The organism is Daejeonella sp. (assembly GCF_044348475.1).
GTDB lineage: Bacteria > Bacteroidota > Bacteroidia > Sphingobacteriales > Sphingobacteriaceae > Daejeonella.
In genome coordinates this window covers 1-50,089 of the sequence record NZ_JBIKSU010000015.1, presented here as the reverse complement: position 1 = coordinate 50,089, position 50,089 = coordinate 1, and the positions used below count along the sequence as shown (strand labels likewise).

Below are 50,089 nucleotides of genomic sequence, written 5' to 3'. Positions count from 1 at the left end.
GCAGCAGGCAACGTTGGTAAATTGGTTATTGCAGGTTCTACCTCTGGAACTACAATCCTGAATGCCAATGCTACTGCAGAAGCTGGAACAGTTACGCTTCCAATTACTGGAACCTTGGCTACCTTAGACGGTACAGAGATTTTAACCAATAAAACCCTTGCTGCTCCGGCTCTTGGAACTCCAGTATCCGGCATAATGAACAATGTAACAGGGACAGCAGCAGGTTTAACTGCAGGCACTGCCACTAACCTTGCAGCCGGACTAGGCGGACAGCTTCCATACCAGTCAGCCCCAGGAACAACTGCGATGCTAGCTAACGGATCTGCAGGACAGGTTCTTCAAAGTAATGGAACAACGCTAGCCCCAAGCTGGGTTGCTGCAGCCACAGGCGATATGACTTTAGCCGGCGTTCAAAGCATCACTGGAGCGAAGACCTTCGGAGCAGCAGGCAACGTTGGTAAATTGGTTATTGCAGGTTCTACCTCTGGAACTACAATCCTGAATGCCAATGCTACTGCAGAAGCTGGAACAGTTACGCTTCCAATTACTGGAACCTTGGCTACCTTAGCAGGAACAGAAACCTTCACTAATAAAACGCTGACATCTCCAAACGTAATCAGACCGGTAGTTTCTTCAATATTAGTAGATGGATCATTTATATCCACAAAAGGTTTAACAGGGACTAATGTTGATGCCGAAAGTGCTGTTTTAGGTACAAATTTAGCTGGTACCGTTAAAATTGTTATTTCTGGAGGAAGTGGTTCTGCAAATGAAAGATTAATTGAAGTTTTATATTCAGAATCATTTACTGGTGGTTCATATCCAATTCTTTATCCGGCCAATAAACATGCAGCTGAACTTTCTGGCTTTACACAGGTGTTTGTTAAGGGTTTTACCAATAAGTTTGAGATTACCTCAAGTTCAATTGGACTTCCGGTTAACACTTATATTTGGAATTATCAGGTTGTTGGAAAGATTGCTCCTTAAATTATTAATCTTTTTCCTTTCACTTCCCAGTCAACTCCTCAATCCTATTTCTGACCGTTTGCAGCTCACGTGCTAGTTTTTTTTCACGTTCATTGGCTTTAGAGCGGTTTTCGCGAAGTTCTTCAAAAAGCTGATCATAAAGTGCGGTGCGATAGTTGGCTTCTTTAACCGCGCTGCGCATCCTTAAAATGGCATAAGCAAGTACAGCAACAAGCAGGAGCAGAGCGCCCCATAAATATAGATAGTTGTTCGAACCGTTAACAGATTGGTCTAATGTGTTTAGTTCACCGATAGAAGATCCTGAAGCTTTTAAATTATCAATCTCAACCTTCATAGCGCTGATACGCTGAGAACTTTTATCAAGTTCAGCTTTGCTTTGCTTCAGTAACTTCTTGTGCTGGAGCAAACTATCATTCACATTCTTCCAGAGCTCTATAATCGTAGGTTTCGTACCATTCTTATTGAAACCTAAGCGGTTAATCATTTCATTATATTGCTGTGAAAGTGTATCTGATTGTACTGAAGCCTGTCTTACCGCAATAGAATCTGCTGAAGGCACCTGCCCAAATGCATTTGTGGCTATACCTATAATAAGTAGTAAATAGAATAATCTGCTTAATCTCATGTTTATGGTATTTTTTATTACAAATAACTGATTTATAATGGGTTTATTATAATTAATTTTCTGCTTTCAGCTTTATACTTAATACTTATAACTTATTACTTATAACTTAAAACTTATCACTTATTACCCCCCTTCCCCCCTTCTTTAAATAAATTAAAAAATAATCACCCAACTATTTGATAATTAATAAGACTTTCCTATCTTTGCCCTCCCTTTATAGGGGTTTACTATGTCTTGAACGAAGCCCTACTGCTTCGATGGACACAAATTGATTAAAGAAAATGTCAGGAATTATTGGAAAAAAAGTAGGAATGACCAGCATATTCGATGCTGAAGGGAAAAATATCCCTTGTACAGTGATCGAAGCTGGACCATGCGTAGTAACCCAACTACGTACCGTCGATACAGACGGCTACACAGCAGTTCAGTTAGCTTTCGACGACAAGAAAGAGAAAAACACAAGCGGTCCATTGAAAGGGCATTTCACAAAAGCTAAAACTACTCCTAAGCGTAAGCTTGTTGAGTTTAAGAATTTTGAAGATGTGAAAGCTCTTGGAGATATTGTAAGTGTTGAGATCTTCGCTGAAGGCGATTATGTCGATGTAGTTGGAACTTCAAAAGGTAAGGGTTTTCAGGGTGTTGTAAAACGTCATGGATTTGGTGGTGTTGGTGGTCAAACTCACGGACAGCATAACCGTTTAAGAGCTCCAGGTTCCCTGGGTGCATCTTCATGGCCTTCTCGTGTATTCAAAGGTATGCGTATGGCAGGCCGTATGGGTGGCGACCGCGTCAAAATTCAGAATCTTCAGGTTTTGAAAGTTTATACAGAGCAAAACTTATTAGTGATTAGCGGTTCAATTCCGGGAGCTAAGGGTTCTTACGTAATCGTTGATAAATAAGAAGATGGAAGTTAAGGTTATAAATATATCAGGTAAAGAAACAGGTGCCAAGGTGCAGCTTCCTGATGCGATCTTCGCAGTAGAACCAAACGATCATGCGATCTATTTAGATGTAAAGCAATACTTGGCAAATCAGCGCCAAGGAACGCATAAGTCTAAGCAACGTAATGAGATCGCCGGATCTACCAAAAAATTATACAAACAAAAAGGTACAGGTGGTGCCCGTGCAGGATCTATCAAATCTCCATTATTTAATGGTGGTGGTCGTGTATTCGGTCCGCAGCCACGCGACTACAGTTTCAAGCTGAATAAAAAGCTTAAATCTTTAGCTCGTAAATCTGCACTTACCTACAAAGCAAAAGATAATAACATTGTTGTTCTCGAAGCGTTCTCTTTTGACTCGATCAAAACTGCAAACTACGTGAAGATCATGGCAGATTTAAAACTAACTGATGCTAAAACATTATTAGTATTGCCAGCTGCAAATAACAATGTTTATTTATCAAGCAGAAATTTAAAGAAAGCAAAAGTAGTTACTGCAGCAGAATTAAATACATATGATGTATTGAACTCAGGAACTTTATTGCTAACTACAGAAACTGTTAAAACATTGGAGGAGGCGTTCGCTAAGTAAGATGGAAATTTTAAAGAAACCAATTCTAACCGAGAAAGCATCAGCTTTAACTGAAAAGTTAAACCGCTTCTCATTCAAGGTTGATCACAGAGCCAACAAATTAGAGATCAAAGGTGCGATCGAAAAAATGTATGGAGTGAATATCCAGGCTATCAATACGATAGTTGTTTATGGAAAAACAAAATCGCGTAACACTAAGGCTGGTGTTGTAACAGGAAATGCTCCTAAGTACAAAAAAGCAATAGTAACGCTAAAAGATGGTGAAACCATTGACTTTTACAGCAATATTTAATTAAGACATGGCAGTAAGAAGATTTAAACCGGTTACCCCGGGTACTCGTTTCAGAGTAGGAGGAGTTTTCTCTGATGTAACTACTAACGTTCCAGAAAAATCGTTAGTTACTAGCATCAAGAATTCCGGTGGTAGAAATAATTCCGGTAAAATGACTATGCGTTATCTCGGTGGGGGACATAAAAAGTCATACCGATTGATTGATTTTAAACGCGATAAAAACGATATCCCCGCAACTGTTGCCACAATTGAGTACGATCCGAATCGTAGTGCACGTATCGCCTTGGTAAATTATGCCGATGGTGAAAAACGTTACATTATTGCTCCGGAAGGCTTAAAGGTTGGAATGAAGGTTGTTTCAGGTGAAGCTTCGGCTCCTGAAATCGGAAATGCACTTCCTTTGAAGAACATTCCGTTAGGATCTATCATTCACAACATTGAACTTAACCCCGGACAAGGTGCGATTATCGCACGTAGTGCAGGTGCTTATGCTCAGCTTTCAGCACGTGATGGTAAATATGCAATCATTAAAATGCCTTCTGGCGAAACCCGTATGATCCTAGCTACTTGTATGGCAACTATCGGAACTGTTTCAAACTCCGAAAAAGCAAACGAAGTATTAGGTAAGGCAGGTAGAAAACGTTGGTTAGGTCGTCGTCCAAGAGTAAGAGGTGTAGCAATGAACCCAGTCGATCACCCAATGGGTGGTGGTGAAGGTAGATCATCAGGTGGTCATCCTCGCTCAAGAAAAGGTTTATTAGCGAAAGGCTTTAAAACCCGCGATAAAAAGAAAGCGTCTGATCGTTACATCATAGAGAGAAGGAAGAAATAATGGCACGTTCAATAAAAAAAGGACCCTATATAGATCATAACGTAGCGAAGAAAGTAACTGCGCAAAATGAGGGTAATAAGAAAACTGTGATCAAAACTTGGTCACGTAGGTCAATGATTTCTCCGGATTTCGTAGGTCATACATTTGCAGTTCACAACGGAAATAAATTTATTCCTGTATATGTAACTGAGAACATGGTTGGGCATAAGCTTGGTGAATTTTCTCCAACCAGAACATTTAGAGGTCACTCTGATAAGAAAAAATAAGCAATGGAAGCAATAGCAAAACTAAATAATTGCCCTACCTCACCACGTAAGATGAGATTGGTTGTTGATCTGATCAGAGGTGAACGGGTTGAGAAAGCCTTATATATTTTGAAATTTACCAATAAAGAGGCTGCAATAAGAGTTGAGAAACTTTTGTTATCAGCAATCAAAAATTGGGAATCAAAAAATGAAGGTCAACGCCCTGAAGACAATGAATTGTTTGTAAAAACAATTATGGTTGATGGCGGACGCCAGTTAAAGAGATTAAGACCAGCTCCACAGGGTCGCGGACATAGAATTCGTAAGCGTTCTAACCACGTAACTTTGATAGTTGACAGTAAAAATAGTGAACCAATAACTAAGTAAGGAGAAATGGGACAAAAAGCACATCCAATAGGTAACAGATTAGGAATCATCAAAGGTTGGGATTCTAATTGGTTTGGTGGGAACGATTACTCCGAGAAATTAGTTGAGGACGAAAAGATCAGAAAATACCTGGCAGCACGTATTTCAAAGGGCGGAATATCCAAAGTGGTTATTGAGCGTACATTGAAGCGTATCACCATCACTATCCACACTGCCCGTCCGGGTATCGTGATTGGGAAAGGTGGTCAGGAAGTTGACAAGATCAAAGAAGAACTTAAAAAACTGACAAAGAAAGACGTACAGATCAATATATTTGAGATCAAACGTCCTGAATTAGACGCACAATTAGTAGGTGAAGGAGTTGCAAAGCAATTAGAAGCAAGGATTTCTTTCCGTCGTGCCATGAAAACTTCAATCGCATCAACCATGCGTATGGGAGCTGAAGGTATCAAAATTATGTGTTCAGGTCGTTTAGGTGGTGCTGAAATGGCACGTACCGAGCAATATAAGGATGGACGTGTGCCTTTGCATACATTCCGTGCTGATATAGATTACGCTTTATCTGAAGCGCTTACTACATATGGTAAGATCGGTGTTAAAGTTTGGATCATGAAAGGCGAAGTTTACGGAAAACGTGATCTTTCTCCAAACATTGGTCAAACAACCGGAGTAAAAGGTAGAGGCCCTGAAGGTAGCGCAGCACCATTTGCTGGTGGCGGCGAAAGACGCGGCGGTGGCGACAGACGTACTGATAATCGTGGTGGTGGTGGCGACAGACGCGGCGGTGATAACCGTGGCGGTGGTCAAAATCGTGGCGGCGGTCCAGGTGGTCAAAATCGTGGTGGTAATGCCGGTGGCGCAGGTGGTTTTAGAGGTAAGAAATAATTAAGAATTAGTAGTTAGTGATTAGTAGTTAGTAGTTAGTATTACAAAACAGTATTTACAACAAACTGAAAGCTAACCAACTCGATAGATATCGGGTAGTATCTAACCAACTAATAACTAACAACAAAATAAAAATAATAACATGTTACAGCCAAAGAGAACGAAGTTCAGAAAGATGCAGAAGGGCAAAATGAAAGGTCTGGCCGGTCGCGGTGCAGAATTAGCCTTCGGTTCTTTCGGAATCAAATCATTAGAGCCGGCCTGGATTACCAGTCGTCAGATAGAAGCTGCCCGTATTGCGGTTACCCGTTTCATGAAAAGGGAAGGTCAGGTTTGGATTCGTATTTTTCCAGACAAGCCAGTTACGAAAAAGCCTGCTGAAGTACGTATGGGTAAAGGTAAAGGTGCTCCTGAGTATTGGGTAGCAGTTGTAAGACCTGGTAGAATGATCTTTGAAGCTGAAGGTGTACCTTTAGAAATTGCAAAAGAAGCCATGCGTTTAGCTGCTCAGAAATTACCGGTTCAAACAAAATTTGTTATTAGAAGAGATTTTGTAACTGAGTCGTAAGTTATAAGTTATAGGTTATAAGTTTCTGACCCAACGCCTATAATTGAACTTTAAACTTAAATACAAAGAGTTTTAAGTGAAATAGTTAAAAGTCTCCGATTTGTGACTTGCAACTTACAACTTACAGCTTACAACTAAAAAGAATATGAAGAATTCAGAAATACAAGGATTAACAACTGAAGAAGTTGTTGCCCGAATTAATGAAGAGAAAGCCAATCTCACAAAAATGAAATTTGCTCATTCAGTTTCAGCTATTGAGAATCCTACTAGGATCACAAAAGTTAGAAAAGATGTAGCACGTTTAAACACAGAATTGACTAAGCGCAAGGCGGAAGCAAAAGCATCTGCTGCGACAGAGTCCGCTTCTGAATAAATATAAAGTCCAAAATGGAAAGACAATTAAGAAAAACAAGAACCGGGTTGGTAGTAAGTAACAAAATGGAGAAATCTATTGTTGTTTCTGTTGAGCGTAAAGTGAAGCACCCGATTTATGGTAAGTTCGTTAAGAAAACTACCAAATTTATGGCTCATGACGAGACTAACACGTGCGGTATCGGTGATACAGTGTTAATCATGGAAACTCGTCCGCTGAGTAAGACCAAGAACTGGAGATTAGTGGAAATTTTAGAAAGAGCTAAGTAACATGGTACAACAGGAATCAAGACTGAATGTTGCTGACAACAGTGGAGCTAAACAAGTGTTAGTTATCCGCGTTTTAGGTGGTACTGGAAAGCGTTATGCATCCATAGGTGACAAAGTAGTTGTCACCGTAAAGAGCGCTCTTCCATCAGGTAACATCAAAAAAGGATCTGTCTCAAAGGCAGTTGTTGTGAGAACAAAGAAAGAGATCAGAAGAAAAGATGGATCATATATCCGCTTTGACGATAATGCAGCTGTATTGCTGAACGCTCAGGACGAGCCGCGTGGAACACGTATATTCGGCCCTGTAGCTAGAGAGCTACGTGAAAAACAATTCATGAAGATTGTATCATTAGCACCGGAGGTTTTGTAAAATGGAAAAGAAAATAAAATCACAACCTAAGTTAAAAATCCGTAAAGGAGACCTAGTACAAGTTACTGCAGGTGATTCTAAAGGAAAACAAGGAAAGGTATTAGAAGTTCAGCTAGCTACTAGCAGAATTATAGTTGAAGGTGCCAACATGGTATCTAAACATACAAAACCAAATGCTGCCACTCCAAACGGAGGTATCATAAAGAAAGAAGCCAGTCTTCATATTTCTAATATTATGCTTGTTGATGCCAAAACTGGTAAACCAACTCGTGTAGGTAAACAGAAAAATGCTGATGGTAAATCAATACGCATCTCTAAAAAATCTGGGGAGGAAATTAAGTAATGGCTTACGTACCAAGATTAAAATCAAAATATAACGAGGAAATCGTTACAGCTTTAAAGGATAAATTTCAGTATAAAAGCGTAATGCAGGTTCCTCGCTTGCAGAAAATTGCAATCAACCAGGGTGTTGGTGCAGCTGCAACCGATAAGAAGTTAATTGATAATGCAATCAATGAAATGACCACTATTACTGGTCAGAAAGCGATTCCTGCAAAATCTAAGAAAGATATTTCTAACTTTAAATTACGTAAAGGAATGCCAATCGGTGTTCGTGTAACATTACGTGATAATCATATGTATGAGTTCCTTGATCGTTTGATCGCTGTAGCTTTGCCTCGTATTCGTGATTTCAAAGGAATCAATGATAAAGGTTTTGATGGCCGCGGAAACTATACATTAGGAGTAACTGAGCAGATCATCTTCCCTGAGATCAATATCGATCAAATCAATAAGATCATGGGTATGGATATCACTTTCGTAACTACTGCTAAAACAGATGTTGAAGCTTTAGAATTACTTAAGCAATTCGGTTTACCATTTAAAAATCAAACTACAATTCAACAATAATGGCTAAAGAAGGTGTAAAAGCACGTGAAGTTAAACGTGCCAGATTAGTTGCCAAGTTCGCAGATAAAAGAGCAGCCCTAAAAGCTGCTGGAGATTTTGAAGGTCTTGATAAATTACCTAAAAATTCTTCACCGGTACGTTTACACAATCGTTGTAAATTAACTGGTCGTCCTCGTGGTTATATGCGTCAGTTTGGTATTTCAAGGGTAACATTCCGTGAAATGGCATTGGCAGGTAAAATCCCGGGAGTACGTAAGGCATCCTGGTAATAAAGTTTAAAGTTGTAGGTTTTAGGTTATAAGTTGTATAACCAGTAAATCAAACAACAGTTTATAAGATCATAACACCTTTAGGCGTTTTGAAACTTACAACTTACAACTTAATACTTATAACTTAAGAATTAACCGATAGCAGGTCGTTCCGAATAGGTTGGAAAAGGAAACCACTATCAAAATAAATAAATAATGAATACAGATCCAATAGCAGATTATCTTACGAGAGTAAGGAATGCCATCAAGGCTAACCACCGCGTTGTAGAGATACCTGCATCGAACCTTAAAAAAGAAATGACAAAAGTTCTTTTTGACAAAGGGTTCATTACTAATTACAAGTTTGAGGATACGAATACTCAGGGAACGATTAAGATCGCTTTGAAGTACAATCCAATTACTAAAATCTCGGCTATTCGCAATATTTCACGTGTGAGTACTCCAGGTTTAAGAAGATATGCTGGTGTTGATAACATGCCACGTGTATTAAACGGTTTAGGTATCGCTATTCTTTCTACTTCTAAAGGTATTATGACTGATAAAGAAGCTAAGAATTTGAATATTGGCGGTGAGGTTTTATGTTACGTTTATTAATAGGAGGATAAGAGAAGATGTCAAGAATAGGAAAAGCCCCGATTAATATTCCAGCAGGTGTTACAGTATCAGTTTCTGATGTTAACCTGGTAACCATTAAAGGACCAAAAGGTGAATTATCTCAGGATGTAGATTCAGATATAAAAGTTGTTCAGCAAGACGGTATACTTACTGTTGAACGTCCTTCTGAGCAGAAGCGTCATAAAGCTCTTCATGGTTTATATCGTTCATTGATCAATAACATGGTTGTTGGTGTTACTGAAGGATACAAATCAGAACAAGAACTTGTTGGTGTTGGTTACCGTGCTACCAATGTAGGAAATACACTAGATCTAGTTTTAGGATTCTCTCACCATTTCGTGTTTGAATTACCAAAAGAGATTAAGGTTACTACTACATCAGAAAAGGGTAAGAATCCGGTAATTATATTAGAGAGTATCGACAAGCAATTGTTAGGACAAGTAGCAGCGAAAATTCGTTCACTACGTGCCCCTGAGCCTTACAAAGGTAAAGGTATCAAGTTTGTAGGTGAAGTGTTAAGAAGAAAAGCTGGTAAATCAGCCGCTAAAAAATAATCATCATGGCAGGAATTAAATTATCTCGCAGAGAGCGAATCAAAAGAGGAATCAGAAAGAGATTAACAGGTTCTGCAGAGCGCCCGCGTTTGTCAGTGTACAGAAGCAATAAAGGGATATATGCTCAGATTATCGATGATAATAGCGGAATTACCATTGTTTCAGCATCATCTTTATCTAAAGATTTTGTTGCAAACGGAAACAAATCTGATCAATCAAAAGCAGTTGGTAAATCAGTAGCAGAGAAAGCATTAGCGGCTGGTGTAAGCCAAGTTGTTTTTGACAGAAATGGCTACCTGTATCATGGTCGTGTGAAATCATTGGCTGAAGGTGCACGTGAAGCTGGTTTAGTATTTTAATTAGCATCGGTTACAGCGATCATAAATCAATAATATCGGTGTTATCATAAAATAAAGAGAATGTCAACTATCAATATAAAAAGAGTAAAATCAAGCGAGATCGAATTAAAGGATCGCTTAGTTAGCATCCAGCGTGTTGCTAAAGTTACCAAAGGTGGACGTACCTTCAGTTTTTCTGCTATCGTAGTGGTAGGAGATGAAAACGGAATCGTAGGATTCGGACTTGGTAAGGCAAAAGAGGTTACAGAAGCAATTGCTAAAGGAATCGATGATGCAAAAAAGAACCTAGTAAAAGTTCCTGTAATTAACGGTACTGTTCCTCATGAGCAGATCGGTAAATACTCTGGAGGCTTCGTATTTATTAAGCCTGCTGCACCGGGTACCGGTGTTATTGCAGGTGGTGCGATGCGTGCGGTACTAGAAAGCGCAGGGGTACATAATGTACTTGCAAAGTCAAAAGGTTCATCTAACCCGCACAACGTGGTTAAGGCAACTGTATTAGCACTATCACAATTACGTGATGCTTATACTGTAGCTCAGCAGCGTGGGGTGAATTTAAATAAAGTATTTAACGGATAATCATCATGGCTAAAATTAAAATAACCCAGATTAAAAGCGTTATCGATAGAAGCGAGCGTCAAAAAAGAACTATGCAGGCATTAGGTTTAAGAAGAATGAACCACTCTGTAGAGGTTGAAGCTAATCCGGCAATTATCGGAATGGTGAGAAAAGTTAATCATTTAGTAGCAGTAGAAAGTATCTAATCATGGACTTAAGTAACTTACAGCCTGCAGAAGGTTCAACAAAAAATAGAAAACGTATCGGTCGTGGAACCGGATCTGGTCGCGGTGGAACTTCCACTCGTGGTCATAAAGGTGCTGGATCACGTTCAGGATACAAGAGCAAGGTCGGTTTTGAAGGTGGTCAAATGCCTTTACAACGCCGTTTACCAAAGGTTGGTTTCAACCCAATTAACCGTACAGAATATGTAGGTGTTAATTTAGATGCATTGCAAGCCCTTGCTGAAAAGTATAATTTAACTTCAATCGATTTTGATACATTCAGAGAGCATGGTTTAGCTTCTAAGAATGACCTAGTTAAAATCTTAGGTAGAGGTGAGGTAAAGTCCAAACTGGATGTTAAAGCGCATGCATTCTCAGCTACAGCTCAAAAAGCGATTGAAGCTTTGGGTGGTGCAATAGTTAAACTATAATTATCCATGAAGAAGTTTTTTACAACGCTATCCCATATTTGGAAAATTGAAGATTTAAGAGCGAGAATTTTATTCACGCTCTTATGTCTTTTAATTTATAGGATAGGTTCATTTATCGTACTACCTGGCGTTAATTCTGCTTCTCTAGACGATGCTCAGGCAAAAGAAGGATTACTTGGATTACTGAATATGTTTGCCGGTGGATCTTTCTCTCGTGCATCTATCTTCGCATTGGGGGTTATGCCTTATATTTCTGCATCAATTGTAGTGCAGTTACTAGGTATTGCTGTACCTTATTTCCAGAAACTTCAAAAGGAAGGTGAGAGCGGACGTAAAAAAATCAATCAGTTTACACGTTATCTGACCATTATCATTACTGCCTTACAAGCAATTGGATATGTACGTTCACAGATCAGCCCTGATGCTCGCTTGCTTTCAGAGCCTATGTTCACCGTTTCTTCTATGTTTATATTAACGGCAGGAACCATGTTTGTGATGTGGTTAGGAGAGAAAATTACTGATAAAGGTATTGGAAACGGTATTTCCATGATCATCATGGTAGGTATCATCGCTCAATTACCTTTTGGTATTCTTTCTGAGTTTAACTCTCGTATGGGAGCTCAAGGAGGTTTGATCTCTTTTATCGTTGAGATTGCTGCTTTGTTCCTGGTAGTAATGTTTACTATCTTGATTGTTCAGGGTGTCAGAAAAATTCCAGTACAGTATGCTAAAAAGATTGTTGGAGCAAAACAATATGGTGGTGTACGTCAATATATTCCATTAAAGGTAAATGCTGCTGGTGTTATGCCGATTATTTTCGCTCAGGCAATTATGTTCATACCTACCACCATTGGTTCATTCTTTCCTGCAGCACAATCTTCTTTCTTAGCCGCGTTCAGTGATTATACATCTTTAACGTATAACTTGACCTTTGGCTTTATGATCATTGCCTTTACTTTTTTCTATACAGCTATTACCGTTAATCCGGTTCAAATGTCTGATGATATGAAAAAAAATGGCGGGTTTGTTCCTGGAGTAAAGCCAGGTAAGTCAACGGGTGATTATATTGATGCAGTGATATCAAAGATCACATTACCTGGATCAGTATTTTTAGCGATTATTGCGATCATGCCATCTCTCGCTATTATCCTTGGTGTTAACAGTCAATTTGCTAATTTCTATGGCGGTACATCTCTGTTAATTCTGGTTGGGGTTGTTTTAGATACGTTACAGCAGATTGAAAGTCATTTATTAATGCGTCATTACGATGGATTAATGAAAACTGGCAGGATAAAAGGTCGTACTCCTGTTTCGGCAGGTGGTTCGGTAATTTAGGATCCATGTCTAAGATTTTTTACAAGTCTTCTGAAGATATTGAGAAAATCAGGGAAAGTTCTCTGCTTGTTTCGAAAAGTTTGGCTGAAGTAGCCAAAAATATCCGAGAAGGTGTAAAGACTATTCAGCTTAATAAAATTGCAGAAGAGTTTATCCGTGATCATGGTGGCGTTCCTGCATTTTTGAATTACAATGGATTTCCTTATTCCCTTTGCATTTCATTAAATGATCAGGTAGTACATGGATTTCCGAGTGAGTATGTTATCAAAGACGGAGACATTGTTTCAGTTGATTGTGGTGTGATATTAAATGAGTTCTTTGGCGACTCAGCCTATACGTTTCCTATTGGGAATGTAAATGCTGAGACAATGAAGCTTCTTAAAGTTACCAAAGAGTGTTTAAACCTTGCTATTGAAAAGGCTGTAGTTGGAATGAGAGTGGGTGATGTGGGTTATGCAGTTCAGGAACATGCTGAGAAAAATGGTTTTGGTGTAGTGAAAGAACTGGTAGGTCATGGTGTTGGAGTAAAACTGCACGAAAAGCCAGAGGTTCCTAATTATGGAAAGCGTGGTTCTGGGATAAAATTGGAAGAGGGGATGGTTATTGCAATCGAACCCATGATCAATGCAGGTAAGGCTGGTGTTAAATTCTGGGAAGATGGCTGGACAGTAAGTACTGTCGATAAGAAAACATCTGCGCATTATGAGCATACAGTGGCAATTAAAAGGGGTAAAGCCGATGTGCTTTCGTCATTTGAATACATTGAGGAAGTTTTAAAACAAAAAGATTAAATATTAAAAATTTTTATTTAATTTTGCATCCCTGTTGTGATGGGCTTAGGGTTTGAAATTTTGTTTGTAAAGCTGTTGTATTCAAGAGAATTACAAGAATTTTCAATCAGAGTTTGCATTAAAGCAGGAAAAATTAAATAATATATGGCCAAACAGGCTTCAATAGAACAAGACGGAATAATTAGAGAGGCATTGTCTAATGCAATGTTTCGTGTTGAGTTGGAAAACGGACATGAAATCATTGCGCACATTTCTGGTAAGATGAGGATGCACTACATCAAGATTCTACCTGGAGATAAAGTGAAATTGGAAATGTCTCCTTATGATTTGAGTAAAGGCAGAATAACATACAGATATAAATAGGATAAAGATGAAAGTTAGAGCATCCATCAAAAAACGTAGTGCTGATTGTAAGGTGATCCGTCGCAAAGGAGTACTTTATGTGATCAACAAAAAGAACCCAAAATTTAAACAACGTCAGGGATAATATTAATAGTAATAAGTAATTAGTAATAAGTTATAAGTTTTTGACTTTCTACTTATAACCGACAACTTATAACTTACAACTCAAGGAATTATGGCAAGGATAGCAGGTATTGATTTACCAAGAAACAAAAGAGGAGAGATCGGACTTACTTACATTTTCGGTATCGGAAAGGCAACTGCACAAAGAATACTGAACGATGCGGGTATAGATGTGAATATTAAAGTTCAAGACTGGAGCGATGATCAGTTAGCAGCAATTCGTGGTTTTATCAACGATGAAATCAAAGTTGAAGGTGCATTACGTTCTGAAGTACAATTAAACATCAAGCGTTTAATGGATATCGGTTGTTATCGCGGCTTACGTCACCGTAAGGGATTGCCAGTTCGTGGTCAGCGTACCAAGAATAACTCACGTACTCGTAAAGGAAAACGTAAAACTGTTGCAAATAAGAAAAAAGCAACGAAGTAAGATAGGAGATATGAGATTTGAGATATGAGAGTATTTCGAATCCTGATCTCAATTATTTAACAGATTAAGCGGATATGATTTCGGATCTTAATGGATCATACTTCATGATTAAACAAAAAGAAATAGGTAGGAGTGCCGGGGTCTAATTTCAGATCTTAAGTCTCACATCTCAAATCTCAAAAAATGGCTAAAACTAAAAAAGTTACCAAAAAGCGTGTTGTAATTGTAGAGCCTATTGGCGAAGCACACGTTAACGCTACATTTAATAATATCATAATTACCTTAACCAATCTTCAGGGTCAAACCATTTCATGGTCTTCGGCTGGAAAGATGGGCTTTAAAGGTTCTAAGAAAAATACTCCATATGCTGCCGGACAGGCTGCTGGTGATTGTGCTAAAGTAGCGCATGATCTTGGCCTTCGTAAGGTTCAGGTGTACGTTAAGGGTCCGGGTTCTGGTCGTGAGTCTGCTATCCGTACTTTGCAAACTGCAGGTATTGAAGTTACTACGATTCAGGATATCACTCCACTTCCACACAATGGATGTCGTCCTCCTAAAAGAAGAAGAGTTTAATACATATAATTAATAAATTTTTTTAAAGCTAAGATTCTCCCGACATGGTTGGGATGATACTTTAAAAACCAAACAAAAATGGCTAGATACACAGGACCCAAGTCCAAAATTGCCCGAAGATTCAGAGAACCAATTTTTGGTCCTGACAAGGCATTAGAAAGAAAGAATTATCCCCCAGGGATGCACGGTACCTCCAGAAAAAGAGGAAAGCAATCAGAATTTGCTGTGCAGTTAATGGAGAAGCAAAAGGTTAAATATACTTACGGTGTATTGGAGCGTTATTTCGAAAATCTTTTTCATAAAGCTTCTGCAAAAGAAGGTATTACAGGAGAGAACTTGCTTAAATTCCTTGAGGCACGTTTAGATAATACAGTTTACCGTTTAGGAATTGCTCCAACCCGCTCTGCTGCACGTCAGCTAGTTGGCCATAAGCATATTACTGTGAATGGTGAGATTGTAAATATTGCTTCTTATTCGTTACGTTCTGGTGATATTATCGCAGTTCGTGAACGTTCAAAAAGCCTTGAAGCCGTTGCACATTCAGTGGCTGCAAGAACAATTAATAAATTCAGCTGGTTAGAATGGGATGCAAATTCCTTAACAGGTAAATTCCTGAACTTACCAAGTCGTGATGAGATTCCTGAAAATATCAAGGAAAATCTAATCGTCGAGTTGTACTCTAAGTAATAGTACTGGCCCTGATCTTTTGGAACAAGGCCATTACTGCATTTACATTAACATTCATTAGCAAAATATTAAATGGCAATTTTAGCATTTCAAAAACCTGATAAAGTTATCATGCAGAAATCTACGGATTTCGACGGAACATTTGAATTCAGACCTTTAGAGCCTGGGTTTGGTGTTACCATTGGTAATGCTTTACGAAGAATACTTTTATCTTCCTTGGAAGGTTTTGCAATAACCTCCGTTCGTTTTTCTGGAGTATCACATGAATTTTCAACCATCAAAGGTGTTGTTGAAGACGTAACTGAGATAATCCTTAACTTAAAGCAGGTTCGCTTTAAGAAAATTGGTGAAGCTGGCGATAACGAAAAAGTATTTGTAATTATTAATGGACAAGATCAGCTGAAAGCTGGTGACATTACTAAGTTCTCAAATAACTTTGAAGTTCTTAACTCAGACCTTGTTATCTGTAACATGGAATCTTCAGTTACCCTGGAGATCGAATTGACAGTTAATAAAGGAAGAGGTTATGTTGCAGCAGAAGAAAACAAAAATACTGATGCACCTCTTGGTGTTATCGCTATTGACTCTATCTATACTCCAATAAAAAATGTGAAGTATTCTATTGAGAACTTCCGTGTAGAGCAAAAGACCGATTACGAGAAACTTGTTCTTGATATTACCACTGACGGATCAATTCATCCTGAAGATGCTTTGAAAGAAGCTGCTAAGATTCTTATTCACCACTTCATGTTATTCTCTGATGAGAACATCATGCTTGAATCTCAAGCTAAAGAAGAAACTAAAGAAGTTGATGAGGAAATACTGCATATGCGTAAAATCCTTAAAATGGAATTAGTTGATCTTGATCTTTCTGTTCGTGCTCTGAATTGCTTAAAAGCGGCAGATATACGTTCATTGGCTGATCTTGTTTCTTATGATGTTGCTGATATGCTGAAATTCAGAAATTTTGGTAAGAAGTCATTAACTGAAATCCAAGACTTAGTAAAATCAAAAGGTTTATCCTTCGGTATGAATCTTTCGAAGTTTAAATTAGACGAAGAATAAATAAGCGAAATGCATAATTCCCGATCCCGCAAGGTTGATCGACGGTATGCACGTGCACAATCAAACTAAAAATGAGACACGGTAAAAAAGTAAACCATTTAAGTCGTACAGACAGTCATCGCAGAGCGATGCTTGCTAACATGGCTTCTTCGCTTATATTACACAAGCGTATTACAACTACACTTGCAAAAGCTAAAGCTTTGCGTGTATATGTTGAACCAATTATTACAAGGTCAAAAGACGATTCTACTCACTCACGTCGAACAGTATTTAGTTACTTGCAGAATAAAGAAGTAGTATCTATTCTTTTCCGCGATATCGCCACTAAGGTTGCTGATCGTCCTGGAGGGTATACCCGTATTCTTAAAATGGGAAATCGTTTAGGTGATAATGCTTCTATGGCATTAATCGAATTAGTTGATTACAATGAAGTCTATACTTCAGGCGATTCAGTTGCTGAAAAGAAAACTACTCGTCGTCGTGGTTCAAAATCAAAGAAAGCTGATGACGCTCCTGCTGCAGTAGCTAAAGCTGCGCCTCAAGCTGAAATTGAAGAAGAAGTTGTTGAAGCTTCTGTTTCTGAAGAAGTTCAAGTTGAAGAAGTTCAAGTTGAAGAAGCTCAAGTTGAAGAAGTTCAAGCTGAAGAACCTCAAGCCGAGGCTCCTGCATCAGAAGAAACTTCATCAGAAGACACTCAAGCTGAAGAGAAAAAAGAAGAATAATTTTTTCTTGATCTATACAAAAGACCTGCTCAATGAGCGGGTCTTTTTTGTTTCTGGGATTTATTTATGAGGTATGAGGTCGGAGGTCTGTTATCAGTTGTCAGTTATCAGTTGTCTGTTATCAGTTGTCTGTTATCTGTTATCAGTTGTCTGTTATCAGGTATGAGTTGGTTAGTTGGTTAGTTGGTTAGGTGGTTTTTAGTGATTCGTAATCAATCCGTAATTCGCAATTTTATTATTAAAAAATAATTTCCAAATACTCTAATCACAATACGCAATACGCAATACTCACAATTGGTTGTCAGTTGTCTGTTGTCAGTTATCTGTTATCAGTTGTCGGTTATCAGTTGTCTGTTATCAGGTATGAGTTGGTTAGTTGGTTAGTGGTTTAGTGGTTTGTAAATTACACGGAATATGAAATGCAGCAGAATCTATCTCAATACCCAATACTCACTACTCACTACCCACTACCCAATAAAACTGCCAACCTGTCATTTTCAAAAACCCTTATTTCTATTCAATCAATGGCAAAATACTGTCATTTATGGTTAAGTGTTAATTGGCACAAGCCTTGTTAATTGCTAAGAGGTAAACTAAAATAAATTTAAGAAGGATTTAAATATGGCAAAGATAATTGGTATTGACTTAGGAACTACAAATTCATGCGTATCAGTAATGGAGGGTAATGAGCCTGTAGTTATCCCAAACAGTGAAGGTAAACGTACTACCCCTTCAATTGTGGCATTTGTTGACAATGGAGAACGTAAGGTAGGAGATCCGGCAAAACGTCAGGCAATCACAAACCCTACAAAGACCATTTCTTCAATCAAGCGATTTATGGGTAATAGCTTTGGTGAGGTTACAAATGAAATGGCCCGTGTTCCATACACAGTGGTTAAAGGAGATAATAATACTCCTCGTGTTAAAATAGACGATCGTTTATATACTCCTCAGGAGATCTCTGCAATGATTTTGCAGAAAATGAAAAAAACAGCCGAAGATTTCTTAGGTCATGAAGTGACTGAAGCAGTTATTACTGTTCCTGCTTATTTTAATGATGCTCAACGTCAAGCAACGAAAGAAGCTGGTGAGATTGCAGGATTGAAAGTTTCTCGAATAATCAATGAACCTACCGCTGCAGCACTTGCATACGGGCTAGATAAGGCTCATAAGGATATGAAAATCGTAGTGTTCGACTGTGGTGGTGGTACGCATGATGTTTCTGTTCTTGAGTTGGGTGATGGTGTTTTTGAAGTTAAATCTACTGATGGGGATACTCATCTTGGTGGAGATGACTTTGATGCAGTGATCATTGACTGGATGGCTGATGAGTTTAAGAGTGATGAGGGTATTGATCTTCGTAAAGATCCAATGGCACTTCAACGTTTAAAGGAAGCTGCTGAAAAAGCTAAGATTGAATTGTCAAGTACAGCACAAACAGAGATTAACCTGCCTTATATTTCTGCCGGTGACGGAATGCCTAAGCACCTTGTTAAGTCATTGACCCGTGCCAAATTTGAGCAGTTAGCCGATAGCTTGATCAAAAGAACTATTGAGCCTTGTAAGAAAGCATTAAAGAATGCAGGTTTAAGTACCTCTGATATTGATGAAATCATCTTAGTAGGAGGTTCAACTCGGATTCCTGCAATTCAGGATGCCGTTAAAGCATTCTTTGGTAAAGAACCTTCTAAGGGTGTTAATCCTGATGAAGTAGTTGCCATTGGTGCAGCTATTCAGGGTGGTGTGTTAACTGGAGAGGTTAAAGATGTATTATTACTTGACGTTACTCCGCTTTCATTGGGAATTGAAACCATGGGTGGTGTAATGACTAAATTGATCGAGGCAAATACTACTATTCCGTCTAAAAAGTCGGAAGTGTTCTCAACAGCATCTGATAATCAGCCATCTGTAGAGATTCATATTTTGCAGGGTGAACGCCCAATGGCAAATCAGAACAGAACAATTGGTCGTTTCCACCTAGATGGTATTCCACCTTCACCTCGTGGTATTCCTCAGATTGAAGTAACTTTTGATATTGATGCAAACGGTATCTTACACGTAGCAGCAAAAGATAAAGCAACCAATAAAGAACAAAAGATCCGTATTGAAGCTTCGTCTGGTTTAACTGATGAAGAGATCAAGAAAATGAAAGATGAAGCAGAAGCAAATGCTGAATCTGATCAAATAGCACGCCAGGAAGTGGATAAACTGAATGCCGCTGATGCACTGATCTTTTCTACAGAAAAGCAATTAAAAGAATATGGCGATAAATTATCGGATGATAAAAAAGCTCCTATCGAAGAAGGTTTAAAGAAACTCAAAGATGCTCATGCAGCCAAAGATTTCGTTGCAATGGAAACTTCTCAGGAAGAACTTCAAGCTGCATGGAATGTTGCTTCAGAAGATATGTATAAAGCATCTCAAGAAGCAGGGCAAGGTGCAGGAGGGGCTGAGGCAGGTCAAGAAGCTGCAGCTGATGATACGGTAACCGATGTTGACTTTGAAGAAGTAAAAGACGACGATAAGAAGTAATTCTGAAATTTAATAGTTAAAAACCCCATTCTTTTAGGAGAATGGGGTTTTCTGTTTAATAATACTACGCCAGTTATCTCAAAATTTGTTTTTCAAACTTTCAATACACAAGCAGATTTTTCTTCAGTAATTAAATACTTTTTATAAGCCCAAAAATTACTACCACAGTTTAGCTGGATATTCTCCTGAAGCAACTAGTTTATCAATACATTCTTGTACAATTGGTTTATCTTCAACATACGTAACACCAAACCATTGGTTTTGAGTAGGGATAACTTTAAAGGATGCCTGCTTGTTCTTGATCAAACTTTCCCCTACAAGAGGGATGAAAAATTCAGCCTTTGGATTTTCAACATTGGCAAGCGCAAACTCTTTGAATAATTTTGTGGTCAGGTCGAATACTTCAGTTGTAAATCCCCAGAAATTCATGGATACACGAGTGTCAGATTTTATAGGAAATTCACGACCATTCTCTTCAAATACAATGTTTTTATTTCCGCTTTCATCAGCTTTAAAATAAACTTTTGTACGCTCATGGATCTCGGTTAAATTACCATCCGCATCTACTTCACAAACTCCTCTTGACACAGAGCCATGTTCAGAAAGTGTTTTATCAATCTGAAAGCCGATCATTGAAAATTCCTCATCATTCACTTCGTTACTCAGAAAATCGGCCATTTTTTGGTAGGACTCACGACCGTAGAAATCATCTGCATTGATTACGCAAAACGGCTCTTTTACAGCGTCGCGGGCAGCAAGTACCGCATGTGCAGTTCCCCAGGGCTTTGTTCTTTCAATTTCAATATCGATACCAAAAGGCTTAAGATCAAATGTCTGGAAAACATAATCTGTTTTGATTTTCCCCTGTAATTTAGGTTCAAAAATACCTTTAAAGTTTTCAGCAAACTCTTCTTTGATCACAAAGATTACTTTACCGAATCCAGCTTTTATTGCATCGTATATAGAATACTCTATGATTGTTTCACCGTTTGGTCCAAATCCATCTGTTTGTTTCATGCTGCCATATCGGCTTGCCATTCCTGCTGCCAGGATCACTAAAGTAGGTTTCATGCTTATCTTGAATTAATATTTATTTCTGTTTTTATATCAGTTTCTTAGTTAGAATTAAAGGTTGATTAAAACTAAAATGCAATTTTATTTTCATACGCTTTAATAAAGTGGAAACTTCAATTTATATATTTTCTCAATGCTCCTTTCATTCCTTTTATGAAACAAAATCAGCAAAATAATTAGTTATTTTTAACGTATTTCTCTAGCCAGTTATCCATTTCCCACATCATATGCAGAATGGATTCTTTAGCTCTGTAAGCATGTGATTCGGAAGGCAGTAAAACCAGTCTGGTGATAGCTCCATGGCCTTTCAGAGCCGTATAAAGCCTTTCACTTTGCATAGGAAATGTACCTGTATTATTATCTGCCTGTCCGTGAATTAATAATAATGGAGTCTTGATCTTATCTGCATATGAGAAAGGAGACATTTTATTATAAACCAAAGGTGCCTGCCAATAGGTTCGCTCTTCAGCCTGAAAGCCAAAAGGTGTAAGACTTCGGTTATATGCTCCGCTTCTTGCAATTCCTGCTGCAAAAAGATCGGTTTGTGCCAACAGATTTGCGGTCATGAATGCACCGTAAGAATGCCCCCCAATGGCAATACGTTTTCTGTCGGCAACTCCTAGTTTTACCAAGTAGTTAATAGCGGCCTCTGCATTGTATCTGATCTGTTCAATAAAGGTATCATTTGGTTCTTTATTGCTTTCGCCAACAACCGGCATATCGGCATTATCCAAAACAGCATATCCTCGGGTAACCCAATAAACTGGTGATCCGGAACTCAACATACTGAATGTATGAGGTGAGCCTTTAACTTGTCCGGCAGCCTCTATTGTTTTAAATTCTCGTGGATATGCCCAAATCAGTACAGGAAGGGGAGTGTCCCCAATTTTGAAACCAGCCGGTAAGTATAAAGTACCTCCTAGGTTGATCCCATCTAAACGAGTATAACTCACCTGTTTTTTCTGCACGCCATTTAATTCAGGATATGGATTTGAAAAATTAGTGATCTGTGTGTATACAGAATCCGACAGATTGACCCTGAAGTAATTTTTGACTGTCTCTGCAGATTCTCTGCTATTGATAATGAATTTGCCATTATTAAAGAAAACAGGGCGCTCAAAATAGGGGGCAGCAGAGTGGAAAATAGTATCCCTGATCTTAGTTTTAATATTGAATTTTAAAATCATTGGACGATCGCCTTCTGGAGAAGAACCATCGCTGATGCTGAAAATATTCAAGTTATCAGGGTCACTAATTCGTTTTAAACCATTGAATTCTGTTAACAATACATTTCTTTTATATTCATTTTTCTTGGTTACCAGTACGCCAGGATCGCTGTAAGTATCTTCATAATAGCGATCAAAAAGATTTACTCTGAAATTTTCAGTTCCCGGTTTAATAAAAATGCGTCTTTCTGCTCTTGTTTTCCACCATCGCTCGGTCAGGATTGCTAGTTTATCATCGCCCCAAACAATTGAATAAAACCTGAAATAACATTCAGCTAATTTGAGTGCATTCTGGTTGAATGGTGCAGCTTGAGTATAGACTATATCGCGTATTGTTGCTTGTTGTGATGGGTTTCCATTATCCAAAGCTTCAACCCAGTAGAGCGTTGCTCCTTTATCGGCACGCCAACCAAATTCTCTGGGTCCTTTTGGCACGCCATCAAATCCTGCAGGAATATTTTCTGCCAAAGGTGCATCAAATAACTTTTTTACCAGTTTTCCTTTAGTATCATAAAGGCTTGTAGTAAAAGGAAATAAGCCTATAGGCACCGTATAGGAATAGGGATGATTGATATTGGAAAGTAGAATATATTTTCCATCTGGAGAATATTCAAATGATCGGATAATCTGTGGCTGTAGAAAATTACTGCTTTCTCCTTCCATATTAACCAGTTTTAATTGTGAGGTTAAAAAGTGATCGAAAGCCATTTCGTCATAAGGACTTTTCAATAAGTCCTGATAGGTTGGAGCAGGGGTAGATTTTCCTGTATTTTCCTGAATAACCGGACCTGGGGGTATTCGTTTTGGTTCTGTTAGTGCAGTTCTTTTTGAGTCAACAAATTGAGCAAGAATTGTCTTTCCATCTGGGTTCCAGACAAAAATTTTCCCGTAAGTTTTATTGATATGCTCCATGCCCAGCCGCTTTGCTGCAAGTGATTTCAAATCGGCAACCCATAATTCGATTCCGGTTTGGCTGGTATGGGTAAATGCGATCTTAGTTTCGTCAGGCGACCATGTGATATCTGAAAGCTTCGCATCAGTAGGTAATCCGGCAAAAACTGACTCTTGACCAGTGCTCAGGGATTTTATTTTTATTCCTTTAAAAAATGTTGATCGACTTGGGCCATTAGTTAAAGGATCAATTCGAAGTCCGGCAAGTCGATATTCAGGCTGTGATAGCTCATCGATTGTTGGAAGTCCTGACATTTCCAATAAAAGCATCCACTCGCCATCAGAACTGATTCTCACTCCCGGGCTAAGTGGAGCTTCAAGCAAACTGATTAGTGATTGGGGTGGCTTTTGATAGGCCGTGTTTTGCTGAGCTGAAAGGGGTGTTGTACAAACAAAACCTGCTATTAATATTAAGGCGGTACGTTTAATCATTCAAATTTTATTTTTTTTGACCTCTTAGCACAGAATTAAGGCCATATTGTTTTATTGATAACTAAGATTCGATATAAAGATTCATTTCCTAAAAATTCAACAAAAATAAAACTAATGATTTATATCTGTTGCTATAATGTTTCTTAAAGCTACTTTACAGACCTGAAATCCTGATCAACCTGAATACTAAGCAGCGATTCGTAAATGAGCCGAATCACATTATCAACGTCTTCTTTATGAATCATTTCAACAGTGGTGTGCATATATCGTAGAGGCAGTGAGATTAGTGCAGAAACTACCCCTTCATTTGAATAAGCAAAAGCATCGGTGTCTGTCCCGGTTGATCTGGAAGATGCCTGTCGCTGGAATGGGATGTTATTAGCTTCGGCTGCTTTGATCAATAATTTATTCAAATTAGTTTGTACAGCAGGCGCATAGGATACTACAGGACCTTTTCCGCATGCAAGGTCGCCCTGCGTGATCTTGCTGATCATCGGTGTTTGTGTATCATGCGTAACGTCAGTCACGATCGCAATATTTGGTTTTATACGGTGTGCGATCATTTCTGCCCCACGAAGTCCGATTTCTTCTTGCACAGAGTTAACAATGTATAATCCAAAAGGTAATTTTTTCTTATTCTCTGTTAATAAACGCGCCACTTCAGCGATCATAAATCCACCTGCACGATTATCAAGGGCACGACCAACGTAATAGCGATTATTCAGGACCATAAATTCATCCTCATAGGTAATGACACAACCTACATGGATACCAAGTTTTTCAACTTCATCGCTACTGGTACAGCCGCAATCAAGAAATATATTTTTCAAAGTTGGAGCTTCTTCTTTCTCACCGCTGCGTGTATGAATGGCGGGCCAGCCAAATACAGCTTTGACAATTCCTTTATCGGTATGGATGTTCACCCGTTTCGAAGGAGCAATCTGATGGTCTGAGCCACCATTTCTGATGACATAGATCAATCCATCTTTGGTAATATAATTCACAAACCAAGAAATTTCATCGGCATGAGCTTCAATCACCACCTTGAATTTAGCTTTCGGATTGATTACTGCAACCGCAGTGCCATAATTGTCAACCATGTGCTCATCAGTATACGGTTTGATATAATCTAGCCATAGACGTTGACCTTCCCATTCAAATCCAGTCGGCGATGGATTGTTTATATATTTTTCAAAAAATGCGAGTGATTTTTTTGTCACCACGGGAATGTGCTTATGATCTTTATTTTTTGCCATCTTCTTATTTAGTTTTTAATATTTTCTCCATGATCACATAATCATGTCCATCCTTTTGGAAGGAGTTTTCAGTTTCTATAAACCCAAATTTACTATAAAATCCTGAAGCATTTTTGCGGGCATTACACCAAATGCGTTGATAATTCTCTGCTTCAGCTATTTCAAGTAAATAATTTAATAATTCAGTTCCATAACCTTTTCGCTGATAGGATTCAAGAGTTGCAAATTTTCTGAATTGTATAGAATGGTCATTTTTAAAAAATGAAAGTACGCTGATCAGTTTGTTCTCGTCAAATAATCCGAGGTGCGTACCATTTTCATCATCAGGTAGCATGATCTTATCAAGTGGCTGCCCTGGATATAAAACTTCTCTGCGTATACGCCAGGTTAATTCATGAGATATTTGCTCAATATGCGACATGATAAAATCAAATTACAATGGGATATTCCCATGCTTCTTTTTCGGATTATTAACCACCTTATTCTCAAGCATTTTAAAGGCTTTAATAAGCTTTTTTCTGGTTTCTGAAGGCTCGATTACTTCATCTATGAAGCCCCGTTCTGCTGCACGGTAAGGATTTGCGAAAATATCCGAATATTCCTTTTCCTTCTCTATCCAACGTGCATTTGGATCATCGGCTGCTGCAATTTCCTTCTTGAAAATAATCTCAGCAGCTCCTTTAGCTCCCATAACTGCGATTTCAGCACTTGGCCATGCGTAATTCATGTCGGCACCGATATGCTTGGAATTCATCACATCGTAGGCACCACCATAGGCTTTTCTGGTGATCACTGTAATTCGAGGTACTGTAGCTTCACAGAAAGCATATAATAATTTAGCCCCGTTGGTAATAATGGCATTCCATTCCTGGTCTGTACCGGGTAGGAAACCGGGAACATCTTCTAGAACAAGAAGTGGGATATTAAAGCTATCACAAAAGCGTACAAAGCGGGCACCCTTAACCGATGAATTGATGTCCAGTACACCTGCTAAGAATGCAGGTTGATTGGCTACAATACCGATACTTCTTCCTGCCAGGCGGGCAAAACCAACCACAATGTTCTCTGCAAAATCTTTATGGACTTCAAGAAAAGAGTCTTCATCAGCCAACTCGGTGATTATTTCACGAATGTCATAAGGCTGAGAATTATTTTCAGGAATGATATCATTTAACTTTGGTCTATGCTCTTGGCCAGGTTCATAGGCAATGGCAGGAGTATTTTCCTCGCAGTTCTGAGGCATGTATCCTAGAAGTTTTTTAATATGATTGATTACATCAAGCTCATTGCTACAGGCAAAATGTGTGACTCCTGATTTAGTAGCGTGCGCTGATGCGCCTCCCAAATCTTCAGAACTCACAATTTCATGGGTTACTGTTTTAACTACATTGGGCCCGGTAACAAACATATAGGAAGTGTTTTCTACCATCAGAACAAAGTCTGTAATAGCGGGCGAATAAACAGCACCTCCTGCACAGGGCCCCATAATGGCAGATAGTTGTGGAACTACTCCCGATGCCATGGTGTTTTTATAAAATATGTCGGCATAGCCTCCAAGAGAAACTACTCCTTCCTGAATTCGGGCACCTCCTGAATCATTTAATCCGATAACAGGAGCACCATTTTTCATTGCCAGATCCATGATTTTGCAAATTTTTTCGGCATGAGTTTCAGAAAGAGAGCCCCCAAAAACTGTAAAATCTTGAGAGAACACATAAACAAGACGGCTGTTGATAGTTCCATATCCAGTGACAACTCCATCGCCGGGATAATGTTCTTTTTCCATGCCAAAATCTGTGGAACGATGCATAACCAGCATTCCGATTTCTTCAAATGAACCCTCATCCAACAAAAAATGCAATCGCTCTCTGGCTGTAAGCTTGCCTTTTTTATGCTGGCTTTCAATTCTGGCCTTTCCTCCACCCAAAAGGGCTTCTTCTTGTTTTTTCCTTAAAACTTCTATTTTATTGTTCAAAATATGCCGGGTTTTTTAATTGCTCATTAGGGGTGAAATTACTAAAAATTGAATAAAGGAATCGAACAAAGCAGCTGTTTTCATTTCACAACATTAATGTTTTTGGATATTTAAGATCCAATTGACCATTGGAGGGGGCGATTCAGCAAGGTGTGATTATAAATTGTTGTAATAAGGGTATAAATGCCTAGATTAAAAGAATTAGTTTATAAACCGGCAAAAAATAATTAACTATGTTTTTTAGAAAGTTAATAAATAAAAAGCAGCTGAAATGTCAATTGAAAGAAGCGAAAAACAAAAACGTGGTTATGAGGAATTACTTCAGGGTAATCGTGACTGGGTAAAGAATGAAACAGAAAAGGATCCTGAATATTTTGATAAATTGGCAGCCGGACAGGAGCCTGATGTTCTCTGGATAGGTTGTTCAGACAGTAGGGTTCCTGCCAATGAAGTGACTAATACCAAACCTGGTCAGGTTTTTGTTCACCGTAATATTGCAAACGTCTGTGTACATTCTGATATGAATATGCTCAGTGTTCTAGATTATGCAGTCAATGTTTTAAAAGTGAAGCATGTGATTGTATCTGGGCATTATGGTTGTGGTGGTATAGCCGCTGCTTTAAGTAATCAGCAATTTGGGCTAATTGATAACTGGCTTCGCCATATTAAAGATGTTTATCGTTTACATAGCCATGAACTAGACAGGATTTCGGATGAAACGCTAAAAGTTAACCGCCTTGTTGAATTAAACGTGATTGAGCAGGTTTATAACTTATGTAAAACTACCATTGTTCAGAATGCATGGCGTGAAAGAGAAGACCTTGAAATCCATGGCTGGGTAATTGATATTAGTACTGGTCTTGTGAAAGACTTGCATGTTACTGCAAAATCAAGCGAAAACTTGGGTGAAGTATTTAAACTGGATGAGTCTAGAGTAAGCTAAATCGATAGATTTAGCTTACTCTAGTAATAAGTAATAAGTAATAGGTAATAAGTAATAAGTAATAAGTAATAAGTAATAAGTAATAGGTAATAGGTAATAAGTAATAAGTAATAAGTAATAAGTAATAAGTAATAGGTAATAAGTAATAGGTAATAAGTTTTCTGAGGTATGGGATCAGAAAAAGCAGTAAATCTCAATTAGCACTAAACTATCTTTGTTCTATTTTCTGTTATCAGTTATCAGTTATCAGTTATCTGAGGTATGAAGTCTGAAGTATGAGATTGCACGATTTGCTTTCTGCTTTTGACTTTCTGCTTTTAGCTTGTGAGAGGTATGAAGTCCGAGGTATGAAGTCTGAAGCATGAAGTATGAGATTGCACGATTTGCTTTTAACTTATTACTTACAACTTATTACTTACAACTTTCTGCTAACCAACTACCCTACTCTTTATCCAAAAACGGATATCTGTAATCTTTAGGTGGATCGAAAGTTTCTTTGATCGTTCTTGGTGAAACCCATCTCAATAAATTGATCATGGAACCTGCTTTATCATTAGTGCCCGATCCTCTGGCACCTCCAAAGGGTTGTTGACCTACAACGGCTCCTGTACATTTATCGTTGATGTAAAAATTACCTGCCGCATTTCTTAAGGCTTGGGTGGCTGCGGCCAGAGCATATCGATCTTGCGCTAATACAGCTCCAGTAAGTGCATAAATTGAAGTTTTGTCTATAATTTCAAGTGTTTTTTCAAAATCTTTATCCTCATAAACAAAAATGGTAAGTACTGGGCCAAACAATTCCTCACACATGGTTATATAGTTTGGGTCTTTTGAAAGGAGCACTGTAGGTTCAATAAAATAGCCTTTCGACTTATCGTAGTTTCCTCCTGCTACGATCTCAATATCTTGATCATTTTTAGCGTTATCTATAAATCCCCTTAGTTTATCGAATGATTTTTCATCGATCACCGCATTAACAAAATTCCCGAAATCTTCTGTAGGACCAATTTTCAGGCTTGCAAGATCACGCTTTAATAATTCTTTGATTGCCGGCCATACTGATGCCGCGATATAAACCCTTGATGCGGCAGAACACTTTTGACCTTGATATTCAAATGCTCCCCGAATGATTGCAGTGCTTGAAGCTTCTACATCTGCAGAGCCATGTACTACAATAAAATCTTTACCACCTGTTTCACCAACAATGCGCGGATAGGTTTTATATTTATGGATATTGTTACCAATGGTCTTCCAAATATCTTGAAATACTGTAGTAGAACCGGTAAAATGTATACCTGCAAAATCAGGATGGTTAAAAATAACCTCGCCAGCATCCGGGCCTGAAACATATACCAGGTTGATCACGCCATCTGGTAAACCGGCCTCACGGAAAATCTGCATCAAGACATTTGCAGAATAAATCTGTGTGTTTGATGGTTTCCAAACCACCACATTGCCCATCATTGCCGCTGAAGTAGGTAAATTACCAGCAATTGCGGTGAAGTTAAAAGGAGTTAATGCAAATACAAATCCTTCGAGTGCTCTCTGCTCTAGTCTGTTCCAACTTCCTCTAGGTGATACTGGAGGCTGTTGCTGGTAGATTTCGGTCATATATTTTACATTGAACCGCAGAAAATCAATTAGCTCACAGGCAGCGTCAATTTCAGCCTGAAATGCATTTTTTGATTGCCCCAGCATCGTAGCAGCATTGAGTGCATACCGGTATGGTCCAGCAATTAGATCGGCAGCTTTCAAGAAAATAGCTGCGCGTTGCTCCCATGCTAAATTTTCCCATGCTTCTTTGGCTTTTAATGCTGCTGATATTGCATCAGAAACATGTTGTTTGCTTCCTTGGCTATAAGTTCCTAGCAAATGCTGATGATCATGCGGCGGGTAGATATTAACCTTTTTATCTGTTCTTACTTCTTTGCCATCAATGTACATCGGTATATCGATCGTTTTGGAACGTGCATCAGCAAGTGCTTGTTTTAGTAAAGTTCTTTCTTTACTTCCCGGAGCATAATTTAATATCGTTTCATTGACCGGTTGTGGTACGTTGAAAAATCCTTTTAACATAATTGGTGTTCTTAGTTAATCAAAGATAAGGCTTTGGTTGAAATCTGCGGATTGATTCCATTTAAAAATAAAAAGGGTTGATTATTAATTGGGGATATAACAGAAACGTTTGTTATAAACATATTGTTGTTTAGTATCAATTTGAAACATGATTATTCTCATAATCTGTAGGGATTTATTTGTTGAGTTTTGTCTAAACCACCCCTCAGTCTGCATACCTTTCCAAACCCTCTGCTGGCTTCCAGGTAGATTTAGGCTCATAATAGTTCCATAGCAATTTTGAAAGATTCCTGATGAGTTGATAACCTTCATTATCAGAGGTCCAGCTTTCATCTTTCTGGTTTTTGGTAGCAATGCAGAATACATAATCGCCATGTGGGGCATTGACTAGTACTACCTCTGATCTAGAACGGTTTACTGCTCCCTGTTTTGATGCAGCCTGGATATAAGGTGGTATTTCTGAAAGGGCTTCAGCGTCCCAATAAATTCGCACCATATTGCGATACATACGCTGGCTTGCTGCTGGGCTTACTGCCTGCCCATCTCTGATTTTTTTTACTAGCATAGCCATTTCTTTTGGGGTAGTTTGCCCCCAGCCATAAAGCTTCTGGTATGCTTGCCGGCCAGCTGTTCTTGAATTCAAACGAGTTTGTTCAAAACCATTTTCTGATAACCATTGATTGATATTTTCTGATCCAGCTAACTTTTGAAGCCATAAACTGGCAGTATTATCACTTGTGGTAATACTAAGCATCTGAACCTTACTGAGCTGTATCTTTTCACCATCTTTAAATGAGCCCAGGATGTCTTCACCGGCATAAAGTAAGCTATCACGATAAGTTAGGTTCTGATGGTAACTTAATTCTTTCTTTTCAATCTTATCAAACACTCCGCACATAATTGGAACTTTGATCATGCTTGCAGTTGGGAAAATGGTGTCAGCGTTGATGGATGCTACTTTGCCTGTTTTTAGATTTTGAACATAAATTCCTACGTCGCCCTTGAAATTTTTCACGAGCATTTGCAATTCTAGTGTTAATCTTTTGTCAGTTCTGGTTTGAGAGTTAGCAGTATCAACCAGAACTAAAAGTGTAACAAAAAGTAAAATCGATTTTCTTATCATAATGATTAATTCAATTATTCAAACATCAATAAATATAAGCGTGAAATCAAATTTGTATTTTTGTTGAAATCAGAATTTATGAAATTTCTTCGTCTGCTCTTATTTCCTTTTTCAATCCTCTATGGAATTGGAGTTTTATTTCGAAATAAGGCGTATGATTATGGTTTATTCAAGTCTGTAAAATTTAAATTGCCCGTCATCTCTGTTGGGAATTTAGCGGTTGGAGGATCAGGAAAAAGTCCGATGACGGAGTACCTTATCCGATTATTGAAGTGGGATTTTACACTGGCAGCTATTAGCCGTGGCTACGGCCGAAGAACTGAAGGGCTATTTTTTGTTCAGGAGGATTATTCTTTTGAGGATACAGGAGATGAACCCCTTCAGATTAAACGCAAATTTGAAGGGATAACAGTGGCAGTTTGTGAAGACAGGGCTCAAGGGATTCAATACGTAGCCTGGGAAAATGATGTAATTATTCTGGATGATGCTTTTCAGCATCGGGCGGTATTGCCCAGTTTAAGTATACTGCTTTTTGAATACTCATCTTTTTCGACCACTCAATTATTACTGCCTGCGGGTAATCTAAGGGAACCTATGTCAGCAAAGAAAAGGGCTAATGTAATTGTTGTAACAAAATGTCCGCTTGATATTGACCCATCAAGAAAACAAGCAATTGCTAAAAAGTTAAAACTGAATTCAAACCAACATCTATTTTTTTCATTTTTGAAATACGGAACCTTGAAATCACTTTATGATAACCAGCTTTCAAGACCAATGAATTCTTTGAGCAGCACTAAAAATATACTTCTTCTCTCAGGAATTGGAAATCCTGTTCCATTATTTCAAGAGCTGTCTAGTTATAATGCTGCAGTGATCCATCATGAATATCCTGATCATCATAATTTTACCGACAAAAATATCGCTAAACTTGTACGGGCATTTAACAAGCTTGAAGCTGGCGATAATGTGGTTATTACCACAGAAAAAGACTCTTTGAGATTACTTTCAGTTGAATTTAAAAAACAATTGATAGGAATTCCTATTTTTTATATTCCTATTGAAACGTATTTTAATGAACCAGAAAAAACATCCTTTAATAATTTAATTATAGAATATGCATCAAAACCTACACCTGGCAAAAGACTATATCAAAGGTAAGATTGGCAACTTTGAGCCCGAAATTGGAATTATTTTGGGTACAGGTTTAGGCAAATTAGTTGATGATATTGAGGTGCATTATAGTTTGATGTATTCCAATATTCCAAATTTTCCAATATCTACATTAGAATTTCATTCTGGAAAATTAATATTTGGAATTCTTAGCGGTAAAAGGGTTGTTGCTATGCAAGGTCGCCTGCATTATTATGAAGGATATGACATGAAGCAGATTACTTTCCCCGTGCGAGTAATGAAAATGCTCGGAATTCAGAAATTGTTCGTTTCTAATGCAAGCGGTGCCTTAAATCCTGCGTATAAAAAAGGAGAATTGATGATCATTAATGATCATATTAACATGCAAACAGACAATCCTTTACGAGGACATAATTCGGAAGAGCTTGGCCCTCGATTTCCTGATATGAGTGAACCTTATAACAGAAAATTAATTGACATGGGAATGGAAATAGCAAAGAAAAATAATATTAGTTGCCATGCCGGAGTTTATGTGTCTGTGAATGGCCCTAATCTTGAAACTAGAGCTGAATACCGATTTTTACGTAATATTGGTGCTGATGCTGTTGGAATGAGTACGGTGCCCGAAGTTATTGTAGCTAATCATATGTCATTACCTGTTTTTGCGATTTCGGTTTTAACAGATGAAGGTTTTCCGGATACGCTTAAGGCAGTGTCACTTGAAGAGATAATTAAAACAGCTGAAGAGGCAGAACCTAAAATGACAAAGATTTTAAAAGATCTTATTTTGGAAATTAATGATCAAACGCTTAGTATTTAGTTCTATTTTATTACTGGCTATTTTCAGCTCTAATGCCTTTGCCCAAAGAACAATTAGGGCAGAAGGAGTTGGAGGCGGTGCAGGTAGAAGTTCGCGAGCAGGTTCGAGTACCGAATCGCAGAATGGTGGGCAGGAAATGAAAGAAGATTCAATCATCTATACTTCTAAATATATCCGGTATACTAATCTAAAAATATTAAAGGATGGAACTCAAACACGTCCTATAGATACTACAGTTTCTAATTTTCAGAATTATAGCCCCATTTACAGATTTGACAAGCCAACTATTGGATTGGGAAGTGCAGGTTTGGCCTATAGAGAACTACTTTTTAATCCCACAAAGACCATTGGATTTGATGCCGGTTTCCATTCGCTGGATGCTTATCGTTTAACCCAAGACTCTATGAAATTTTTCAGGGCCAGAACACCCTATACCGAGCTTTATTACGTTAATGGTCGTACTCAGGAGCAAACCTTCAAAGTTATTCATTCACAAAATGTTAAGCGCAATTTGAATGTGGGTGCCATGTATAATCGTTTAAGTGCAGAAGGATTCTATGTTAATCAAAAGGCTGATCATTTAAATGCTGCTTTGTTTGCTTGGTATGAATCGCCAAATAAACGGTATAATATAGTTGGTGATGTAATCTTTAATACCATTAAGGCAGGAGAAAATGGATCTACAACCAATGATACTATTTTCAAAAGTGATCCTATTGATAAAATAGCTATCCCTGTTCGTTTAAAGGCTAAAAGTAAAGATCTTCCTATGCAAACCTGGCGTCAAACGCAGTTCTTCTTTAAACAATTTTATTATATCGGCAGGATCGATAGTCTTCCTGATACGGAAGCTGCTCAAAAAATATTACCTACACAGCGTTTTTCGCATGCATTAACCTACACTAAAGATCGATATAAGTTTTATCGTAATGAGGATGATGAATTTGGTGCCTTCCCAATCCTTCCTTCCCAATCATTTACTGAGACCAATGATTCTACAAAAATTTCGAATCTTAGAAATGAATTTAATTATAGTTTTTATCTGAGAGGCAAGGCCTTAAGCTTCATAAAAAATGAGTTGAAACTTGATTTAGGACTCCAAAATGATATTTACCGATACGAACAGCTTGATTACCAATCGAATTTTTCAAATACCAGCTTAAAGGCAGGGCTCGCATATAGGTTCAGCGATAAGGTAAGTATTGAAGCAGACTTGAACCAGGTTGCTCAAGGAAAGCATGCAGGAGATTTTCTTTATGAAGCAAATACTTCTTTTTTGTTGAGCAAATCTGTTGGGAGGATAATACTTGGCGCTTATGTTCAGAATAAATCGCCTGAACAGATGTATGAACGTGTAAACTATCAATACCACAGCTGGGACAAGAATTTTGATAGGACAAAGGTGAGTAACCTTTCCTTTTTATATGAAAATTTAAAGTATAAGCTAGCTGCAAAAGCCGAATATTTTCTACTTAATAATTATTTGTATTTCAAGGAAACTTCTAGTGCAAAGCAGATTATGCCTGAGCAGACTGGAACCAATATTAACTTAATTAAGATCACCCTTTCAAAAGACTTTAGGATGGGTAAGTTTAATCTCAATAATTATATAGTCTACCAAAAAACTGATTTTCAGGATGTTTTAAGAACTCCAGAGATTTATTCTTACAATAGCTTTTTTTATGCTACTAGATTTTTCAAGGTGTTGTCAACAAACATAGGTTTTGATGTGCGATTTAATACACCTTTTAAAGCTCCTGCTTATGCAATCAATGTAAGTCAGTTTTATAATGATCATGCATCATTAGAATATTCTACCTATCCGGTTGTTGATGTATTTGTTAGAGCAACTTTAAAACGCTCTAATCTTTTTATAAAGTACGATTACATCAACCAGGGGATGTTTTCAAATGGGTTTTATACCGTAAGAGGGTATCCTATGCATGATAAATTATTAAAATTTGGGGTGAGCTGGAAGTTTTATAATTAATGATCTGTTATCTGTTATCTGTTATCTGTTGTCAGTTATCAGTTGTCAGATAGGAATTGGTTAGTTGGTTAGTAATTAGTTGGTTAGTTAGTAAGAATGAATACCGGTCATTTCAAGGCAAGAAACTTCCTTAACTTATAATTCCTAGTTCTGTTATCAGAGGTATGAAGTCGGAGGTCGGAGGTATGAAGTCTGAGGTATGAAGTCTGAGATTGCACGATTTGCTTTTAACTTATTACTTACAACTTATTACTTACAACTTTCTGCTTTTAGCTTTCTGCTTTTAGCTTTCTGCTTTTAAGAGGTATGAGGTATGAGGTATGAAGTCTGAGGTGCTGCTATGAAATGAAGCTAAATTATCTCAATACGCAATACGCAATACGCACTACGCAATACTCAAAAAGTAGTTATCTGTTATCAGTTGTCTGTTATCTGAAATATGAGGTTGCACGATTTGCTTTCTGCTTTTGACTTTCTGCTTTTGGCTTTCTGCTTTTAGCTTTTAGCTTTCTGCTTTTAATAGGTAGGAGGTCTGAAATATCATACCCCGATAGCAATCGGCTGATAACAGGCAACTGACAACAGATTCTCAAAATTAGGTTTTCTGCTTTTTCTTTTTTGCTGCAGGGAATAAGACATTGTTCAGGATGAGTCTGTAGCCTGCTGAGTTGGGATGTAGATTCAGGTCGGTAGGAGGGTCGCCTACCATGTGTTGATAATCTTCTGGATCATGACCGCCGTAAAATGTCCATTGTCCTTTTCCAAATTCACCATGTATGTATCTGGCCTCATCATTTGCCTTTGTTTCGCCCATAACAAGTACATTGGGCTTAATCACGTTTTTTCTAAATGCAGTTGTTTGACCCATAAACCCTTTTACAACTTTATCATGGTTTTGAGTGAGCATGGTAGGTACAATATCCCATTTTGCCGAGAAATCAAAAAGTGTAAAAAAGTCGTTCGTTCTGTTTAAAGATGGCGACCTAATAGGGGTTGCATCAATAGTTGAAAATTCATTATTTGAAGGATTAAGGTCGAGACTAAAATTCTGGAAGGCCAATGTCTGGTTGAAGTCGAGTTTTGACTGGGCTTTAGGGTCTGCAGCATCTCCGTCAAAAACTCGTTCAGCAATATCAGTTCCGTTAGCTGCTAAGGCAATATCAATGGTTTCTGGTCCAGAGCACATGGCAAACATAAAACCACCTCCAGTACAAAAATTACGAATATTTCTAGCTACTTCCAGCTTCATTTCTGAAACTTTTTTGAACCCATTTCTTTTAGCCGTAGCTTCTTGTAGTTTCACATCTTCAATATACCAGCTGGAATTTCTGAAGGCACTCCAAAAGCGGTTGTATTGCCCAGTGAAATCCTCATGATGCAAGTGAAGCCAGTCATACTTTGGTAAGTCACCTTTTAAAACCTCATCATCATATAGGATGTCGTAAGGAATTTCAGCATAAGTCAAAACCATAGTTACGGCATCATCCCAGGGTAATTTATTCTTTGGAGAGTAAACAGCTATTTTAGGTTCTTTTTCGAGCTTCACCATGTCCATGTTTACAGACGGATCGTTTATCTCATTTAAAATAACAGTCACTTTTGCATCGGCAATAACTTCATAAGACACTCCGCGGATTTTACATTCAGATTCCATGATTTGTGAATATTTCATCAGGAAACTTCCGCCCCGGTAATTCAGAAGCCAATCTGTTTCAAGGCCGTTTTTTAATGCCCAATAGGTAATTCCATAAGCTTTTAGATGATTTTTCTGTTCCTCATCCATAGGAATCAGAATAGAAGCAGCCCTACATACTGAAACAAAAAGTAAGATTAGAAGCGTTAAACGGACTTTTAGCATGTATTCTATTGGCGTTAAGGATGTATTAAAGTTATAAAAAGAAGAAGATATTCATAGAATTTTACCAATTGCCTGAAATAATTAACTTTGTCAACCAATAATAAAGATTGAACTATGAGCAAAGCAATTATAAAAACCGAAAAAGGTGACATGACTGTGCAATTTTATGATCAAGATGCACCCAATACAGTGGCAAATTTTCTGAAATTAGCAAATCAAGGTTATTATGATGGGGTAACTTTCCATCGTGTAATTAATGATTTCGTTATTCAAGGTGGAGATCCAACTGGAACCGGTGCCGGTGGTCCGGGTTATAGCATTGATTGCGAGCTAGATGGTGAAAATCAATTTCATGACAGAGGTGTTCTTTCAATGGCTCATGCCGGAAGGAATACTGGAGGTTCACAGTTCTTTGTTTGCCATAGCCGCAATAACACCGCTCACCTTGATCGTAATCATACCTGTTTTGGCAAGGTGATTGAGAATGTAGATGTAGTAGATGACATTCGTCAAGGAGATAAAATACTAGGAATAGAAATTATTGAAGAGTAGACATTAGATCGAAGATAAGAGATTTGAGAATTTACTAATAATTTTCAAAAATCTCATATCTCATATCTCACATCTCAAATCTAAAAAAGCATATGAATTTAAGAGGACTAGTTTCTGTTTCCGGCAAACCGGGGTTATTCAAATTGATTGGGCAGAATAAATCAGGCTTTATCCTAGAAACACTGGATGAACTAAAGAATAAAATTGTAGTGAATATTAGTACTGCAAAAATGGCCTCTTTAGAAGATATAACTGTTTTTGGTGAAGATTCTGATCTGAAATTGAGTGATATATTCTCTAAGATGAAGGAAAGTAAGAGTATTCCTGATCCTAAAACTGCAGATGGTAAGGTTTTACGTTCATTTTTTATTGAAGTAGCACCAGATCATGATCAGGAACGCGTTTATGCTTCAGACATGAAAAAGATTATTACCTGGTTTAACACCATTAAGGATCTTCCATTATTTAATGAAGCAGCACCTGAACCTATTTCTGAAGCTGCCGCGACCGAGTCATTGCTGAAAAAGCCAGAGCCAGTTATCATGGAGAAACCAAAGGCTACTAAAGCACCTGGAAAAAGCACAACAAGGCTTTCTCAAAAATCTAAATAATAGATTCATAAAATATTCAAGGCACTATTTTCTTATTGAAAATTTGCCTTTTTTATTGGATCAGAAAAAGTACAGAATTGCAGCTCCTAAGGCTAATCCGATCAGAACAAAGATCCAGAATTGCTTCTTTTCATTACCTGTATTGGCGTACCTGAATCGGTATTTTCTTTTATAATCTGTCATATTTACTGACTTAATCGTGGTGATAGGGCTCTCCTTTTAAGATAGTATAGGCACGATATAATTGCTCAACAAAAAACAATCGAATCATTTGATGTGAGAACGTCATTTGTGATAGTGAAACCTTATCATTACTTCTTGTATAAACTTCTTCGCTGAAGCCATATGGCCCCCCAATGATAAATACCAAATGCTGTTGGCCGCCAACCATTTTCTTATTTAAAAATACAGAAAAGTCTTTGGATGAAAACTGCTTCCCATTTTCATCAAGCAGAATAACGTGATCTGTACTTTGAATGTTTTTAAAGATCAATTCAGCTTCCTTGCTCTTTTGCTGATCTTTTGAAAGGCTTTTGGTGTTCTTTAATTCTGGTATCTCTACTATACGAAACGGAATATAATGTTTCAGTCGCTTTAAATAGATATCAATACCCTCAATAAGATAGTTGTCTTCTGTTTTGCCGATGGTGAGTAGGCTGATCTTCATTATCTTAATAGGGTTACCGAGCCTGATTTATTGATCATGGTTGAATTGAAAACAGTACCATCAATTATAGAGTAATTCATATCAAAGTTAAGATCTCATTTTTGTAAAAATCTTTACAGAAATCATATAATAGAAAAAAGCTTAAGGCCTTATGGTATTACTACAGGCCTTAAGCTTTTAAATGATTGTTTTATATTTTATTGATTCATTCTGATGATATTCAATGCGCCACCAGCTTTGAACCATTCAATTTGTTGTTCATTATAGGTATGGTTTACATTAAATGTATCAGTTGTTCCGTCGATATGATTCAAAACAATGTTCAATGGTTTTGCAGGTGCAAAATCATTTAAACCTGTAATATCAATTGAATCATCTTCACGAATTTTGTCGTAATCGTTTGCATCAGCAAATGTTAAGGCAAGCATTCCTTGTTTTTTCAAGTTGGTTTCGTGAATGCGGGCAAATGATTTCACTAGAATAGCACGAACGCCAAGATGTCTTGGCTCCATTGCTGCATGTTCGCGTGATGATCCTTCACCGTAGTTTTCATCTCCTACAACAATACTTCCAATACCTTTTGCTTTGTAAGCACGGGCTGTTGCTGGTACCGGGCCATATTCTCCAGTAAACTGATTCTTAACAGTATCCGCTTTGTCATTAAAGAAGTTAGTAGCACCGATCAGCATATTGTTAGAGATATTATCTAAGTGGCCTCTGAATTTTAACCATGGACCAGCCATAGAAATATGATCTGTAGTACATTTGCCTTTTGCTTTAATCAGAAGTTTTAATCCCTTGATGTCTGTACCTTCCCATGCTTTAAATGGATCAAGTAATTGCAGACGCGAAGATTTTTCATCAACGATCACACTTACTTTACTTCCATCTTGTGCAGGTGCCTGATATCCGGCATCTTCTACGTCAAAACCTTTAATTGGCATTTCAAGACCTTGAGGTTCTTCAAGCTTAACCTGCTCACCAGCTGAGTTGATCAGGGTGTCGGTCATCGGATTAAAAGCCAAGTCTCCGGCAATGGTCATTGCAGTAACCAGTTCTGGCGAAGCTACAAATGCATGCGTATTTGGGTTTCCATCGTTACGCGATTTGAAGTTCCGGTTGAATGAAGTGATGATTGAGTTTTTGCGGGTAGGATCATCACTATGACGAGCCCATTGTCCGATACATGGACCGCAGGCATTTGCCAGAACTACTCCGCCCATATTTTCAAAGGTTTTCAGGAAACCGTCACGCGCTACTGTATAGCGAACAAGTTCAGATCCTGGAGTAATTGTAAACTCGGCTTTAGAAATCAGTTTCTTATCTACCGCTTGTTGTGCAATAGATGCGGCTCTTGAAATGTCTTCGTAAGAAGAGTTTGTACATGAACCAATCAAGCCAACTTCTAAGGTTTGCGGCCATCCATTTTCTTTAACAGCAGCTGCAAATTGTGAAAGCGGCCATGCCATATCCGGAGTAAACGGACCATTGATATGTGGTTCAAGTGTTGAAAGGTCAATCTCAATAACCTGATCGAAATAATTATGCGGATTAGCATAAACTTCATCATCACCTGTTAAATGTTCTTTTATTTGATCAGCTAATCCTGCAATTTCTGCACGTTCAGTACCTTTTAAGTAGGTAGCAATTTTATCATCATACCCAAAAACTGAAGTGGTAGCTCCAATTTCAGCACCCATATTACAAATTGTTCCTTTTCCTGTTGCAGAAAGAGATCTAGCACCTTCGCCAAAATATTCAACAATAGCACCTGTTCCACCTTTTACTGTAAGTATACCGGCAACCTTCAGGATCACATCTTTTGCAGATGCCCAGCCAGATAATTTTCCGCTTAGTTTAACGCCGATAAGTTTAGGGAATTTAAGTTCCCAAGCCAATCCAGCCATTACATCACAAGCATCTGCACCACCAACACCTATAGCAATCATTCCCAAACCACCTGCATTTGGTGTATGTGAGTCAGTACCAATCATCATTCCACCTGGGAAGGCGTAATTTTCCAAAACTACTTGGTGAATGATACCGGCGCCCGGCTTCCAGAAACCAATTCCATATTTATTTGAAACAGAAGCAAGAAAATCATAAACCTCCTTATTCTGAGTGTTGGCTGTTTCAAGATCTGAATCTGCTCCAACCTTTGCCTGGATTAGGTGATCGCAATGTACAGTAGACGGAACAGCAACTGTTGGTCTTCCTGCCTGCATAAATTGCAATAAAGCCATTTGGGCTGTTGCATCCTGCATTGCTACACGGTCTGGTGCGAAATCTACATACGTTATGCCGCGTTCATGCGCTTGAGTGGCATTACCTTCCCACAAGTGGGCGTATAATATTTTCTCTGTAAGTGTCAGTGGTTTCCCAACTACTTTGCGAGCTGCCTCAATACGAGGGCCGTAGTTGTTGTAAACCTTTTTGATCATGTCTAAATCAAATGCCATGTTATTTGCTTGATTTTAATTTATTTCTAATTTAACTGCGGGCGAAGTTACAAAAAACGACCTGAAAAATGAAGCGTTTAGTCTATTGAAAGTGTAATAAATCTGCTATTTCAATAAAAAAATGATCTATTCTTCGTAAAATAATTCAAACAGGTTAATTGAAATAAATTAATAAAGGCCTACTAAATACTTAATTCAGGAATTTCTTCTGCTTTATTGCTAAAAATCTGGGAGCCATTATAGAATATATCCCAGGTTACAGGCAATACTTTTTTCAGCATATTGCTTACACCACAGTATTTTTTTTGTGAATCGTTAACGGCTTGTAATGCTGCCTCCATGTTTTCACTTTTCCCTTTAAAATTATAGATCACATGAATAGCAGTATATTCTATTGGAGCTCTCGTACTAATCTCACCTATAACCTTCAGGTCAAAATCATCTACTTCTTTTTCTGCCTTTCTGAGGATGGCCACAATATCCATGCCCGTGCATCCAGAAAGAGCGGTTAAAATGAATGGCTTCGGGATTGGTCCGCTGTCTTCTCCTCCAACTTTCTCAGGAGCGTCCATAACTACTGTATGTCCGTTAACTAGGGCATTGAATTGCATTTTACCCATCCATTGGGCTTCAATTTCGTGTACCATGATCTCTGCGTTTAGGTTATAGGTTATTAATTACTCTGTTTAATTTTTCGCTCACTTCAGAGGCTATGTTGGCCAGGGAATTATTCTGGACAGATACCATAGATGCAACAGGATCTACTGCTGACACCTCCACAATTCCATCTTCTTGCTCCTGAACAATCACATTGCAGGGTAACATGGTCCCAATTTTATCTTCAGCTTGAATTGCTTCAAATGCAAAGTTTGGATTGCATGCACCCAGAATCCTGTATTTTTTAAAATCTATATCTAGTTTTTTCTTGAATGTTGCCTGCACATCAATTTCAGTCAGGATTCCAAAACCCTCTTTTTTTAGTTCTTCGGTAACTTTTGTAATGGCGCTTTCAAAATCTCCATTGATTTTTTTTGTGAAATAGTAACTCATATTCAAGTGGTTTAAATGATTAGATTATGTATCAAAATTGAATTTTTTAAGGTGAATGCTCTGTTACAACTGTTACATTCATTAAGATTCTTAAGAATGAAATAGTATCCTGATTTTTTCGGCCATTCAAAAGATTAGCGATGTTAAAAACCTTCATAAATTACTCCGGAGCTCGGAGTCTCTTTTAATTCGATTTTTATTAATTCAGGTACCAGAGGCTTTATCTTGTGCCATAGCCAGATGGCTAAATTTTCGCTTGTTGGATTTTCAAGGCCAAGAATTTCATTCAATAAATGATGGTCCAGCTTTTCAATTACCGGCTGAATAGATTTTTTCAAATCTCCATAATCGATAATCCATCCACTTTTTTCATCGGGATGTCCTTCAATAAATACCGTTAGCATATACGTATGACCATGCATGTTTCCACATTTATGGCCTTCAGGCACAACAGGCAAAAAATGTGCGGCATCAAATGAAAATTGCTTGTAAATTATCATAGACCAAAATTAGGTCTAAAAAAAACCGATAAAAATGATCCAAATCAGTTTTGTGAGGATAAATAATAAATAATCAAGAATGGTTTTTGAGTTTGAAATTAGGCTAGAGTACTATTTTTAAAGTACTTTGAAAGTAAAACCATTATTGCTTAAATGTTCAAGAATAACAGGCAGGCTATGCTCAAGCCGATCAAAAGCTTTGATACTATCGTGAAATACTATTATTGAGCCATTCCTACTATTTTTTAATACATTATTGATGCAAGTTTGGGTAGTGATTGTTTGATCAAAGTCGCCACTCAGAACATCCCACATTACTATTTCGGTTTCTGGAATTTGCTCTTTGATCGCAGAAATTTGTGATTTTTTAATTCGGCCATAAGGAGGTCTGAACAGTTTGCTGCCTGTAAGTTCCGAGCATTTTTTGATATTGTTTAAATAGTCGTTATTGTTCGTATTCCAGCCTTTTAAGTGGTTATATGTATGATTCCCAATCGTATGCCCTTCTGAAATTACATCTGCGTATATCTTTGGATGTTTATCAATATTCTCGCCAATGCAAAAGAATGTTGCTTTTGCATTAAACTTTTTAAGCGTATTTAATACATAGGGTGTAACAACTGGTATAGGTCCGTCGTCAAAAGTCAGATAAATGCTTTTCTCCTTTCTGTTTTTATGAAAGGTTAATGTTGGGTAGAACCACTGCAACCAAAAAGGAGAATTTATCAGATACAAAGGCTTAATTTTTATTTATCACGAAGATAAATATGTTAACTAATTAATTGGTAGTATTTTTACCCAGATTTTTAATCGAATCAATTTTGTTTAACACGATATGAAACATATAAATGGTCAGTGCTTTTTCAGATGTTCTGTTTACTCTTTTTTACTAATCGCTTTTTCTGCAACATCACTTTCTGCACAGGAGCGCATTACTTTAAAACGTGCTACAGAACTTGTAATCGAAAATAATCTTCAAATCAAACAATCTCAGTTTTCGGAGGCAATATCTGAAGAAAATCTTCAGCAATCTAAACTAGCCTTATATCCTACGCTAAATGCCAATACTGGTTTGAACTTTAATTTTGGTAGAAGTATTGATCCTTTGACAAATCAGTTTGTTAATCAGGCAATTACTTCTACTAGTGGAAATGTATCATCTGGTACTGCATTATTTCAGGGCTTTCAAAAAATTAACCAAATTTCGCAGAATAAGTTACAGCTTGATGCTGATAAGAGCAATACCCAGAAAATTAAGAATGACCTAGTTTTAGCTGTAGTTACTAATTACCTCTCGGTATTAAATGCACAGGATCTTTTACTTGCTTCAAGGCAGCAATTGGCTATTTCTAATCAGCAACTTGATATTGAGCAAAAGTTTTTTGATGTAGGTAGTAAAACACTTGCAGATCTTGCACAAGCCAGGTCGCAAGTTGCCACTGCAGAACTAAATGTTACGAATGCTCAGAATCAGGTTGACCTCTCATTTCTAAATCTTGCCCAATTATTGGAGCTTGACCCATCTTCTGCATTTGAAGTTGAAAAACCTAAGATTGAAGATATGTCAAAGGTTAATTCTGCCTACGCTGCTATTGACGTATTTAAATTAGCATCCTCTAGCTTTCCTGATATACGTTTAGCTGAATTGAGAAAACAGGTATCAGAAAAGGGTATAGAAATTGCAAAAGGAAATTACTTTCCTTCATTAAATCTACAGAGTGGTTTTGGTACTAGGTATTCGAATGGTTCATTTGGAAACAACACCTTTGGCACACAAGTAAAAGATAACTTTAATCAGTTTATAGGTTTTGGATTAAGTATTCCTATTTTTAATGGGTTGGCAGCTCGTTCTTCTGTCAGAAGAGCGAAGATAAATTTCCAGAATTCGGTGATCAATGAGCAGCTTGCAAAAAACAACCTGAATAAGGTAATTAACCAGGCAGTTTACGATTTAAGAGCTGCAGAAAAGCGTTATTATTCTACTCAAACAGCATTTCAATCATCAAAAGAGGCTTTTAATGTAATTGAGCAACGTTATTCTGTAGGATTGGTAAATTCTTTGGATTATAATCAGGCTCAAACAAACCTAAACAAAGCGCAATTTGACCAGATACAGGCGCAATATGATTTTATATTCAGAAGTAAAGTAATTGATTTTTATCTGGGTAACCCTATAACCTTTTAATTAAAACCCCATCCTTATAATTATAACATGGCAAAGAAAAATAATACATTAAAATATGTGCTCATTGGAGCAGGAATACTTGTAGTTGTAGCAGTTGCGGGTAATAAACTCGGCTGGTTTGGTAAAAGCGAGGTTACTCAGGTAGCTGTTGAAAAAGTGGCAAAGCGTACAATCATAGAAACGGTTTCGGCAAGTGGTAAGGTTCAACCTGAAATAGAAGTCAAGTTAAGTGCTGAAGTATCTGGCGAGGTTGTTGAATTACTCGTTAAAGAGGGCGATGTGGTTAAGAAAGGGCAGTTATTATGTAAGGTGCGCCCAGATGTTCTGCAGTCAGGTTATGATCGTGCAGTTGCTTCATTAAATAGTCAAAAGGCATCTTTGGCAAGTACGCAGCAGCAGTTAAAGCAAGTAGAAGCTACTTTTGCTAATACTACTGCTAAATACAAACGTAATCAGGAACTTTTTGCTAAAAAAGTGATATCTGCAGCTGAGTTTGATGCAGTTAAAGCCGAGTTTGAAGGTTCAAAAGCAAGCCTTGAATCAACACGTCAGAATGTTGTAGCTTCTAGATTTGGTGTAGAGCAGTCTAATGCAGTGGTAAAAGAAGCTGGTGCAAACTTAGCAAAGACAACCATCAATGCTCCTGTCGATGGAGTTATTTCAAAATTATCTATTGAATTGGGTGATCGTATCCTTGGTACTTCACAAATGGCGGGTACAGAAATCATGAGAATTTCAAATCTGAGTTCAATGGAAGTGAGTGTAGATGTAAATGAAAGTGATATAAATCGTGTATCAGTTGGTGATTTAGCTGATATTGAGGTTGATGCTTTTCAGAATCAGAAATTTAAAGGAGAAGTTACAGAGATTGCAAGTTCTTCAAGTGTTGTTGGAACATCAACAGATCAGGTTACCAATTTTACCGTAAAGGTTCGAATTTTACCAGAATCTTATGCTAAACTAGTACGTTCTGATGCTGCAAATCCTTCGCCATTCCGTCCGGGATTGTCTGCTACGGTAGATATTCAAACGGAACAATTCTCTGGAATTGCCGTGCCTATTCAGTCTGTAACTACTCGTGAAAAGAAAAAAGAAGAGAATGAATCTGAAAAGGGTAATAAGCCAGCTACAGCCAAAGATGAAAAGGAAAAATTAAAAGATGCCGAACCTGTAAAAGAATATGTATTTGTATACAATGCAGGAAAGGTTAAACAGGTTTTAGTGACCACAGGAATTCAGGATGACACCTATATTTTGATAAAATCAGGATTAAAAGGTGGAGAAGAAGTGATTTCTCTTCCATTTACAGCAATTTCCAAAACCTTAAAGGATAGCGCTATGGTTGAAAAAGTAGATAAAGAAAAACTTTTTGCTGGCGAAAAGAAAAACTAATTTCTAAGAAATTCCTAACTTGTCCCGTTCACAGCATTATTGTGGACGGGATTTTTTATTATGTCGCATACTCAAAATAAGATAGCAGTTGTTGGAGGTGGTAGCTGGGCTACCGCTATTGTAAAGATATTGTCTGATAATCTTATCGATAAGGAAATTTACTGGTGGATGCGCAATAATGATGCAATAGAACACATTCGCCGATATAACCATAATCCGCATTATCTAAGTTCTGTTGAAATCAAGGTGCCTGATGAGAACATTGGCTCAGATCTGAAATCGATCATTGCAGTATCTGACTTGATCCTTCTCAATGTTCCTGCTGCTTTTTTAAAAGAAGCGCTGAAAGATATTAGTTCGGATGATTTGAAAGGGAAAAAGATCATATCGGCCATTAAAGGAATAGTGCCTGATGAAAATATGATCATCGGCGAATTCATGAATCAGCATTACCATATTCCTTTTAGTGATATTATTGTGATCAGCGGCCCCTGCCATGCTGAAGAAGTTGCCCTTGAAAAATTATCGTATCTAACTATTGCTTCGCAGGATAGTACCCTGGCTGCTCATTTTGCTTCAATGCTAAATACACGATACATTAAAACCAATGTTTCGGATGATATTTACGGTACTGAGTACGCAGCGGTCTTAAAAAATATTTATGCGGTTGCTAGTGGAATTTGCCGCGGTATTGGATACGGCGATAATTTCCAGGCGGTCCTTATTTCAAATGCTATCCGTGAGATTGAAAGTTTTGTTAATGCTGTCCACCCAATTGACAGGGATATCAAAGAGTCGGCTTATCTTGGTGATTTATTGGTAACTGCTTATTCCCAGTTTAGCCGTAATCGTACTTTTGGGAATATGATAGGCAAGGGCTATACAGTTACTTCAGCCCAGCTTGAGATGAATATGATTGCTGAAGGTTATTACGCAGTTTATTGTCTGCATCAAATCAACAAAACATATAAAGTGAATATGCCTATCTGTAGGGCAGTTTATGCCATCCTTTATGAAAGGCACTCACCCCAGATTGAGATGAAACTATTGTCAGAACAGCTGACTTGAAGTATTAGCTAAAAGCAGAAAGCAGAAAGTCAAAAGCTAAAAGCCAAAAGTCAAAAGCAGAAAGTCAAAAGCAGAAAGCAAATCGTGCAATCTCAGACTTCATACCTCAGACTTCATACCTCAGATAACAGACCTCTCAAAAGCTAAAAGCAGAAAGTTGTAAGTAATAAGTTGTAAGTAATAAGTTAAAATCAAATCGTGCAATCTCATACTTCATACTTCAGACTTCATACCTCAGACTTCATACCTCCGACCTCCGACTTCATACCTCTGACAACAGACAACAGAACTAGGAATTATAAGTTAAGGAAGTTTCTTGCCTTGAAATGACCGGTATTCATTCTTACTAACCAACTAATTACTAACCAACTAACTAACTCCTATCTGACAACAGACAACAGACAACAGATAACAGACAACAGACAACTGATAACAGACAACTGATAACAGATAATCCTGGTTAAAAACAAAAAAAGGAGCAAAAACTCAGGTTTTAACCCAGTCTTTGCTCCTTATACTTTGCTCTATGTACTTTTAGATGCGTCTGCGTCTTTCTCCGCTTCCGCCTTCACGGCGTCCGCCAGTGCTACTGCTACCGCCACGATCTTCACGGCGTTTGCCTGAGAAGTCGCGGAAACCACCGCCACCGCCACCTTCACGACGTCCGCCACCGCTTCCGCCGCGGTAACCACCGCCACTTCCACCGCCACGGTAACCACCGCCGCCGCCACCACTTCCGCGGTATGAACCACCTCGTTCGCTGCTTCCGCCTTCACGATCGCCGGCCAGTTCTATCCGTACATCTCTGCCTTGGAAATCAACAGATTTAAATCCCTCAATAACCTGATTTACTGCAGATTCTTCAACTTCAAAGAAAGTGAAAACACCTTTTAAATCTATTTTACCAACGCTTTTACCGCTGATCTTCGTATTGTTGCAAATAAAGCCCAACATATCTCCACGAGTAAAATCATCAACTGATCCCAAGTTCATGAATAAACGGGTGTAACCCGGACTTGTACTTGACTTGAATGAACGATCTCCGCGTTCAGCACGATCACCTCTTTCTGTACGCTCATAACCACGATCGTCACCAGAAACATTCAGATCAGGCGCTTTAGAATAATATTCCAAGAAACGGTTAAATTCAAGAGAAGCAAATCGTTTGATGATTTGTTCTTTATCAAGATCTTTAAATTCATCCATAATACGTGGAATGTATTGTTCGATCTGTTCTTCATTCACTTCAACATTATGAACCTTGTGGATCATCGCAAATAATTGCTTTTCGCAAACATCAAATCCAGTTGGAATTTCAGCCTTTGTAAACTGCTTTCCAATGGTACGCTCAATGTGACGAATCTTGCCAAGTTCTTTTGAGTTGATGATCGCGATAGAAATACCGGTTTTTCCTGCACGTCCTGTACGGCCGCTTCGGTGAGTATAGTTTTCAATCTCATCGGGTAATGAATAGTTGATAACGTGTGTTACGTCATTCACGTCAATACCCCTTGCTGCAACATCAGTTGCAATTAATAATTGAAGACTACGATCACGATAGCGCTTCATAACTTTATCTCGTTGTTGTTGTGATAAGTCGCCATGCAATGCATCCGCATTGTAGCCATCTTTCATCAAAGACTCAGCAATTTCCTGAGTTTCAATTTTGGTACGGCAAAATACTATCCCGAAAATTTCAGGATTGAAATCTACAATTCGCTTAAATGCGGCGTATTTATCACGCGCTTTAACGATATAATATTCATGTTCGATATTGACATTTCCGGTATTTTTAGTACCCATGGTCAACTCGAACGGATCTGTCATGTATTTTTTGGCAATACGTCTAACTTCGTTTGGCATGGTCGCAGAAAACAACCAAGTTTTTTTATCTTCCGGTGTGGTTGATAAAATGCTGTCAATGTCTTCCTGAAAGCCCATGTTAAGCATTTCATCTGCCTCGTCAAGTACTACAAATTGAACTTGACCGAAATTAATTGCTTTCCGGTTGATAATATCAAGCATACGGCCTGGAGTGGCCACAACAATCTGTACACCACGCTTGATTTGGCGTAACTGATCTGAAATGTTAGCACCGCCATAAACAGCAACGACTTGAACGTCTTTCATGTTTTTGGCGTAGTTTTTTATATCGCTGGTGATCTGTAAACAGAGTTCACGAGTGGGACAAAGAATTAGCGCTTGTGGATAATTTTCTTCAAAATCCAATAATTCTAATAGGGGGAGGCCAAAGGCTGCCGTTTTACCGGTTCCTGTTTGAGCTAATCCGACAAAATCGTTGCTGCCTGAAAGTAATACCGGGATAGATTGCTCCTGGATTGGTGTGGGATTTTCGAACCCCAGTTCAGTAATGGCATTAACAATATCATGACGGATACCCAAGGTACTAAATGGGTTCATGATAATTTATAAGTGCTCACAGCCTTATTGCTGAAAGCGCCGCAAAGGTAAGGTTTTAATTTGGCATTTTATTATTAAGCTAAAGATGAGGTTTTATGATTGGAGTTATTGGATTTAACGGATTGCTATTTTTTAAGAGTGGTTTTCGTTTTTAATACAAACAAATTTTCTTGTGCTTGGTGTAACCAAGCATTTTATCATTTCATTCCGCTCATAGCCGCGGGGGCCTAGTCCTTTTTCTGTAGGAAAAAAGTACCAAAAATCCCACCGCTGCGCCTGCTGCTATGAAAGGTTCTGCGAAGGCTGGGACTGTAATTGCCGCACCAGTCAATGCGGAAGAGAGGTGAACGGAGGTTCAGTGAATGGACGATTTGTTTGAGATTG

Annotated in this window: 56 protein-coding genes; 40 read left to right on the top strand and 16 right to left on the bottom strand. The window is 38.0% G+C overall.

Going from position 1 to position 50,089, the window contains the following annotated elements:
- On the top strand, positions 1 to 987 hold a 987-nt coding region (locus ACIQZ6_RS05825; protein WP_395809096.1), incomplete at its 5' end, for a hypothetical protein.
- A gap of 19 nt (positions 988 to 1,006) precedes the next feature.
- Here ACIQZ6_RS05825 and ACIQZ6_RS05820 read toward each other — a convergent pair.
- Complete coding sequence (locus ACIQZ6_RS05820; protein ID WP_395809094.1) at positions 1,007 to 1,612, bottom strand: hypothetical protein; 606 nt, start codon at positions 1,610 to 1,612, stop codon at positions 1,007 to 1,009.
- A gap of 281 nt (positions 1,613 to 1,893) precedes the next feature.
- Here ACIQZ6_RS05820 and rplC point away from each other — a divergent pair, with 281 nt between their 5' ends.
- The 30 genes from rplC to dnaK all read left to right on the top strand — a co-directional run bounded on the left by rplC (position 1,894) and on the right by dnaK (position 19,945).
- Positions 1,894 to 2,511, top strand: a complete 618-nt coding sequence (gene rplC / locus ACIQZ6_RS05815) for a 50S ribosomal protein L3 (protein ID WP_395809092.1) — start codon at positions 1,894 to 1,896, stop codon at positions 2,509 to 2,511.
- 4 nt (positions 2,512 to 2,515) lie between these two features.
- Positions 2,516 to 3,145, top strand: coding sequence for a 50S ribosomal protein L4 (rplD, locus tag ACIQZ6_RS05810; RefSeq protein ID WP_395809090.1), 630 nt, complete (start codon positions 2,516 to 2,518; stop codon positions 3,143 to 3,145).
- Position 3,146: 1 nt separating this feature from the next.
- A complete protein-coding gene (gene rplW / locus ACIQZ6_RS05805; RefSeq protein ID WP_090706520.1) occupies positions 3,147 to 3,437 on the top strand; it encodes a 50S ribosomal protein L23 in 291 nt (96 codons plus the stop codon).
- A gap of 7 nt (positions 3,438 to 3,444) precedes the next feature.
- Complete coding sequence (rplB, locus tag ACIQZ6_RS05800) at positions 3,445 to 4,269, top strand: 50S ribosomal protein L2 (protein WP_306550745.1); 825 nt, start codon at positions 3,445 to 3,447, stop codon at positions 4,267 to 4,269.
- Positions 4,269 to 4,535, top strand: coding sequence for a 30S ribosomal protein S19 (rpsS, locus tag ACIQZ6_RS05795; protein WP_090706517.1), 267 nt, complete (start codon positions 4,269 to 4,271; stop codon positions 4,533 to 4,535). Before rplB ends, rpsS begins: the two co-directional genes overlap by 1 nt.
- Before the next feature lie 3 nt (positions 4,536 to 4,538).
- Complete coding sequence (gene rplV, locus ACIQZ6_RS05790; protein WP_090706515.1) at positions 4,539 to 4,901, top strand: 50S ribosomal protein L22; 363 nt, start codon at positions 4,539 to 4,541, stop codon at positions 4,899 to 4,901.
- Positions 4,902 to 4,907: 6 nt separating this feature from the next.
- Complete coding sequence (rpsC, locus tag ACIQZ6_RS05785; protein WP_395809087.1) at positions 4,908 to 5,786, top strand: 30S ribosomal protein S3; 879 nt, start codon at positions 4,908 to 4,910, stop codon at positions 5,784 to 5,786.
- Positions 5,787 to 5,928: 142 nt separating this feature from the next.
- Entirely contained in the window at positions 5,929 to 6,354 is a 426-nt protein-coding gene (rplP, locus tag ACIQZ6_RS05780) for a 50S ribosomal protein L16 (RefSeq protein WP_395809085.1), read from the top strand.
- Positions 6,355 to 6,499: 145 nt separating this feature from the next.
- On the top strand, positions 6,500 to 6,727 hold the full coding sequence (gene rpmC, locus ACIQZ6_RS05775; protein WP_395809083.1) for a 50S ribosomal protein L29: 228 nt from the start codon (positions 6,500 to 6,502) through the stop codon (positions 6,725 to 6,727).
- Between the two features lie 14 nt (positions 6,728 to 6,741).
- The gene (gene rpsQ / locus ACIQZ6_RS05770) at positions 6,742 to 6,996 is read left to right on the top strand and encodes a 30S ribosomal protein S17 (protein WP_090706510.1); all 255 of its coding nucleotides are present in this window, start codon (positions 6,742 to 6,744) and stop codon (positions 6,994 to 6,996) included.
- 1 nt (position 6,997) lies between these two features.
- Positions 6,998 to 7,366: a 50S ribosomal protein L14 gene (rplN, locus tag ACIQZ6_RS05765; protein ID WP_306550751.1), complete on the top strand. Its 369-nt coding sequence runs from the start codon at positions 6,998 to 7,000 to the stop codon at positions 7,364 to 7,366.
- A gap of 1 nt (position 7,367) precedes the next feature.
- Positions 7,368 to 7,709 carry a 50S ribosomal protein L24 gene (rplX, locus tag ACIQZ6_RS05760; protein ID WP_395809081.1) on the top strand — a complete coding sequence of 114 codons (342 nt, stop codon included), beginning with the start codon at positions 7,368 to 7,370 and terminating at the stop codon, positions 7,707 to 7,709.
- The gene (rplE, locus tag ACIQZ6_RS05755; protein WP_306550753.1) at positions 7,709 to 8,275 is read left to right on the top strand and encodes a 50S ribosomal protein L5; all 567 of its coding nucleotides are present in this window, start codon (positions 7,709 to 7,711) and stop codon (positions 8,273 to 8,275) included. Before rplX ends, rplE begins: the two co-directional genes overlap by 1 nt.
- Complete coding sequence (gene rpsN, locus ACIQZ6_RS05750) at positions 8,275 to 8,544, top strand: 30S ribosomal protein S14 (RefSeq protein WP_090706504.1); 270 nt, start codon at positions 8,275 to 8,277, stop codon at positions 8,542 to 8,544. Before rplE ends, rpsN begins: the two co-directional genes overlap by 1 nt.
- A gap of 192 nt (positions 8,545 to 8,736) precedes the next feature.
- Positions 8,737 to 9,138 (top strand): 30S ribosomal protein S8, encoded by a 402-nt coding sequence (rpsH, locus tag ACIQZ6_RS05745; protein WP_395809100.1) that lies wholly within the window; start codon positions 8,737 to 8,739, stop codon positions 9,136 to 9,138.
- 17 nt (positions 9,139 to 9,155) lie between these two features.
- Positions 9,156 to 9,713, top strand: a complete 558-nt coding sequence (gene rplF / locus ACIQZ6_RS05740) for a 50S ribosomal protein L6 (protein WP_395809079.1) — start codon at positions 9,156 to 9,158, stop codon at positions 9,711 to 9,713.
- A gap of 5 nt (positions 9,714 to 9,718) precedes the next feature.
- Positions 9,719 to 10,072 (top strand): 50S ribosomal protein L18, encoded by a 354-nt coding sequence (gene rplR, locus ACIQZ6_RS05735; protein WP_090706499.1) that lies wholly within the window; start codon positions 9,719 to 9,721, stop codon positions 10,070 to 10,072.
- A 60-nt stretch (positions 10,073 to 10,132) separates the two neighbouring features.
- Positions 10,133 to 10,651: a 30S ribosomal protein S5 gene (gene rpsE, locus ACIQZ6_RS05730; protein WP_090706497.1), complete on the top strand. Its 519-nt coding sequence runs from the start codon at positions 10,133 to 10,135 to the stop codon at positions 10,649 to 10,651.
- A 5-nt stretch (positions 10,652 to 10,656) separates the two neighbouring features.
- Positions 10,657 to 10,836, top strand: a complete 180-nt coding sequence (gene rpmD / locus ACIQZ6_RS05725; protein WP_306550756.1) for a 50S ribosomal protein L30 — start codon at positions 10,657 to 10,659, stop codon at positions 10,834 to 10,836.
- A 2-nt stretch (positions 10,837 to 10,838) separates the two neighbouring features.
- The gene (gene rplO, locus ACIQZ6_RS05720) at positions 10,839 to 11,285 is read left to right on the top strand and encodes a 50S ribosomal protein L15 (RefSeq protein ID WP_306550757.1); all 447 of its coding nucleotides are present in this window, start codon (positions 10,839 to 10,841) and stop codon (positions 11,283 to 11,285) included.
- Between the two features lie 6 nt (positions 11,286 to 11,291).
- Positions 11,292 to 12,620, top strand: coding sequence for a preprotein translocase subunit SecY (gene secY / locus ACIQZ6_RS05715; RefSeq protein WP_395809076.1), 1,329 nt, complete (start codon positions 11,292 to 11,294; stop codon positions 12,618 to 12,620).
- A 5-nt stretch (positions 12,621 to 12,625) separates the two neighbouring features.
- Positions 12,626 to 13,411, top strand: a complete 786-nt coding sequence (gene map / locus ACIQZ6_RS05710; protein WP_395809074.1) for a type I methionyl aminopeptidase — start codon at positions 12,626 to 12,628, stop codon at positions 13,409 to 13,411.
- A 144-nt stretch (positions 13,412 to 13,555) separates the two neighbouring features.
- The gene (gene infA / locus ACIQZ6_RS05705) at positions 13,556 to 13,774 is read left to right on the top strand and encodes a translation initiation factor IF-1 (RefSeq protein ID WP_026897900.1); all 219 of its coding nucleotides are present in this window, start codon (positions 13,556 to 13,558) and stop codon (positions 13,772 to 13,774) included.
- A 7-nt stretch (positions 13,775 to 13,781) separates the two neighbouring features.
- Positions 13,782 to 13,898, top strand: coding sequence for a 50S ribosomal protein L36 (rpmJ, locus tag ACIQZ6_RS05700; protein ID WP_276358784.1), 117 nt, complete (start codon positions 13,782 to 13,784; stop codon positions 13,896 to 13,898).
- Between the two features lie 90 nt (positions 13,899 to 13,988).
- The gene (gene rpsM / locus ACIQZ6_RS05695) at positions 13,989 to 14,366 is read left to right on the top strand and encodes a 30S ribosomal protein S13 (RefSeq protein WP_395809072.1); all 378 of its coding nucleotides are present in this window, start codon (positions 13,989 to 13,991) and stop codon (positions 14,364 to 14,366) included.
- Between the two features lie 183 nt (positions 14,367 to 14,549).
- Complete coding sequence (rpsK, locus tag ACIQZ6_RS05690; RefSeq protein WP_306550760.1) at positions 14,550 to 14,939, top strand: 30S ribosomal protein S11; 390 nt, start codon at positions 14,550 to 14,552, stop codon at positions 14,937 to 14,939.
- Positions 14,940 to 15,017: 78 nt separating this feature from the next.
- Entirely contained in the window at positions 15,018 to 15,626 is a 609-nt protein-coding gene (gene rpsD, locus ACIQZ6_RS05685; RefSeq protein WP_395809070.1) for a 30S ribosomal protein S4, read from the top strand.
- Between the two features lie 72 nt (positions 15,627 to 15,698).
- Positions 15,699 to 16,691 carry a DNA-directed RNA polymerase subunit alpha gene (locus ACIQZ6_RS05680; RefSeq protein ID WP_395809069.1) on the top strand — a complete coding sequence of 331 codons (993 nt, stop codon included), beginning with the start codon at positions 15,699 to 15,701 and terminating at the stop codon, positions 16,689 to 16,691.
- 71 nt (positions 16,692 to 16,762) lie between these two features.
- The gene (rplQ, locus tag ACIQZ6_RS05675) at positions 16,763 to 17,413 is read left to right on the top strand and encodes a 50S ribosomal protein L17 (RefSeq protein ID WP_395809067.1); all 651 of its coding nucleotides are present in this window, start codon (positions 16,763 to 16,765) and stop codon (positions 17,411 to 17,413) included.
- A gap of 621 nt (positions 17,414 to 18,034) precedes the next feature.
- Positions 18,035 to 19,945 (top strand): molecular chaperone DnaK, encoded by a 1,911-nt coding sequence (gene dnaK / locus ACIQZ6_RS05670; protein WP_395809065.1) that lies wholly within the window; start codon positions 18,035 to 18,037, stop codon positions 19,943 to 19,945.
- A gap of 159 nt (positions 19,946 to 20,104) precedes the next feature.
- Here the strand turns inward: dnaK and ACIQZ6_RS05665 are convergent, their stop codons facing one another.
- The 5 genes from ACIQZ6_RS05665 to ACIQZ6_RS05645 all read right to left on the bottom strand — a co-directional run bounded on the left by ACIQZ6_RS05665 (position 20,105) and on the right by ACIQZ6_RS05645 (position 26,859).
- Entirely contained in the window at positions 20,105 to 21,016 is a 912-nt protein-coding gene (locus ACIQZ6_RS05665; RefSeq protein ID WP_395809063.1) for an NDP-sugar synthase, read from the bottom strand.
- Between the two features lie 179 nt (positions 21,017 to 21,195).
- Entirely contained in the window at positions 21,196 to 23,628 is a 2,433-nt protein-coding gene (locus tag ACIQZ6_RS05660; protein WP_395809061.1) for a prolyl oligopeptidase family serine peptidase, read from the bottom strand.
- Between the two features lie 149 nt (positions 23,629 to 23,777).
- Positions 23,778 to 24,884: a M42 family metallopeptidase gene (locus tag ACIQZ6_RS05655; RefSeq protein ID WP_395809060.1), complete on the bottom strand. Its 1,107-nt coding sequence runs from the start codon at positions 24,882 to 24,884 to the stop codon at positions 23,778 to 23,780.
- Between the two features lie 4 nt (positions 24,885 to 24,888).
- A complete protein-coding gene (locus tag ACIQZ6_RS05650) occupies positions 24,889 to 25,305 on the bottom strand; it encodes a GNAT family N-acetyltransferase (protein ID WP_395809058.1) in 417 nt (138 codons plus the stop codon).
- A 12-nt stretch (positions 25,306 to 25,317) separates the two neighbouring features.
- The gene (locus tag ACIQZ6_RS05645; RefSeq protein WP_395809056.1) at positions 25,318 to 26,859 is read right to left on the bottom strand and encodes an acyl-CoA carboxylase subunit beta; all 1,542 of its coding nucleotides are present in this window, start codon (positions 26,857 to 26,859) and stop codon (positions 25,318 to 25,320) included.
- A gap of 271 nt (positions 26,860 to 27,130) precedes the next feature.
- Between ACIQZ6_RS05645 and can the strand changes: the two genes are divergently transcribed.
- The gene (gene can, locus ACIQZ6_RS05640; protein WP_395809054.1) at positions 27,131 to 27,802 is read left to right on the top strand and encodes a carbonate dehydratase; all 672 of its coding nucleotides are present in this window, start codon (positions 27,131 to 27,133) and stop codon (positions 27,800 to 27,802) included.
- A gap of 441 nt (positions 27,803 to 28,243) precedes the next feature.
- Here the strand turns inward: can and pruA are convergent, their stop codons facing one another.
- Positions 28,244 to 29,878, bottom strand: coding sequence for an L-glutamate gamma-semialdehyde dehydrogenase (pruA, locus tag ACIQZ6_RS05635; protein WP_395809052.1), 1,635 nt, complete (start codon positions 29,876 to 29,878; stop codon positions 28,244 to 28,246).
- A gap of 205 nt (positions 29,879 to 30,083) precedes the next feature.
- Entirely contained in the window at positions 30,084 to 31,001 is a 918-nt protein-coding gene (locus ACIQZ6_RS05630) for a serine hydrolase (protein ID WP_395809050.1), read from the bottom strand.
- 78 nt (positions 31,002 to 31,079) lie between these two features.
- Here ACIQZ6_RS05630 and lpxK point away from each other — a divergent pair, with 78 nt between their 5' ends.
- The 3 genes from lpxK to ACIQZ6_RS05615 are packed head-to-tail and all read left to right on the top strand — an operon-like array spanning position 31,080 to position 34,942.
- Positions 31,080 to 32,159, top strand: coding sequence for a tetraacyldisaccharide 4'-kinase (gene lpxK, locus ACIQZ6_RS05625; RefSeq protein ID WP_395809048.1), 1,080 nt, complete (start codon positions 31,080 to 31,082; stop codon positions 32,157 to 32,159).
- Positions 32,116 to 32,952, top strand: a complete 837-nt coding sequence (locus ACIQZ6_RS05620; RefSeq protein WP_395809046.1) for a purine-nucleoside phosphorylase — start codon at positions 32,116 to 32,118, stop codon at positions 32,950 to 32,952. The genes lpxK and ACIQZ6_RS05620 overlap by 44 nt, the downstream gene beginning before the upstream one ends.
- Positions 32,930 to 34,942 (top strand): putative porin, encoded by a 2,013-nt coding sequence (locus ACIQZ6_RS05615; RefSeq protein ID WP_395809044.1) that lies wholly within the window; start codon positions 32,930 to 32,932, stop codon positions 34,940 to 34,942. Before ACIQZ6_RS05620 ends, ACIQZ6_RS05615 begins: the two co-directional genes overlap by 23 nt.
- 595 nt (positions 34,943 to 35,537) lie before the next feature.
- Here the strand turns inward: ACIQZ6_RS05615 and ACIQZ6_RS05610 are convergent.
- The gene (locus ACIQZ6_RS05610) at positions 35,538 to 36,725 is read right to left on the bottom strand and encodes an asparagine synthetase B (protein WP_395809098.1); all 1,188 of its coding nucleotides are present in this window, start codon (positions 36,723 to 36,725) and stop codon (positions 35,538 to 35,540) included.
- Between the two features lie 189 nt (positions 36,726 to 36,914).
- On the opposite strand from ACIQZ6_RS05610, the gene ACIQZ6_RS05605 reads away from it, so the two are divergent.
- Positions 36,915 to 37,352 carry a peptidylprolyl isomerase gene (locus ACIQZ6_RS05605; RefSeq protein WP_395809042.1) on the top strand — a complete coding sequence of 146 codons (438 nt, stop codon included), beginning with the start codon at positions 36,915 to 36,917 and terminating at the stop codon, positions 37,350 to 37,352.
- 92 nt (positions 37,353 to 37,444) lie between these two features.
- The gene (locus tag ACIQZ6_RS05600; RefSeq protein WP_395809040.1) at positions 37,445 to 37,963 is read left to right on the top strand and encodes a DUF5606 domain-containing protein; all 519 of its coding nucleotides are present in this window, start codon (positions 37,445 to 37,447) and stop codon (positions 37,961 to 37,963) included.
- Between the two features lie 193 nt (positions 37,964 to 38,156).
- Here the strand turns inward: ACIQZ6_RS05600 and rlmH are convergent, their stop codons facing one another.
- From rlmH to ACIQZ6_RS05570, 6 genes are all read right to left on the bottom strand, one after another.
- Positions 38,157 to 38,630 carry a 23S rRNA (pseudouridine(1915)-N(3))-methyltransferase RlmH gene (gene rlmH, locus ACIQZ6_RS05595; RefSeq protein WP_395809038.1) on the bottom strand — a complete coding sequence of 158 codons (474 nt, stop codon included), beginning with the start codon at positions 38,628 to 38,630 and terminating at the stop codon, positions 38,157 to 38,159.
- Between the two features lie 197 nt (positions 38,631 to 38,827).
- Positions 38,828 to 41,089 carry an aconitate hydratase gene (locus ACIQZ6_RS05590; RefSeq protein ID WP_395809036.1) on the bottom strand — a complete coding sequence of 754 codons (2,262 nt, stop codon included), beginning with the start codon at positions 41,087 to 41,089 and terminating at the stop codon, positions 38,828 to 38,830.
- A 182-nt stretch (positions 41,090 to 41,271) separates the two neighbouring features.
- Positions 41,272 to 41,736 carry an OsmC family protein gene (locus ACIQZ6_RS05585; protein ID WP_395809034.1) on the bottom strand — a complete coding sequence of 155 codons (465 nt, stop codon included), beginning with the start codon at positions 41,734 to 41,736 and terminating at the stop codon, positions 41,272 to 41,274.
- 16 nt (positions 41,737 to 41,752) lie between these two features.
- Positions 41,753 to 42,139, bottom strand: a complete 387-nt coding sequence (locus ACIQZ6_RS05580) for a DUF302 domain-containing protein (protein WP_395809032.1) — start codon at positions 42,137 to 42,139, stop codon at positions 41,753 to 41,755.
- Between the two features lie 143 nt (positions 42,140 to 42,282).
- Positions 42,283 to 42,639: a 6-carboxytetrahydropterin synthase QueD gene (gene queD, locus ACIQZ6_RS05575; RefSeq protein WP_395809030.1), complete on the bottom strand. Its 357-nt coding sequence runs from the start codon at positions 42,637 to 42,639 to the stop codon at positions 42,283 to 42,285.
- A 117-nt stretch (positions 42,640 to 42,756) separates the two neighbouring features.
- Positions 42,757 to 43,347 carry a polysaccharide deacetylase family protein gene (locus ACIQZ6_RS05570; RefSeq protein ID WP_395809028.1) on the bottom strand — a complete coding sequence of 197 codons (591 nt, stop codon included), beginning with the start codon at positions 43,345 to 43,347 and terminating at the stop codon, positions 42,757 to 42,759.
- 127 nt (positions 43,348 to 43,474) lie between these two features.
- On the opposite strand from ACIQZ6_RS05570, the gene ACIQZ6_RS05565 reads away from it, so the two are divergent.
- From ACIQZ6_RS05565 to ACIQZ6_RS05555, 3 genes are read left to right on the top strand one after another with little or no spacing between them, the layout of a single operon-like run.
- Positions 43,475 to 44,824 (top strand): TolC family protein, encoded by a 1,350-nt coding sequence (locus tag ACIQZ6_RS05565; protein ID WP_395809026.1) that lies wholly within the window; start codon positions 43,475 to 43,477, stop codon positions 44,822 to 44,824.
- Between the two features lie 27 nt (positions 44,825 to 44,851).
- Complete coding sequence (locus ACIQZ6_RS05560) at positions 44,852 to 46,216, top strand: efflux RND transporter periplasmic adaptor subunit (protein ID WP_395809024.1); 1,365 nt, start codon at positions 44,852 to 44,854, stop codon at positions 46,214 to 46,216.
- Between the two features lie 60 nt (positions 46,217 to 46,276).
- Positions 46,277 to 47,284 carry an NAD(P)H-dependent glycerol-3-phosphate dehydrogenase gene (locus ACIQZ6_RS05555; RefSeq protein ID WP_395809022.1) on the top strand — a complete coding sequence of 336 codons (1,008 nt, stop codon included), beginning with the start codon at positions 46,277 to 46,279 and terminating at the stop codon, positions 47,282 to 47,284.
- Positions 47,285 to 47,818: 534 nt separating this feature from the next.
- On the opposite strand, the gene ACIQZ6_RS05550 is transcribed toward ACIQZ6_RS05555, so the two are convergent.
- Positions 47,819 to 49,705, bottom strand: a complete 1,887-nt coding sequence (locus ACIQZ6_RS05550; protein WP_395809020.1) for a DEAD/DEAH box helicase — start codon at positions 49,703 to 49,705, stop codon at positions 47,819 to 47,821.
- Positions 49,706 to 50,089: the final 384 nt, after the last annotated feature.

Bases quoted from the DNA above. Each gene is read 5' to 3' on its own strand.
- ACIQZ6_RS05820 (WP_395809094.1), bottom strand. From the start codon at position 1,612: ATGAGATTAAGCAGATTATTCTATTTACTACTTATTATAGGTATAGCC.
- rplC (WP_395809092.1), top strand. From the start codon at position 1,894: ATGTCAGGAATTATTGGAAAAAAAGTAGGAATGACCAGCATATTCGAT.
- rplD (WP_395809090.1), top strand. From the start codon at position 2,516: ATGGAAGTTAAGGTTATAAATATATCAGGTAAAGAAACAGGTGCCAAG.
- rplW (WP_090706520.1), top strand. From the start codon at position 3,147: ATGGAAATTTTAAAGAAACCAATTCTAACCGAGAAAGCATCAGCTTTA.
- rplB (WP_306550745.1), top strand. From the start codon at position 3,445: ATGGCAGTAAGAAGATTTAAACCGGTTACCCCGGGTACTCGTTTCAGA.
- rpsS (WP_090706517.1), top strand. From the start codon at position 4,269: ATGGCACGTTCAATAAAAAAAGGACCCTATATAGATCATAACGTAGCG.
- rplV (WP_090706515.1), top strand. From the start codon at position 4,539: ATGGAAGCAATAGCAAAACTAAATAATTGCCCTACCTCACCACGTAAG.
- rpsC (WP_395809087.1), top strand. From the start codon at position 4,908: ATGGGACAAAAAGCACATCCAATAGGTAACAGATTAGGAATCATCAAA.
- rplP (WP_395809085.1), top strand. From the start codon at position 5,929: ATGTTACAGCCAAAGAGAACGAAGTTCAGAAAGATGCAGAAGGGCAAA.
- rpmC (WP_395809083.1), top strand. From the start codon at position 6,500: ATGAAGAATTCAGAAATACAAGGATTAACAACTGAAGAAGTTGTTGCC.
- rpsQ (WP_090706510.1), top strand. From the start codon at position 6,742: ATGGAAAGACAATTAAGAAAAACAAGAACCGGGTTGGTAGTAAGTAAC.
- rplN (WP_306550751.1), top strand. From the start codon at position 6,998: ATGGTACAACAGGAATCAAGACTGAATGTTGCTGACAACAGTGGAGCT.
- rplX (WP_395809081.1), top strand. From the start codon at position 7,368: ATGGAAAAGAAAATAAAATCACAACCTAAGTTAAAAATCCGTAAAGGA.
- rplE (WP_306550753.1), top strand. From the start codon at position 7,709: ATGGCTTACGTACCAAGATTAAAATCAAAATATAACGAGGAAATCGTT.
- rpsN (WP_090706504.1), top strand. From the start codon at position 8,275: ATGGCTAAAGAAGGTGTAAAAGCACGTGAAGTTAAACGTGCCAGATTA.
- rplF (WP_395809079.1), top strand. From the start codon at position 9,156: ATGTCAAGAATAGGAAAAGCCCCGATTAATATTCCAGCAGGTGTTACA.
- rplR (WP_090706499.1), top strand. From the start codon at position 9,719: ATGGCAGGAATTAAATTATCTCGCAGAGAGCGAATCAAAAGAGGAATC.
- rpsE (WP_090706497.1), top strand. From the start codon at position 10,133: ATGTCAACTATCAATATAAAAAGAGTAAAATCAAGCGAGATCGAATTA.
- rpmD (WP_306550756.1), top strand. From the start codon at position 10,657: ATGGCTAAAATTAAAATAACCCAGATTAAAAGCGTTATCGATAGAAGC.
- rplO (WP_306550757.1), top strand. From the start codon at position 10,839: ATGGACTTAAGTAACTTACAGCCTGCAGAAGGTTCAACAAAAAATAGA.
- secY (WP_395809076.1), top strand. From the start codon at position 11,292: ATGAAGAAGTTTTTTACAACGCTATCCCATATTTGGAAAATTGAAGAT.
- map (WP_395809074.1), top strand. From the start codon at position 12,626: ATGTCTAAGATTTTTTACAAGTCTTCTGAAGATATTGAGAAAATCAGG.
- infA (WP_026897900.1), top strand. From the start codon at position 13,556: ATGGCCAAACAGGCTTCAATAGAACAAGACGGAATAATTAGAGAGGCA.
- rpmJ (WP_276358784.1), top strand. From the start codon at position 13,782: ATGAAAGTTAGAGCATCCATCAAAAAACGTAGTGCTGATTGTAAGGTG.
- rpsM (WP_395809072.1), top strand. From the start codon at position 13,989: ATGGCAAGGATAGCAGGTATTGATTTACCAAGAAACAAAAGAGGAGAG.
- rpsK (WP_306550760.1), top strand. From the start codon at position 14,550: ATGGCTAAAACTAAAAAAGTTACCAAAAAGCGTGTTGTAATTGTAGAG.
- rpsD (WP_395809070.1), top strand. From the start codon at position 15,018: ATGGCTAGATACACAGGACCCAAGTCCAAAATTGCCCGAAGATTCAGA.
- ACIQZ6_RS05680 (WP_395809069.1), top strand. From the start codon at position 15,699: ATGGCAATTTTAGCATTTCAAAAACCTGATAAAGTTATCATGCAGAAA.
- rplQ (WP_395809067.1), top strand. From the start codon at position 16,763: ATGAGACACGGTAAAAAAGTAAACCATTTAAGTCGTACAGACAGTCAT.
- dnaK (WP_395809065.1), top strand. From the start codon at position 18,035: ATGGCAAAGATAATTGGTATTGACTTAGGAACTACAAATTCATGCGTA.
- ACIQZ6_RS05665 (WP_395809063.1), bottom strand. From the start codon at position 21,016: ATGAAACCTACTTTAGTGATCCTGGCAGCAGGAATGGCAAGCCGATAT.
- ACIQZ6_RS05660 (WP_395809061.1), bottom strand. From the start codon at position 23,628: ATGATTAAACGTACCGCCTTAATATTAATAGCAGGTTTTGTTTGTACA.
- ACIQZ6_RS05655 (WP_395809060.1), bottom strand. From the start codon at position 24,884: ATGGCAAAAAATAAAGATCATAAGCACATTCCCGTGGTGACAAAAAAA.
- ACIQZ6_RS05650 (WP_395809058.1), bottom strand. From the start codon at position 25,305: ATGTCGCATATTGAGCAAATATCTCATGAATTAACCTGGCGTATACGC.
- can (WP_395809054.1), top strand. From the start codon at position 27,131: ATGTCAATTGAAAGAAGCGAAAAACAAAAACGTGGTTATGAGGAATTA.
- pruA (WP_395809052.1), bottom strand. From the start codon at position 29,878: ATGTTAAAAGGATTTTTCAACGTACCACAACCGGTCAATGAAACGATA.
- ACIQZ6_RS05630 (WP_395809050.1), bottom strand. From the start codon at position 31,001: ATGATAAGAAAATCGATTTTACTTTTTGTTACACTTTTAGTTCTGGTT.
- lpxK (WP_395809048.1), top strand. From the start codon at position 31,080: ATGAAATTTCTTCGTCTGCTCTTATTTCCTTTTTCAATCCTCTATGGA.
- ACIQZ6_RS05620 (WP_395809046.1), top strand. From the start codon at position 32,116: ATGCATCAAAACCTACACCTGGCAAAAGACTATATCAAAGGTAAGATT.
- ACIQZ6_RS05615 (WP_395809044.1), top strand. From the start codon at position 32,930: ATGATCAAACGCTTAGTATTTAGTTCTATTTTATTACTGGCTATTTTC.
- ACIQZ6_RS05610 (WP_395809098.1), bottom strand. From the start codon at position 36,725: ATGGATGAGGAACAGAAAAATCATCTAAAAGCTTATGGAATTACCTAT.
- ACIQZ6_RS05605 (WP_395809042.1), top strand. From the start codon at position 36,915: ATGAGCAAAGCAATTATAAAAACCGAAAAAGGTGACATGACTGTGCAA.
- ACIQZ6_RS05600 (WP_395809040.1), top strand. From the start codon at position 37,445: ATGAATTTAAGAGGACTAGTTTCTGTTTCCGGCAAACCGGGGTTATTC.
- rlmH (WP_395809038.1), bottom strand. From the start codon at position 38,630: ATGAAGATCAGCCTACTCACCATCGGCAAAACAGAAGACAACTATCTT.
- ACIQZ6_RS05590 (WP_395809036.1), bottom strand. From the start codon at position 41,089: ATGGCATTTGATTTAGACATGATCAAAAAGGTTTACAACAACTACGGC.
- ACIQZ6_RS05585 (WP_395809034.1), bottom strand. From the start codon at position 41,736: ATGGTACACGAAATTGAAGCCCAATGGATGGGTAAAATGCAATTCAAT.
- ACIQZ6_RS05580 (WP_395809032.1), bottom strand. From the start codon at position 42,139: ATGAGTTACTATTTCACAAAAAAAATCAATGGAGATTTTGAAAGCGCC.
- queD (WP_395809030.1), bottom strand. From the start codon at position 42,639: ATGATAATTTACAAGCAATTTTCATTTGATGCCGCACATTTTTTGCCT.
- ACIQZ6_RS05565 (WP_395809026.1), top strand. From the start codon at position 43,475: ATGAAACATATAAATGGTCAGTGCTTTTTCAGATGTTCTGTTTACTCT.
- ACIQZ6_RS05560 (WP_395809024.1), top strand. From the start codon at position 44,852: ATGGCAAAGAAAAATAATACATTAAAATATGTGCTCATTGGAGCAGGA.
- ACIQZ6_RS05555 (WP_395809022.1), top strand. From the start codon at position 46,277: ATGTCGCATACTCAAAATAAGATAGCAGTTGTTGGAGGTGGTAGCTGG.
- ACIQZ6_RS05550 (WP_395809020.1), bottom strand. From the start codon at position 49,705: ATGAACCCATTTAGTACCTTGGGTATCCGTCATGATATTGTTAATGCC.